This is a genomic window from Haloarchaeobius marinus, assembly GCF_051207415.1.
GTDB lineage: Archaea > Halobacteriota > Halobacteria > Halobacteriales > Natrialbaceae > Haloarchaeobius.
Genome location: NZ_JBPKGD010000006.1, coordinates 57,160 through 114,830 on the forward strand (window position 1 = coordinate 57,160; position 57,671 = coordinate 114,830).

Annotated in this window: 50 protein-coding genes and 7 pseudogenes (2 of these 57 only partly in view); 12 read left to right on the plus strand and 45 right to left on the minus strand. The window is 61.2% G+C overall.

What is annotated here, in order from left to right; all coding sequences use genetic code 11:
* Positions 1–480: the 3' portion of a 2,3-butanediol dehydrogenase gene (locus ACSC1W_RS18505; protein WP_435349151.1), read on the plus strand. Its footprint begins 591 nt before the window's first position; the window shows 480 of its 1,071 coding nt (coding positions 592–1,071); the start codon falls outside the window, past its left edge; the stop codon is at positions 478–480.
* 402 nt (positions 481–882) lie between these two features.
* Here ACSC1W_RS18505 and ACSC1W_RS18510 read toward each other — a convergent pair whose 3' ends face one another.
* Together ACSC1W_RS18510 and ACSC1W_RS18515 are read right to left on the minus strand one after the other, a co-directional pair.
* On the minus strand, positions 883–1,401 hold the full coding sequence (locus tag ACSC1W_RS18510) for a VOC family protein (protein WP_435349152.1): 519 nt from the start codon (positions 1,399–1,401) through the stop codon (positions 883–885).
* Positions 1,402–1,527: 126 nt separating this feature from the next.
* Positions 1,528–2,625 (minus strand): Gfo/Idh/MocA family protein, encoded by a 1,098-nt coding sequence (locus ACSC1W_RS18515; protein ID WP_435349153.1) that lies wholly within the window; start codon positions 2,623–2,625, stop codon positions 1,528–1,530.
* A gap of 290 nt (positions 2,626–2,915) precedes the next feature.
* Here ACSC1W_RS18515 and tnpA point away from each other — a divergent pair.
* The 5 genes and pseudogenes from tnpA to ACSC1W_RS18540 all read left to right on the plus strand — a co-directional run.
* A pseudogene (tnpA, locus tag ACSC1W_RS18520) lies at positions 2,916–3,096 on the plus strand (IS200/IS605 family transposase); the annotation flags it as partial.
* Positions 3,097–3,150: 54 nt separating this feature from the next.
* Positions 3,151–4,152, plus strand: a complete 1,002-nt coding sequence (locus ACSC1W_RS18525) for an ABC transporter permease (RefSeq protein WP_435349154.1) — start codon at positions 3,151–3,153, stop codon at positions 4,150–4,152.
* Between the two features lie 5 nt (positions 4,153–4,157).
* Entirely contained in the window at positions 4,158–4,919 is a 762-nt protein-coding gene (locus tag ACSC1W_RS18530) for an ATP-binding cassette domain-containing protein (RefSeq protein ID WP_435349156.1), read from the plus strand.
* 219 nt (positions 4,920–5,138) lie between these two features.
* Positions 5,139–6,227, plus strand: coding sequence for a substrate-binding domain-containing protein (locus ACSC1W_RS18535; RefSeq protein WP_435349157.1), 1,089 nt, complete (start codon positions 5,139–5,141; stop codon positions 6,225–6,227).
* 195 nt (positions 6,228–6,422) lie between these two features.
* Positions 6,423–7,157, plus strand: a complete 735-nt coding sequence (locus tag ACSC1W_RS18540) for a hydroxypyruvate isomerase family protein (RefSeq protein WP_435349159.1) — start codon at positions 6,423–6,425, stop codon at positions 7,155–7,157.
* A gap of 15 nt (positions 7,158–7,172) precedes the next feature.
* On the opposite strand, the gene ACSC1W_RS18545 is transcribed toward ACSC1W_RS18540, so the two are convergent.
* The gene (locus ACSC1W_RS18545) at positions 7,173–8,408 is read right to left on the minus strand and encodes a mandelate racemase/muconate lactonizing enzyme family protein (RefSeq protein ID WP_435349161.1); all 1,236 of its coding nucleotides are present in this window, start codon (positions 8,406–8,408) and stop codon (positions 7,173–7,175) included.
* A 12-nt stretch (positions 8,409–8,420) separates the two neighbouring features.
* Entirely contained in the window at positions 8,421–9,503 is a 1,083-nt protein-coding gene (locus tag ACSC1W_RS18550; protein ID WP_435349162.1) for a Gfo/Idh/MocA family protein, read from the minus strand.
* 202 nt (positions 9,504–9,705) lie between these two features.
* Between ACSC1W_RS18550 and ACSC1W_RS18555 the strand changes: the two genes are divergently transcribed.
* Complete coding sequence (locus ACSC1W_RS18555; RefSeq protein WP_435349164.1) at positions 9,706–10,503, plus strand: HpcH/HpaI aldolase family protein; 798 nt, start codon at positions 9,706–9,708, stop codon at positions 10,501–10,503.
* Positions 10,504–10,790: 287 nt separating this feature from the next.
* The gene (locus ACSC1W_RS18560; RefSeq protein WP_435349166.1) at positions 10,791–11,798 is read left to right on the plus strand and encodes a C-terminal binding protein; all 1,008 of its coding nucleotides are present in this window, start codon (positions 10,791–10,793) and stop codon (positions 11,796–11,798) included.
* Positions 11,799–11,828: 30 nt separating this feature from the next.
* Here ACSC1W_RS18560 and ACSC1W_RS18565 read toward each other — a convergent pair whose 3' ends face one another.
* The 3 genes from ACSC1W_RS18565 to ACSC1W_RS18575 form a co-directional block, all read right to left on the minus strand.
* Positions 11,829–12,806 (minus strand): TIGR03557 family F420-dependent LLM class oxidoreductase, encoded by a 978-nt coding sequence (locus ACSC1W_RS18565; protein WP_435349168.1) that lies wholly within the window; start codon positions 12,804–12,806, stop codon positions 11,829–11,831.
* An 80-nt stretch (positions 12,807–12,886) separates the two neighbouring features.
* Positions 12,887–13,060, minus strand: a complete 174-nt coding sequence (locus ACSC1W_RS18570) for a hypothetical protein (protein ID WP_435349170.1) — start codon at positions 13,058–13,060, stop codon at positions 12,887–12,889.
* A 134-nt stretch (positions 13,061–13,194) separates the two neighbouring features.
* Complete coding sequence (locus ACSC1W_RS18575; RefSeq protein ID WP_435349285.1) at positions 13,195–14,694, minus strand: CoA-acylating methylmalonate-semialdehyde dehydrogenase; 1,500 nt, start codon at positions 14,692–14,694, stop codon at positions 13,195–13,197.
* A 128-nt stretch (positions 14,695–14,822) separates the two neighbouring features.
* Here ACSC1W_RS18575 and ACSC1W_RS18580 point away from each other — a divergent pair, with 128 nt between their 5' ends.
* A complete protein-coding gene (locus ACSC1W_RS18580) occupies positions 14,823–15,083 on the plus strand; it encodes an SDR family oxidoreductase (RefSeq protein ID WP_435349172.1) in 261 nt (86 codons plus the stop codon).
* A gap of 56 nt (positions 15,084–15,139) precedes the next feature.
* Entirely contained in the window at positions 15,140–16,294 is a 1,155-nt protein-coding gene (gene iolM, locus ACSC1W_RS18585) for a scyllo-inosose 3-dehydrogenase (RefSeq protein ID WP_435349173.1), read from the plus strand.
* 77 nt (positions 16,295–16,371) lie between these two features.
* On the opposite strand, the gene ACSC1W_RS18590 is transcribed toward iolM, so the two are convergent.
* Entirely contained in the window at positions 16,372–18,111 is a 1,740-nt protein-coding gene (locus ACSC1W_RS18590) for a thiamine pyrophosphate-binding protein (RefSeq protein WP_435349175.1), read from the minus strand.
* A 49-nt stretch (positions 18,112–18,160) separates the two neighbouring features.
* Positions 18,161–19,138: a TIGR03557 family F420-dependent LLM class oxidoreductase gene (locus tag ACSC1W_RS18595; RefSeq protein ID WP_435349176.1), complete on the minus strand. Its 978-nt coding sequence runs from the start codon at positions 19,136–19,138 to the stop codon at positions 18,161–18,163.
* Positions 19,139–20,057: 919 nt separating this feature from the next.
* Here ACSC1W_RS18595 and ACSC1W_RS18600 point away from each other — a divergent pair.
* Entirely contained in the window at positions 20,058–20,843 is a 786-nt protein-coding gene (locus ACSC1W_RS18600; protein ID WP_435349178.1) for an IclR family transcriptional regulator, read from the plus strand.
* Positions 20,844–21,464: 621 nt separating this feature from the next.
* On the opposite strand, the gene ACSC1W_RS18605 is transcribed toward ACSC1W_RS18600, so the two are convergent.
* From ACSC1W_RS18605 to ACSC1W_RS18750, 31 genes and pseudogenes are all read right to left on the minus strand, one after another.
* On the minus strand, positions 21,465–22,631 hold the full coding sequence (locus ACSC1W_RS18605; RefSeq protein ID WP_435349180.1) for a phage NrS-1 polymerase family protein: 1,167 nt from the start codon (positions 22,629–22,631) through the stop codon (positions 21,465–21,467).
* 42 nt (positions 22,632–22,673) lie between these two features.
* On the minus strand, positions 22,674–24,695 hold the full coding sequence (locus ACSC1W_RS18610; protein ID WP_435349182.1) for a VirB4 family type IV secretion system protein: 2,022 nt from the start codon (positions 24,693–24,695) through the stop codon (positions 22,674–22,676).
* Positions 24,692–25,702, minus strand: coding sequence for a TraC-like domain-containing protein (locus ACSC1W_RS18615; RefSeq protein WP_435349184.1), 1,011 nt, complete (start codon positions 25,700–25,702; stop codon positions 24,692–24,694). The genes ACSC1W_RS18610 and ACSC1W_RS18615 overlap by 4 nt, the downstream gene beginning before the upstream one ends.
* On the minus strand, positions 25,699–26,925 hold the full coding sequence (locus ACSC1W_RS18620; RefSeq protein ID WP_435349186.1) for a TrbL/VirB6 family protein: 1,227 nt from the start codon (positions 26,923–26,925) through the stop codon (positions 25,699–25,701). The genes ACSC1W_RS18615 and ACSC1W_RS18620 overlap by 4 nt, the downstream gene beginning before the upstream one ends.
* A gap of 4 nt (positions 26,926–26,929) precedes the next feature.
* Positions 26,930–27,799 carry a hypothetical protein gene (locus ACSC1W_RS18625; protein WP_435349188.1) on the minus strand — a complete coding sequence of 290 codons (870 nt, stop codon included), beginning with the start codon at positions 27,797–27,799 and terminating at the stop codon, positions 26,930–26,932.
* On the minus strand, positions 27,796–29,502 hold the full coding sequence (locus ACSC1W_RS18630; RefSeq protein ID WP_435349190.1) for a DUF8186 domain-containing protein: 1,707 nt from the start codon (positions 29,500–29,502) through the stop codon (positions 27,796–27,798). The genes ACSC1W_RS18625 and ACSC1W_RS18630 overlap by 4 nt, the downstream gene beginning before the upstream one ends.
* A complete protein-coding gene (locus ACSC1W_RS18635) occupies positions 29,502–29,894 on the minus strand; it encodes a hypothetical protein (RefSeq protein WP_435349191.1) in 393 nt (130 codons plus the stop codon). Before ACSC1W_RS18635 ends, ACSC1W_RS18630 begins: the two co-directional genes overlap by 1 nt.
* A 321-nt stretch (positions 29,895–30,215) precedes the next feature.
* A pseudogene (locus ACSC1W_RS20940) lies at positions 30,216–30,386 on the minus strand (DUF8129 domain-containing protein); the annotation flags it as partial.
* Positions 30,387–30,480: 94 nt separating this feature from the next.
* Positions 30,481–30,951 carry a PIN domain-containing protein gene (locus ACSC1W_RS18640; protein WP_435349193.1) on the minus strand — a complete coding sequence of 157 codons (471 nt, stop codon included), beginning with the start codon at positions 30,949–30,951 and terminating at the stop codon, positions 30,481–30,483.
* On the minus strand, positions 30,948–31,199 hold the full coding sequence (locus ACSC1W_RS18645) for a ribbon-helix-helix protein, CopG family (RefSeq protein ID WP_435349194.1): 252 nt from the start codon (positions 31,197–31,199) through the stop codon (positions 30,948–30,950). Before ACSC1W_RS18645 ends, ACSC1W_RS18640 begins: the two co-directional genes overlap by 4 nt.
* 59 nt (positions 31,200–31,258) lie before the next feature.
* Entirely contained in the window at positions 31,259–31,918 is a 660-nt protein-coding gene (locus ACSC1W_RS18650) for a helix-turn-helix domain-containing protein (protein ID WP_435349196.1), read from the minus strand.
* A 398-nt stretch (positions 31,919–32,316) separates the two neighbouring features.
* Complete coding sequence (locus tag ACSC1W_RS18655) at positions 32,317–33,849, minus strand: phenylacetate--CoA ligase family protein (RefSeq protein WP_435349198.1); 1,533 nt, start codon at positions 33,847–33,849, stop codon at positions 32,317–32,319.
* A gap of 15 nt (positions 33,850–33,864) precedes the next feature.
* A complete protein-coding gene (locus tag ACSC1W_RS18660; protein WP_435349200.1) occupies positions 33,865–34,782 on the minus strand; it encodes an alpha/beta hydrolase in 918 nt (305 codons plus the stop codon).
* A gap of 135 nt (positions 34,783–34,917) precedes the next feature.
* Positions 34,918–35,658, minus strand: a complete 741-nt coding sequence (locus tag ACSC1W_RS18665; protein WP_435349202.1) for a ZIP family metal transporter — start codon at positions 35,656–35,658, stop codon at positions 34,918–34,920.
* Between the two features lie 200 nt (positions 35,659–35,858).
* Positions 35,859–38,048: a heavy metal translocating P-type ATPase gene (locus ACSC1W_RS18670; protein WP_435349203.1), complete on the minus strand. Its 2,190-nt coding sequence runs from the start codon at positions 38,046–38,048 to the stop codon at positions 35,859–35,861.
* A gap of 373 nt (positions 38,049–38,421) precedes the next feature.
* Positions 38,422–38,790, minus strand: a complete 369-nt coding sequence (locus ACSC1W_RS18675) for a cupin domain-containing protein (protein WP_435349204.1) — start codon at positions 38,788–38,790, stop codon at positions 38,422–38,424.
* 229 nt (positions 38,791–39,019) lie between these two features.
* On the minus strand, positions 39,020–40,396 hold the full coding sequence (locus tag ACSC1W_RS18680; protein ID WP_435349205.1) for a phenylacetate--CoA ligase family protein: 1,377 nt from the start codon (positions 40,394–40,396) through the stop codon (positions 39,020–39,022).
* Positions 40,397–40,698: 302 nt separating this feature from the next.
* Positions 40,699–43,509: an aconitate hydratase gene (locus ACSC1W_RS18685; protein ID WP_435349206.1), complete on the minus strand. Its 2,811-nt coding sequence runs from the start codon at positions 43,507–43,509 to the stop codon at positions 40,699–40,701.
* A gap of 474 nt (positions 43,510–43,983) precedes the next feature.
* Positions 43,984–45,234, minus strand: a complete 1,251-nt coding sequence (locus ACSC1W_RS18690) for an RNA-guided endonuclease InsQ/TnpB family protein (RefSeq protein WP_435349207.1) — start codon at positions 45,232–45,234, stop codon at positions 43,984–43,986.
* 518 nt (positions 45,235–45,752) lie between these two features.
* Complete coding sequence (locus tag ACSC1W_RS18695; protein WP_435349208.1) at positions 45,753–46,172, minus strand: HVO_A0114 family putative DNA-binding protein; 420 nt, start codon at positions 46,170–46,172, stop codon at positions 45,753–45,755.
* Between the two features lie 70 nt (positions 46,173–46,242).
* A pseudogene (locus ACSC1W_RS18700) lies at positions 46,243–46,463 on the minus strand (toxin-antitoxin system TumE family protein).
* A 309-nt stretch (positions 46,464–46,772) separates the two neighbouring features.
* Positions 46,773–48,179 carry an FAD-binding oxidoreductase gene (locus tag ACSC1W_RS18705; RefSeq protein ID WP_435349209.1) on the minus strand — a complete coding sequence of 469 codons (1,407 nt, stop codon included), beginning with the start codon at positions 48,177–48,179 and terminating at the stop codon, positions 46,773–46,775.
* 193 nt (positions 48,180–48,372) lie between these two features.
* Positions 48,373–48,778 (minus strand): annotated as a pseudogene (locus ACSC1W_RS18710) (DUF7567 family protein).
* 76 nt (positions 48,779–48,854) lie between these two features.
* Positions 48,855–48,959 (minus strand): annotated as a pseudogene (locus tag ACSC1W_RS18715) (DUF7568 family protein); the annotation flags it as partial.
* 94 nt (positions 48,960–49,053) lie between these two features.
* Positions 49,054–49,506 (minus strand): toxin-antitoxin system TumE family protein, encoded by a 453-nt coding sequence (locus ACSC1W_RS18720; RefSeq protein ID WP_435349210.1) that lies wholly within the window; start codon positions 49,504–49,506, stop codon positions 49,054–49,056.
* Entirely contained in the window at positions 49,503–50,015 is a 513-nt protein-coding gene (locus tag ACSC1W_RS18725) for a winged helix-turn-helix domain-containing protein (protein ID WP_435349211.1), read from the minus strand. The genes ACSC1W_RS18720 and ACSC1W_RS18725 overlap by 4 nt, the downstream gene beginning before the upstream one ends.
* Before the next feature lie 79 nt (positions 50,016–50,094).
* Positions 50,095–50,472: pseudogene (locus ACSC1W_RS20945) on the minus strand (DUF8069 family protein); the annotation flags it as partial.
* A gap of 130 nt (positions 50,473–50,602) precedes the next feature.
* Positions 50,603–50,704 (minus strand): annotated as a pseudogene (locus tag ACSC1W_RS18735) (IS6 family transposase); the annotation flags it as partial.
* Between the two features lie 55 nt (positions 50,705–50,759).
* The gene (locus ACSC1W_RS18740) at positions 50,760–52,058 is read right to left on the minus strand and encodes a hypothetical protein (protein ID WP_435349212.1); all 1,299 of its coding nucleotides are present in this window, start codon (positions 52,056–52,058) and stop codon (positions 50,760–50,762) included.
* Between the two features lie 465 nt (positions 52,059–52,523).
* Positions 52,524–53,015 carry a DUF7995 family protein gene (locus tag ACSC1W_RS18745; RefSeq protein WP_435349213.1) on the minus strand — a complete coding sequence of 164 codons (492 nt, stop codon included), beginning with the start codon at positions 53,013–53,015 and terminating at the stop codon, positions 52,524–52,526.
* Between the two features lie 300 nt (positions 53,016–53,315).
* A complete protein-coding gene (locus ACSC1W_RS18750) occupies positions 53,316–53,573 on the minus strand; it encodes a HalOD1 output domain-containing protein (protein ID WP_435349214.1) in 258 nt (85 codons plus the stop codon).
* A 119-nt stretch (positions 53,574–53,692) separates the two neighbouring features.
* On the opposite strand from ACSC1W_RS18750, the gene ACSC1W_RS18755 reads away from it, so the two are divergent.
* On the plus strand, positions 53,693–53,953 hold the full coding sequence (locus ACSC1W_RS18755) for a MarR family transcriptional regulator (protein WP_435349215.1): 261 nt from the start codon (positions 53,693–53,695) through the stop codon (positions 53,951–53,953).
* 53 nt (positions 53,954–54,006) lie between these two features.
* On the opposite strand, the gene ACSC1W_RS18760 is transcribed toward ACSC1W_RS18755, so the two are convergent.
* The 5 genes from ACSC1W_RS18760 to ACSC1W_RS18780 all read right to left on the minus strand — a co-directional run.
* Complete coding sequence (locus ACSC1W_RS18760) at positions 54,007–54,351, minus strand: SWIM zinc finger family protein (RefSeq protein ID WP_435349216.1); 345 nt, start codon at positions 54,349–54,351, stop codon at positions 54,007–54,009.
* Between the two features lie 150 nt (positions 54,352–54,501).
* Positions 54,502–55,425 (minus strand): transcription initiation factor IIB, encoded by a 924-nt coding sequence (locus ACSC1W_RS18765; protein WP_435349217.1) that lies wholly within the window; start codon positions 55,423–55,425, stop codon positions 54,502–54,504.
* Positions 55,426–55,900: 475 nt separating this feature from the next.
* Complete coding sequence (locus ACSC1W_RS18770) at positions 55,901–56,611, minus strand: ABC transporter permease (RefSeq protein ID WP_435349218.1); 711 nt, start codon at positions 56,609–56,611, stop codon at positions 55,901–55,903.
* A gap of 74 nt (positions 56,612–56,685) precedes the next feature.
* On the minus strand, positions 56,686–57,549 hold the full coding sequence (locus ACSC1W_RS18775) for an ABC transporter permease (RefSeq protein ID WP_435349219.1): 864 nt from the start codon (positions 57,547–57,549) through the stop codon (positions 56,686–56,688).
* On the minus strand, positions 57,546–57,671 hold the end of the coding sequence (locus ACSC1W_RS18780; protein WP_435349220.1) for an ABC transporter ATP-binding protein. It continues 921 nt past the right edge of the window; the window shows 126 of its 1,047 coding nt (coding positions 922–1,047); its start codon lies off the right edge, out of view — the gene reads right to left on this strand; its stop codon occupies positions 57,546–57,548. Before ACSC1W_RS18780 ends, ACSC1W_RS18775 begins: the two co-directional genes overlap by 4 nt.

Consider the following 57,671-nt stretch of genomic DNA (forward strand, 5'->3'; position numbering starts at 1 on the left):
CAAGTGTTCGTCTCTGAACCCAACGAGCATCGTCGCGCGAAAGCAGCCGAACTCGGTGCCGACGTCACGATCGATCCCTTCGAAGAGGACGCCGAGGAAATCATCAAAAGAGCTACCGAGGGCGGCGTCGAGGCTGCCTTCGAGTTCGCCGGCGCCGAACCGGCGTTCAACGCCGCAGTGCGAAGCACGAGACGTGGTGGTTCGATTACCGTGGGGAGCCTCACTGACGGAGAGATCAGTACCGACATGGCCGAGATTGTCATGAAAGAGCGGACAGTCACAGGAACCTTCTGCTATGGCTTCCCCCCGCGATCATTCCGGACCGAGTTCGACGCCATCATCGAGGCAATCGACCGTGGTGACGTCGACACCGAGGCGTTCGTGACCGGGCGCATCTCACTCGACGACCTCGTCGAAGAGGGATACGAACAATTGCTCGACCCGGAGACGGAACACGTTAAGATCCTGGTAGAGCCTTGACATCCTCCCCGCCCTGAAGGGCGAGGATTCCCACGGCACGGCACCGCTGAGTTGGGATGTTTACGGTTTGTAGCCGCCCCGAGGGCCGACTACTGGCTGTGCCAACCAGCCGTTACTCCTATCCCGACGTGGGATTCGGAGATACTTGCGTTCCGCACCCCGCGTTCCGGTACAGAAGGGGGTGCCTTCTGCGTGGAATCGGGGACTCCCGATATTGTCCGATTAGTCGGGCGGTCAGGCCGCCTCGGATACTTATTGATACGATGACGAACTACGTAAAACATCCGTTCAACACGTCGAACGTGGTTTGTGGAAGGCTTGTCGGATTCATCCCCGCCCTAAAGGGCGGGGCTTTCTCCTTGAATCAGGTAAGGACCGGACTCGTCGGGCGTTTGCAGCCCGTTATCGTTCTGTCGAATCCGGATACACGTACGACGGTTCGAGGTCTTCCTCGCCGCCCATTAGCGTCTCGAAGTACAGCCCATCTAGGTGATCCGTTGTGTCGAAGTATATGTAATCCCGGTCGTGCCACTGGCCGCGCTGCACGATGGGGATGCCGGCACCATCGAAGGCGTCCATGACTGCAGGGGTATCCTCGAACTCGAAGCAGGCGATGTGGTGAATCCCCTCGCCGTGCTCGTCAAGGAAGTCCTGGTGGACCGACTTTCCGCTGGTCGGTTCGATGAACTCCACTTCGAGATCACCGATTGACGTGTAGCCGATGGCGAACGAACACTCCGTTTTCTCGCCGTCGTAGAACATGTCCCTGTGTTCGGGCGGTTCGACGTGGTGGACCTCCCATGGTCCGAACCCGAGGACACGTCGGTAACGTTCCATCGCTTCGTCGAGATCTGCGACGACCCACGCAATCTGGCTGATTGCGGGCGCTTCGATCGCTAGTTCTGGGACTGCAAGGTCCATGCTAGTCAGTGGCGTAACAACGATAAAAAATTGTGCCGGTCCACTGGGAGCTCTCCGATGGACTCCTGAACCCCGTCATTGGCCATGATTGCTGACCCCAGCACGTCGGGGTCAGTGAGATTCAACTCAAAGCGACACGCGCCGGCCCGCCTCGTGGCTCTCCTGGACCGCGTCGACGACACGTTCTGTCCGGAGGGCGTCGGCGAACCCGGGCGCAAAACTGTTCTTGCCGTCGATCGCTCGCAGGAATTCGAGGGTTTCGTGAACGAAGGTATGTTCCCACCCGATGCCGTGGCCCGGTGGCCACCAGGCGTCCATGTAGGGATCGTCGTCTCGCGTGACGTTGATCCTCTGGAACCCACGGTCGTCCGGGAGCTGGACCTGGAGTTCGTTCATCCGGGAACAGTCGAATCGCACCGCCCCCTCGGAGCCGATGAGTTCGATGGCGTTCGTGTTGTCGTGACCGACCGCGACGCGGGACCCTTCCATCATCCCCTGGATGCCAGACTCGAAGGTGAAGTGGGCGGTGTAGAGGTCGTCGTTGGTAACCTGACGACGGTCGTCGCTGTCCGCGACGGTGCGCTCCTCGATGACGGTCAAGAGCCGACCGCTGACGTCCACGATATCCCCAACCAGCCAGCGGGCGAGGTCAATCGTGTGCGATCCCACGTCCGCGAGCGCGCCAGGCCCCGCCAGGTCGCTATCGTTCCGCCAGGACCAGGGGTCGGTCGCGTCAGCCTGCCAGTTCTGTAGATACTGCCCTCGGAAGTACCGGATATCGCCTAGTAACCCTTCATCGACGAACTCTTTCATCAGGCGGAGTGCGGGGACAAAACGGTAGTTGTAGCCACACGCGGCGACGGCATCAGATTCCGCCGCGGCTGCGACCATACGTTCGGCTTCCGTCTGTGTGCGTGCAAGCGGTTTTTCACAGAGGACGTGAACCCCCGATTCGAGCGCGGCGATCGTCGGTTCGGCGTGGAGGTTAGGTGGACCGAGGTTGTAGAGGACGTCCACCGCGTCGACGACCTCGCGCCAGTCCGTCGTGGTTCGATCGAACCCCAGCCTGTCGGCGGCAGCCGCCAACGATTCTTCGTTCCGGCCCGCGATGATTGATCGATTCGTCCGTTGGGTCTCCGGGAAGAACATCGGTAGGCGAGCGAGCGCGTTTGCGTGGGCCTCGCCCATCATGCCATAGCCGATGAACCCGACGTCGAGTGTCATCGCTGCGATTCCCCTAGTGTTGGCTGGGCAACCGAGAGCGCAGCGCAGTCGATGCAATTGTCGGTTGACCCCTGATCATATACTGATGCCATGAGTGTTCGTCGAATGGTCTTCGACGGATGAATAATGCTGCGGCAGTGGATAAAAAGGTGACTGGCAGTAGGCCCCTGCTCGTCCGCCGGCAATCTATCCCCTCTGACTCGGTAACATGGACTAACCAGGGGGGCGAAACGGGTCGTGCTGCTCGATTTTGATGTTGTGACGATAACTGTGGATGTGATCCCTGACGGGGGAAGACGAAGGAGCGTCTCGAATCCATCTTCACGGAAATCTGTGAAGACAAGGGCCTCGGACTTGTCGAGTGCGAGGTCATGCCCGGCCACGTCCAGCTGTTCATCAGAAGTTCACCGAAAAATGCCCCCGTCCCTCATCGTCAACTGGGTCAAGGGCATCTCGGCGCGGAAGTACAATCATCCTCAAACGGCGAGGCAAGCTTTATATAATGGACGATTGAGTAAATTAGTTATGAGTGTGGAGACCAGGTCCACAATTGTCAATAGAATCACTAGTCCAGTGCTCCAGTACCTGATCAGGTACCCAGTACTCGCGGCGATACTGACATGGGTGGGAGTGACTGGCCTGTTCATTATTCTGAATCCGGACGTGATGACCCGGGCAGGCATCTGGGGGAACGTCTTCCGTCAGACGGCCTTGGTTGGCCCGGTCGCAATCATGGTCGCCGTGTTGATGATCGGTGGGGACTTCGACATGACCGTCGGGGCGAACTACGCGCTGTCGGCCATGTTCTTCATCTGGCTCGCCAACCAGGGAATCAGCCCGGCCATCTCGATCTTCGTGACGCTCGGGGTTGGGGCTGCCATTGGCCTCATGAACGGCATCTTGGTGACAGCCACCGGCATTCATTCGTTCATCATCACCCTCGGTGGGTGGTTCTCTATCAGGGGCGCATTGCTGTTGGTATTTAGTGGAAGTGCTAGACTGGAAAACGAAGCCCCGATCATGGAGATCTTCAGCTACGAATTCGGCTCCAATTTCGAGTCGGTTATCCTGTGGATGTTGCTCATCCTGGCTGGCGCGCTTTATCTGGTCCACCGAACCACCTACGGGAACCATCTCTTTGCTGTCGGGAGCAATCGTGATTCAGCACGTGCACGAGGGATCAGGGTCACCCGGACTCGTGTCATCGCATTCATGCTGACCGGGATGGCTGCGGCGTTCAGCGCACTCATGCACGTTGCCAGATTCGAATCGGCCCGGCCGGTATTGCAGATGGAACTGCCGCTGGTGGCAATTGCGGCGGCCGTCCTCGGTGGCTGTGCGCTGTTCGGTGGGCGTGGGAGTCCGAACGCTGGGTTCTTCGGTGCACTCACTTTCGGGACGTTCCAGGCTGGACTCATCGCTGCCGGCGCAAGTACGTCCTGGTACGAATTCTTTGTCGGCATCGTGCTCGTCGCGGCAGTGATATTCAACCGATACATCTCGCGGCTGCGAGAGGAATACCGGTGAGACCAATGTCAGACAATACCCCCCTACTTCAGCTGAAGAACATCAAGAAGAACTTCGGATCGATTCAGGCACTCAAAGGCGTCTCACTCGACGTCGATCGCGGTGAGATCCTCGCGCTCGTCGGCGACAATGGCGCCGGGAAGAGCACCCTGATCAAGAGCATCGTCGGCTACCACAAGCCTACTTCCGGTGAGATCTGGTGGAAAGGCGTGCAGGTTCACTTCGACAATCCGGACGAGGCACTCGATCAGGGGATCAGCGTGGTCTACCAAGACATGGAACTGATTCCATCGCTGACGGTTGCCCGGAACCTGTTCCTCGGTAAGGAACCGACGACGCGCTTTGGTCAACTGGACTTCGACTTGATGTACGAGGAGACGAAGGAAGTGCTCGAAGAGATCGGCCTCTCGTCGATGAACGACCCCAATCTGCCGGCCGAGAACCTCTCCGGCGGTGAAGCACAGAGCATCAAGATCGGCCGAGCACTACACTTCGACGCGGACCTGTTGATCCTCGACGAACCGTTGCGAAATCTCTCGGTCAAGGAATCCGAGAAGGTCCTTGAGACAGTTCAGCGGACGAAAGAACGGGGCATCGGAATTATCTACATCTCACACAACATCTTCAACGCCTACGAGGTCGCCGATCGGATCCACCTTCTCGATGCTGGCCAGACAGTGGACGAGTTCCAGAAAGAGGAAATCGCGGGGCCGAAGGAGTTGATCGACAAGATGAAAACTGTGGCAACGCGCGAAACAACTCAGTAACCGCGCCCGTTCTGCACCCGTTCCGATTTTGTGCCCGTTCCCCTCGATAATCGTTCCCGTCGATTCCAGGGCTCGAGCCGGACGTGCAGACGAACTCGGTCAGGAGGTCGGTGGACTCCCTGGTTATGGTGGTCCGTTGTATAGCCGGGGCGGATATTGACAGACCCCTATAAATAACCACAATATTTATATAACCTTGTCCAGTGCTATCATACGGACATGACTTGGAGGCAGACAGCGGACAGTTTTGAGTACGAACACGGTGCAGTGAACCGCCGAAAGATGCTGGCAGCGACCGGGGCCGCCGGCCTTGCCAGTCTCGCCGGGTGCAGCAGCTTCCTCGGCGGAAACGGAGACGGTAATGGTGGCAACCAAAATAACGGGGGCTCGGGCGGGCAGGCCGGCGACGTCTCGATCCGGTACATTCCCCATGGCGCCCCTGGCCAGGACCCGTTCTGGGAGGCCCAGGGCGCAGGGTGGGACCTCGCCGTCGAGCAACTCGGCGTTGAGGCCTCGTATCAGGGGCCGCAGGACTCCTCAGATTTCACCCAGCAAGTATCCAACATCGAAACGGCAATCGACAGCGGCGTCGACGCCATCGCCGTGACCCTTCCCGACCCACCACAGTTCCAGGAGGCACTCCAGCGGGCCGCGGAGAACGACGTCTACGTAATCGTCACGAACGTCACCGAAACGGGCGAGAAGACGATGCCATGGCACGGCTACGTCGGCCAGAACGAGGCGGTCGTCGGCGAGGAACTCGCGACGCAGGTCCTGCCGCTGTACCAGGAAACCGCCGGGTCGGCGTTAGGCGGGGCAGTAATCCTCAACCACGACCCCGGGCACTCCGCGCTCGCGCTTCGACAGGAAGGGATCGAGAAGGTCCTCGATAACAACAACATCACCCACGACTGGATCGAGGTGCCGTCGGGTGACCCATCGGGCGTCATCAACAGCCTCGCCAGCCACTACTCGAGCAACGAGGGCGTTTCGATGGTGTTCTCGCTCGGCCCGACGGCCGGCGATCCGGCGATTGACTTCATCGAAGAGGAAGGTCTCCAAGAAGAATTGTACCATGCAGGTGTCGACATCTCTGCTGACCAAGCCGAGGCTATCAACGAAGGCTATAACCTCGCACAGGTCATCCAGCAACCGGCCCTGCAGGCCTACCTCGCCGCCCACTACCTCGTCGCCCACGAGCAGTGGGGAATCCTGACGCCCAGCCACACTCCGACCGGCCCGACCTTCGTCCACGCGGGCAACGTTGGCTCCGTCCAGAAACAGATTGACGAGTTCAACGTCGCGTAAGCGGCCCGATGCTCGGCAACTGGTGAATTTTCGATCCATATTTTTAGGTGTCGACCCGCGAGTCGAGTGTCTCGTCTACGCGCCCATCAAAGCCAATCGAGGGTGGCGACTACATATATGGTCTTCCGGACTGAAGCGGTATCTGTCGCGGCCAGCGGCACAACTACTATGATACGACGATCACTGTGTCTCGAGATGGTCTACCAGGAGCGCCCATTCCTCGAACGGATCGATCGGGCGGCAGAGCTCGGCGTAGACGCCGTCGAGTTCTGGGAGTGGACGAACAAGGACCTCGACGCGGTGCAGGCACGCATCGACAAGCACGACCTCGATTTGGTCGGGATGGTCGGCGCCGGCACCGAGGATCCAGACCTCACGGATCCCAACCAGCGCGAGCAGGCCATCGCTACGATCGAAGATTCGATTGCGACCGCGAAGGAAATCGGTCGGCCGAACCTCATGGTCTTGAGCGGTCAGGCCCAAGCCGACATGGATCGGGCAAGCCAACACGAATCGGTCGTCAGCGTCCTCGAGGAGGTGACGTCAACGGCCAAAGCCGCGGACGTCACACTCTTACTCGAACCACTGAACACCGCGGTCGACCATCCGAACCACTTTCTGGAAACTTCGACCGAGGGCTACGAAATTTTAGACGAGGTCGATAGTCCAGCACTCGAACTTCTGTTCGACATCTACCACCAGCAGGTCTCGGAGGGGAATATAATTGAGAACATGACGAACCATATCGACCGCATCGGTCATGTCCATGTCGCGGACGTGCCCGGCCGCCACGAACCCGGCGACGGGGAACTGCATTACGAGAACATCCTCCGAGCCATAGACCAGGCGGGATATGAGGGGTACGTGGGCTACGAGTTCGAGCCAGCGGAAGACTCCGACGACGCGATCCGCAGTATCTGGGAAGAGTGAGGGACGAAGGGGCAGTCAGTCCATCTTTTCGTGCTCGCGGACGGCGTCCCAATCGAGCTCGATTCCCAGCCCTGGGCCGTCCGGCACGTCCATCCGCCCGTTTTGAATCAGATCGTCGCCGACGACCAGGTCCTCCCACCATTCGACTTCGCGGGCGTGGTATTCAAGGCCGTAGAAGTTCGGTACCGTCGCGCCAACGTGAGCCGTCGCGATGGTCGCAACCGGACTGCCGATGTTGTGGGGGACGAGGGTCTGGTAGTAGGCCTCGGCCATATCTGCGATCTTCTTCGTCTCGGCGATGCCACCTGTCTTCGGTACGTCTGGAGCAAGGAAATCGACGGACTGGTCTTCGATTAGGTCACGGAAGCCGTGGCGACCGTAGCGGTTCTCGCCGGTCAGCAGCGGCGTGTCGACACGCCGACGGAGTTCGGTCATCGCATCGGTGTTCTCCGGCGGGATCGGGTCCTCGACCCAGGCCAGATTATACGGCTCAACGGCTTCACAGATGCGAGCGGCGGTCTCGGGGTTGAAGTTCCAGTGGAGGTCGACCGCGATCTCTGCGTCGTGGCCAATCTCGTCCGTGACGGCCTCGACGATTCGACGCTTGTGCTCGATCTCCGGCGGGTCGAAGTGGCGTGCCTTCCGGTTGATGTCGCGGCCAGAGGGAACGTCAAGGTCGAACTTGACGACGTCGAAGCCATCATCGACGGCTGCGCGTGCGGCCGCCGCGTACGCTTCCGGCTCGTACGCGGACGCTTCCTGCCCTTCGTCGGCGGAGGTGACCATCGCCTCGCCAGCGTGGCAGTCTGCGTAGACCAAAACGTTCTCTCGCATCTTGCCGCCCAGCAACTGGTAGATGGGCTGATCGAGGAGTTTGCCGGCGGCGTCCCAGAGGGCGATTTCGACACCACTGATGGCGATGGTGCCAACGCCCTGCTGGGAGCCACGCCCGGAGAGGCTCACACGCATGAGGTTGTACAGCCGTTCGACGTCGGTGGGGTCCTGTCCGACGAGGATCGGTTCGATATAGTCGGTGATGATCTCGTGGACGCCCGGCGAGGGGTAAGCCTCTCCGATGCCGGTCACCCCGGCGTCGGTCTCGAGGGTGACGATCGTCCAGGGGAAGTTGCCGTCGACTACCATCGTATCGATGCCTGTAATCTCGGCCACCGGGCCCTCCTCACGCTCGGGTTGTTCGTCGAAGTCGGCCCAGTTGGTCGCCGCCAGCGTCGCTCCAAAATCTTGGTACATACTATCAGTGACTCAGTAGTCGCCAATCAAGCTTTTGCTATCCACGTGCCGGAAAAGATCGGCGATCAGCCGAACGTCGTCCCGGGCCTCTGTGAACGGCGTCAGGACCTCACGTTCACCCTGAACGACGCCGATGAAGTGTTCGATCTCCGCCTTGAACGGTTCGTCGTAGGAGGGTGTCCGTGTCTCGTCGGAGATAGATTCGACGCCACGTTTGACCCGTAACTCCGTCGGCGAGTTCTTGATGAAGGGATTGGACCACTCCAGTCGCACCATCCCTTCGGCCGTGTCGACGCGGAGCCACTCCTCGAACCAATTTCGCTCGGAAAGCCCCGACTCCAGTGTACAGCGCACGCCGTCTTCGTAGACGAGATGGGCGGTCGCGTACCTGCCGTCGGCGTAGAGGTCGACGTGGTCGATGCGCTCAACGTCGCCGAAGATGCCACGAAGGACGTTCACGTCGTGGCAGATGTGTTCGAGGTGCCAGTGGTAGTCGTCAGCGCGGTCCTCATCCTCGGTCGCCACTGCCGCCAGGGAGTCCGCGCGCTGTTTTGCCATGCTCTGGGCGATCACGTCGTCGGGGACATCACCCGTGACTAGATCGTAAACTTCGTCGATGATGCGACCGTGGTCAGGGTCGACGTCGTAGGCAGTGACCGTATCGATGGCATCGAGATCCCCGATCTCGTCTTGTGCGTCCTGGTACGCCGGATCGTACCGTTTCATATAAGCGACCATAGCGGTTGCATTCGACGCCTCGGCGGCCGCCACCATCCGGTCGGCGTCCTCGATGGAGACCGAGAGCGGTTTCTCGACGAGCGTGTGGATGTCCGCCTCAAGCGTTCGTTCGACGACGTCGACGTGCTGGTTGGGCGGTGTCAGCACGATAGCGGCATCGAGTTCATCGCCGAGTGCCGCGATCATGTCTTCAGCGCTCGCGAAGACGTTGTCCACGTTGTACCGCTCGGCCAGTCGTTTAGCGCGGTCGACCGCGGGGTCGGCCAGCGCGTGGAGGTCCGCCTCGGGGATCTCCTCCACGTATGGAATGTGCATAATTTGGGCGATCGTACCACAGCCGATGATACCGAATTGCATTCATCCATCTTATCGACCATCCGGTATTATATGTACCGATAGTGGGGGAATCAGGCGTTTACCCGGCTGGCGGTCCAGTTTCGTGGTAACTTCCCTCAAGCTTTTAAACGTTGAGAATGTTCCTATTCGTAATGACCCCGGCCATACGAATGTATAGTAAGTACCATCCGCAGAACGTTCACCAGTCGACGTGGGTTCCAGCATGAAGAAGAACCACGTGAAGAAGGCCATCGAAGCCAACGATTCACCCCTGGGAACGTGGATCTCCATCGGCCACCCAACAATCGCGGAGGCCGCTGCGGGCCTCGATCTCGACTTCGTGCTGGTAGACATGGAACACACGACGATGGGACTCGAGACGGTCGAGACGATGGCCAGGGCCGTCGACGCTGCACAGACCAAGACCAACATGGTGGTACGTGCCCCCTGGAACGATCCCGTCCAGTTGAAACGCCTGGTCGACATCGGGGTCGCCGGCGTAATGGTCCCAATGGTCGGCTCCGCCGAGGAAGCGGAGCAACTCGTCGAGGCGATTCGCTATCCGCCGGATGGTATCCGGGGCATCGCCGGGAGTCGTGCCACCGACTTCGGACGTAACTTCGAGGAGTACGTTACCAACGCGAACGGCTCGATTCTGACAATCGCCCAGATCGAAACGAAAGCCGGCCTCGACAACGCCGATGAGATTGCGGCGGTCGACGGTATCGACGCGCTGTTCGTGGGGCCAGCCGACCTCTCGGGTGCGCTCGATCTCTTCGGGGACTGGGAGAGCGAGGCGTTTCAGGACGCACTGAAACGGATCGTCGCGGCCGGCGATGCCGCCGACACGCCGGTCGGGACGCTCACCCTCGACATCGAGACCATCGAGGTGCGCGTCGAACAGGAGTTCGACTTTCTCATCGCGGGGAAGGACGTCTCGTTACTGATGGACGGCATCGAGGAACGGACCGACACCTACCGAAATGCCCTCGACCTCATTGCCTCGGCCGAAGACGACTGAGCCGCGTTCTTCACACCGCTGACTTCAATTCTATCCCCCGATGAGCAGTGCATCTAACGAGTCAAAGTCGACGGAACGCGGCGGTAGGGCGCTATCCGCTGCCGTTCTACTGGATGGTCTGAATCGTCGTCTCCCCGTAACACAGCTACCCGATCCGCACCGTGACGTGGCAGCCGCCGAACGTCTCCCTTATCGATCAGCAAGGTACTCGCATCCGACCGTGGGCGCTCGCTAGTCGACACCCGGCGAAGGTAAATTTATACAGTTAACGGGCCTTGTACCGGTAAATGGCCGATTCAACAGGAGAGAGAACTGTCGCGGTCACTGCGGGAAGCGCGTTCGATCTCGAGATCGAGCGGGCGGTGTTCGAAGGGATGGACGTGAGGTTGCAACCAGTGGACGTCGAGTCGACGGACGATCTGATCGCGGAACTTGCGAACGTCGACGCCGTTATCGACAGACTGCTGGCCGCGCCATATACGACGGACGTAATCGATGCGCTCGGCCAGTGTGCGGTCATCGCTCGCTGTGGGATCGGTATCGATGGAATCGACGTCGAGCGCGCCACTGAACGCGGGATCCTCGTGTCGAACGTACCGGTGTATTGCCAGGACGAAGTGTCGGAGCACGCGATCCTGCTACTACTCGCACTAGAGCGAACTCTCGTCGAGTACGACGCGGCACTAAAAGACGGCACGTGGGCACAGGAGTTACCCACACAGGAGATCCACCGCCTTCGCGGACAGACGATGGGACTGGTCGCGTTCGGGACCATCGCACGTCTCGTCGCCGAGAAGGCACGGGCGTTCGGGATGAATGTCATCGCGTCCGACCCCTACGTCGACGCTGGGGAGATGGCCGAGGAAGGCGTCGAAAAGATCGATTTCGAGGAATTACTCCGCGTCGCTGACGTCGTTTCGTTGCACGCGCCCCTGAACGAAGAAACGAAGGGAATCATCGACATCGACGCGTTCGAGCGTATGAAGGACTCGGCGGTCCTGATTAACGTCGCTCGTGGGGGTCTCGTCGTCGAGGACGATCTCGTGACCGCACTCCGGCAAGACGAGATTGGTGGTGCGGGGTTGGACGTGTTCGAGGAGGAGCCTGCCAACCAACGTGGGGAGTTCACGCCATTCAAGAGCCCGTTGCAGGAGTTGGAAAACGTCGTCCTCACGCCACACATCGCGTGGTTCTCCCGTGAAGCCGACGAGGATCGACGCCGCACTGCGGCCCACGATGTCCGGCACGTCCTTGAGGGCGGGGTGCCGGAGAACGTGGTGAACGATCCGTACTGATCCCGGTCCGCATTCGCGGGCGGTGGGCAGTTACAGTGACGGAATAACGTCGTCGCCCATGACTTCGAAGAACCGTTCGGGCTCCGGGCTGGTGTTGCCCAAGATAATTCGGTCGAAACCCATCTCGGCGTACTCCTCTAGCTGGGCCGCGATTGCGGCGGGGTCGTCGGCGATCAGGAACTTGTGTTCGATCTCGTCGCGCGTTGCCTGCTGGCCCACTGCCTCGATCTCCTTCGGATTGGAGAGACCACGGTCGAAGACGTCTTGGGTGGCTGCCCACCAGGGCTTCGTCGCCTCGTAGGCAGTGTCGTAGTCCTCGTGATAGGAGGCAGTGACGAGCAGCGACGTCTCGATTGCGTCGGGATCGCGACCAGCCTCCTCGGTGTATCGACGGACCGCGGGGTATAGTCTATCGGTGAACTCCGTTCCTTTCAGAACCGTAATGAAGCCGTCCCCGTATTCACTCGTCAGTGATGCCGTGGTAGGTCCGTTGGCGGCGACGTGGACCTCCGGAGGGGTCTCCGGTTTCGTGTAGAGACGAGCGTCCTCTAGACGGTAGAATTCGCCGTCGTAGTCGACGAAATCGTCGGATTCCCATAGCAAGTGGAAAATCTCCAGGGACTCCTCGAGGCGCTGTCGGCGCTCGGGATATTCGGGCCATGGAAACCCCAGCGGCTTCTCGTTCATCGCCTCACCGGTGCTGACTCCAAGGACGACGGTCTCGTCGTGCATGACCTGCAGGGTGGCAAACGCCTGCGCTATCAGCCCTGGGTGATAGTGACCGGTCGTCGGCGTCACGCAGGTCCCGATCGGGAGGTCGATTCGTTCCGTGGCAGCGCCCAGCCACGACCACGCGAAGCCTGATGATCCCTGACTGTGGAACCAGGGATGGAAGTGATCAGAGGTCCAGATCATGTCGAATCCCGCCTGCTCGGCCAGGTCCGCGTACTGCAGTAACTCGTCCGGTTCGTACTGTTCCTGGTGGGCGTCGTAATCGATCGCGACCATACTACAGACTCGGAGTGTGGCGTGAAAACAATTATCGTCGCTGCACATCCCGACTGGCTACCGCCCGCGGTCGCTCCCCTTCAGTCGTCACCGGCAGATTCCCTGCCCTCCGCGTCGGCATCGTCCCGCTCGGCAGACTCGTAGACTTCGCTCAACCCGAGAAGATGCCACGCTCCGGTCATAATGCCGCCGGTCTCGGTCCTGTCACGCTGGCCGACTGTCTCGACCGGGTCCGGACCGTCGTATTGGACCATCTTGGAGTGGATGGCGTCGAGGTCGTCCGGTTCGTATACGAAGACGAACGGTACGTCCCGCGAAAAGCGTCCGCGGCGTCGTACCGGCTGAAGGAACTCCGGGAGTGCACGGGCCCGCCCCGTGCGAGGATCGATCAGCTGTACCAGCGAGTGATCTCGATTGTCTTGTCGGTGTAGAAGTTCACCGCGTCCTCGCCCTGGGCGTGAAGGTCGCCGAAGAACGAGTCCTTAGTCCCACCGAAGTGGAAAAATCCCATGGGTGCACAGACGCCGACATTGATGCCGATGTTACCGGCATCGACCTCATAGCGGTACTGTCGGGCCTCGGCGCCGTTCTCGGTGTAGATGCTCGAGGCGTTGCCGTAGTTGGTGCCGTTTACCAACTCGATGGCGTCATCCAGGGTGTCAAGATGGGCAAGACAGAGGACCGGCCCGAAGATCTCCGCCTGGGCAATCTCCATGTCGCCGGTGACGTCGGCAAGCAGTGTCGGCCCCATGAAGTTGCCTTCGGGGTACTCGGGGTGCTCGAAGTCGCGACCGTCGACGACGAGTTCGGCGCCCTCATCGACGGCGTTATCGATCATGTCCGTAACCCGCTCGCGTGATTCGGCGGTGATCAGCGGGGCGATGTCGGTCTCCTCGTCGAGACCGTTCCCGACGGTCAGGTCGTCGACGGCGTGGAGCAGTCGGTCGTAGAGATCGTCGTAGACGTCGCCGACTCCGACGACCACGTCGTTGGCGAGACAGCGCTGGCCGGCGTTGCCGTAGACCGAGCCAATCAGATTCGGCACGGCGGCGTCGAGTTCAGCGTGGTCCGTGACGACGGCGTAGTTCTTTGCGCCTCCCTGTGCCTGAACTCGCTTGCCGTGTTCCGCCGCTGTCTCGTAGATGTGGCGGGCAATCGGCGTACTTCCGACGAAGGAGACGCCCTCGATATCCCCGTGTTCGAGGAGTGCGTTGACGGTGTCGACGCCCCCGTTGACGAGGTTGACGACCCCGTCAGGGAAGTTCGCGGCCTCGACGGCCTCGAAGATGATCTGTGAGCTCAGTGGTACCTTCTCGCTAGGCTTGAGGATGAACGTGTTACCGGTCGCCACGGCGTACGGCAGGAACCACAGGGGTATCATTGCCGGGAAGTTAAACGGCGTAATCGCAGTAAACACGCCAAGTGGTTGACGGACGGCCGTCTCGTCGATATCGCGGGCGACGTCCTCGACGTTACCGCTGCCCTCTCGTAACATATTCGGGATGCCGGTCGCGACGTCGACGTTCTCGATGCCACGCTGGATCTCACCGCGGGCTTCGTCGAGATTCTTCCCGTGTTCCATCGTGAGCGCGTGGGCGAGTTCCTCCGTTCGGTCCTCGAGTTCTCGCTTCAGGTCGAAGACGTACTGGACGCGCTCGGCGGCGGGCGTCCGTCGCCACTCCACGAAGGCCTCGTTCGCAGCCTGGACGGCCTCGTCGACGTCCTCAACCGTCGAGAAGCCCACCCGGGCGAGGTCATCGGTCGTCGCTGGGTTGACGACGGCCTGTCCTTCGTCACCGGTGGGATCGACCCATTCGCCGCCGACGTAATTGTTCACCGTGTCGGGGATTGCGGTCGCTTCTGACAACCGCTTTCGCTGGCTCGTCATACACGATAATTTCCTTTCCATAGTTATATATGTGTTATGCAATCCCGAGTTGCCCCTCCTCCGCGAGCGTAAACTGCCATACTGGGGGAGCTGACAAGGTGGTATGGATTGCTTCTGAATTACTGTCCATGGGACCGGTCAGCTTCCACTTCACGGAGGACACAGTGATTGTGACCGGCAGCAGTTCCGGCATCGGACGAAGCGATCGCGGAGGAGTCGGCTCCGGTGTGGACGAGAAAAGGGCGGCCGTCGAGGCCGGCGACCTCAAAATAGCCATACCGCTGAATCGACCGGGCTACCCAGTACCTATCGCTCCGACCGTCCTCGTTCTCGCTAGCGACACCGCAGACTACGTGACCGGCGAACTGGTCTACGTCGATGGCGGGTAGACTACCTACTGAGGCTGACCCATACAGTTAAAAGTCGGCGGGTGGTGGTCTCTCGCATGCGAGCACTCGTACTTGATGCGGAGTGGAACCCAAGGGACGACTACGAACTGTCTCCCGAGGAAAGCGAGACGCACAAGGCGATGAATAGCGGCCAAGTCTGGCAACACCCGGAACTGCGTGTCGAGGAGTGCGAGCGTCCAGAACCCGACGACGACGAGGTGCTCGTCCGGGTCCGCTGTACCGGCGTCTGTGGCAGCGACGTCGCCATGACTGAAACTGACGACGACGGCTACATGCACTACTCGGCATACACGCGGTATCCGAACGTGATTGGTCACGAGTTCGTAGGCGACGTCGTCGAGACCGGTGCTGACGTCGATCTCTTCGAGGAGGGCGATCCGGTCACTGCTGAGGTCACCGACTACTGTGGCCGGTGTGAGATGTGCCGTCGCGGCCACCACGGCCACTGTAACAACTTCGAACAGCTCGGATTCACCATCCCCGGCGCTTTCGCGGAGTACGTCGCGGTCCCCGAGAAGATTCTCTGGGACGTCTCCGAGCTACGGAACGCTTACGAAGACGATCGTAGCTTCTACCGTGCCGCGGCGACGATAGAACCCAGCACCATCAACTACTACGGGCTCTTCGGGCGCGCCGAGGGTATCCAGCCGGGTGATTACTACGTCTTCCACGGTGCCGGTCCCATCGGGCTCACAGGGATGAACGTCGCCCGTGCCGCCGGTGCCGGCAAAGTCATCGCCTTCGAGCCCAGCGACGAACGCCGGGCAATTGCAGCGGACCTGGGCTTCCAACACGTCTACAACCCTATCGAGACGGATCCGGTGGCGATGATCAACGAGGTGACCGAGGGTATGGGCGGGGACGTTCACGTCGAGACTAGCGGTGCCGTCACTCAGACCTATCCCGTCATCGACGACACCCTCGCCGAGGGAGCCAACGTCGTGCACATCAGCAACGCAGCAACGGCCCCGGAGCTCGCACTCCGGAAGTACCAAGGTGCGACTGCACAGATGTACGGGTCCGAAGGCCACACGGGGCAAGGGATATATCCCCGCGTCATCCGGTTGATGGCGGCCGGACACCTCGACAACCTCCCCATCGTCACGTCGACCTTCGACCTGGCCGACGCCGATGATGCGGTCCGCCAGGCCAGAAAGCGCATCGACGGGAAGGTCCTCGTCGAGATGTAGGTCACTCGCGGAGAGGTTCAGAAGAGGGGAGAGAAAGAATCGAGTGGAGATTGGGACGACGAAAACGAGGTTCGTCGCTACTTCTCGACGTCCGCGAGGTCCCACTCGCCGGTGATGATTGCACCGGACTCGGGGTTGTCCTCCTCGACGATGGCCTCGACAATCGCCGGTCCCTCGTGGGCGATGGCTCGTTCGAGGGTGTCGTCGAGATTCTCGGGCTTGACGACCCGCTCGGCGAAGTCGATGTTAAACGAACTGGCCAGGTCCATGTAGTTGACGTCGGTCTCCTCGTCGAATTTCGTATTCAGGACGCGGTCCCAGCCATATTTGTTGACCTGTAGGTTACGGATGGACGTCCACCCGTGGTTGTTGACGATGAGATAAGTGACGTCGACGCCGTGCTCAACCGCACAGGTGGCGTCGGAAGCGCACATCAGGAATGACCCGTCGCCCTCGAGGTTGACGACGGGCTTGTTGGGCTGGGCGAGTTTCGCGCCGATTGCGGCCGAAATTCCGAAGCCCATCGTCGAGAAGCCCCCACAGGAAATGTTGGTGCGGGGCTCGTAGACTGGGAACTCGGGATTCGTGGTCTCCTGGGGCTGGCCGGCACTCGTGACCACGATACCGTCCCGGGGAAGGACGTCCCGCAGTGAGGCGAGAACCCGCGAGATGCTCATGGGGACGCTGTCGTCGGACCACCGTTCCGCGACGCGTTCCTCCCACTCGGTCCACAGTTCCTGGATCTCGTCGTAGTACTCGTTGTTCTCGGAGGAGACGGGGTCCATCCGGCTCTCGATTTCGTCACGAATCTGGCCGGTGACGACCTTCGCGTCGCCCTGGATGCCGACCTCGACCGGGTAGTTCTTCCCGATCTCCTGGGGGTCGATGTCGACGTGGACGAGCTTGCTCGGCGGAATGTCGAAACTGACGCCTTCTTCGAAGGACGAGGTGTGCAGGTCGGAGAAGCGACAGCCGATGGCCAGAACCACGTCGGCGTTCGACGCGAGTTCGTTGCCGGCCGAGGAGCCGATCCAGCCGGCGTAGCCGACGAACAGGTCGTGGTCCTCCGGAACGATCCCTTTCGCCTGGAAGGTCGGGATGACCGGTGCCTGGAGGTACTCCGCCAGTTCTAGAACCTCGTCCCAGGCCGCCGAGAGCATCGTCCCGCCACCCGGGACGATCACTGGGCGGTCGGCGTCCGCGAGCAGTTCCGCCGCATCGGAGACGGTTCGCGGGTCGCCGCCCGGCCGGCTGTGTGGCCGACTCTGGGTCGGCTCAGGTAGTTCGACGTCGGCGACGGCACCCTGCACATCCATGGGGACGTCGACGTGGACCGGGCCAGGGCGCCCGGAGAGTGCGATTTGGAACGCCCGGCGGAGGGTCCGGGGAAGCTGTTCGACGTCACGTACCTCGAAGCTCTGCTTCGTGACCGGTTCCATCACGCTGGGGAAGTCACCCGGCTTCTGACGGTCTATCTCCTGGAGGATGCCCTCGCCGTACTCGTGGGTCTGGGGGGCACCCGTGAAGACTATCAGCGGGATCGAATCGACGTAGGCGGTCGCGACCCCGGTGACCGTGTTGGTCGCGCCGGGCCCGATAGAGGTGAATACGGCCATCGGTTCGCCACAGGCACGATAGTAGCCATCGGCCAGATGGACGGCCCCTTGCTCGTGTCGTGGCTGGAGGACCTCGATGTCTGCGTCGTTGAACCCATCGAGGAGGTTCGTGCTGCCGTGGCCGGGGATGCCGGCGAGGTACTCGACCCCTTCTTTTTCGAGGTACTTTGCAATGATTTCGCCACCTGTTAGCTCAGGCATGGGAGGAACGACTCTAGCTGAGGATAAAAATACTGGGGTCAAGCGGGAGCTACACGGCCGGGATGACTTCGTCTCCCATGACTTCGAAGAACCGTTCGGGGTCCGGACTCGTGTTCCCGAGCAGGATCTGGTCGAAACCCATCTCTGCGTACCGTTCAAGTTCCGCTGCTAGCTCAGCGGGGTCGTCGGCAATGAGGAACTTGTTCTCGACTTCCTCCCGCGTTGCCTGCTTTCCTTCCTCCTCGATCTCCTTCGGGTTCGCAAGCCCACGATCGAAGATATTCTGGGTCGTCGCCCACCAGGGCCTGGTCGCTTCGAGTGCAGTCTCGTAGTCGGGATCGTAGGAGGCGATCACGAGTAGCGACGTCTCGATCTCGTCAGGATCGCGGCCGGCCTGGTCGGTGTACTTCCGGATCGCCGGGTAGAGACGCTCGGTGTACTCCTCACCAGTCTTAACGGTGATAAAGCCATCACCGTACTCGCCGGTCAATGACGCGGTACTCGGGCCGTTCGCGGCAATCTGGACCTCGGGTCGTTCGTCGGGCATCGTGTACAGGTGGGCATCATCGACATCGAAGTGATTCCCATCGTAGTCGACAAAGTCGTCGCGCTCCCAGAGTGCGTGGATGATCTCAAGGGTCTCTTCGAGGCGTTCACGACGAACCGGATACTCAGGCCACTCGTGGCCGAGCGGTTTCTCGTTCATTGCCTCGCCGGTCGAGAGGCCGAGGACGATGCGCTCGTCGTGCATCTCCTGGAGGGTCGCGAACGCTTGGGCCATCAGGGCGGGGTGGTAGTGTTCGCCTGCCGGCGTGACACATGTCCCCAGCGGCAGATCGACACGTTCGATGGCCGCGCCCAACCAAGACCAGGCGAACCCGGCCTCCGCGTCCGTGTGGAACCACGGGTGGAAGTGATCCGATGTCCAGACGAACTCGAACTCGTTGTCCGCGGCAAGTTCCGTATAGGAGAGTAGTTCGGACGGGCTGTACTGCTCCTGATGGGCCATATAGCCTATCGTGACCATCGTACTCCAAACGTTGGGGAGGACCGTAATATCGTTACTGGTCAATCGGCGTACCGTCGTTCTGCGAAGCCGAGGCACGGACCGATCGGGTCGACTGGCACAGTGTAGGAAGACGTACGCGCGGACTATCGTTCGCTGCTCACGAACGTTCTATCGCCCCCTGGGGACTGCGCCACCAGGAAACCGACTAATCAACCCAACGAGTGAACGTTCCACTAGAATAGGTTAATAGGTCGTCGTCAGGAGGTCGTTGCATCCAGTGGGGCCCGGAAATGGCCTCAAAATGCGTGTGATCCTCCCCATTAAGGTCGTCAAAATCCGTTCGCGCTGGCCGAACGATGGCGAACTGGAAAGTGCCGGTTTGCGGCAGAGTATGTGTGGCAACTGCGAATATCGTCCCGGAGCGCGGCTCACCTATCTCCGATCGTCACCCCGAGGCCTGGCGCGACGCGAGGTAACGGCACGGTATTTGTTACACACCTATAGTTGTAAAGGGCCGGCTTCCATGTTAGCTGGCCTATACATTTATTTCACTGTAATACTAGACAGATCAGTGTACCGATCAGAAACTTGTGACCAGGAAGTAGCCGAGAACGCCTCCCAGGCCGTCCGAGCGTGTCAATCTCGTTGTCGTCGCGAAGCTAATGGTTTCCTCCAGCCAGTTCCACAGTGGCGGAGTATGAGTGGCGACGTCGAGTTCCCTACGGGTCCTTTGAGTGGGGGTTGCATGCGTATAGCGCATTTAACCCCTGGATCGAATATCCAATTCAACGAAACGGAATCGGGTACGGTTAGCATATCTACGTTCGCTAGTAGCGAACGGTATTCTGTTAGCGAGGTAGTTTGCTAGTATTGTCACATTATATATAGGCGAAGTCCGGTTGGGAGTATTTCTCTACTTTCACTATGCGAATGATTCATGGCGGTGACCATGCTCTTCTCTGTCATGGCTTCGAAGCAGCGTACCGTGGAGTCCGTGGGGATTACGCTCGAGATTATCGAGTATCTTCACCAGGAGGGGGCTGCCGGGGTGACAGAGATTGCCAACGCATTGGGCCGCTCGAAAGGCACGATTCACGGGCACATCTCGACACTCGTCGACCACAAGCATCTAGTGAAGGAGGAGGGTGAGTACCAGCTGAGTCTGTATTACCTCGATCTAGGGGAGGGGGTCAAGAGCCGCCTCAGGAACTACGATGTCGTCGAGGAGGAACTAACGGACCTCGCGGAGAAAAGTGGGGAGGTAGCACAATTCGCCGTCGAAGAACACGGTAACGTCGTGTACATTCACAAGCAGGCCGGTGAAAAAGCTGTCCAGACGGCCTCCTCGCCGGGGAAGCGTGAGTACATGCACTGTACATCCCTCGGGAAGGCGATGCTCGCGCACCTCCCCCACGACCGCGTCGAAGCTATCGTGGAGCGGCACGGCCTCCCCCGATTCACGGCACAGACCATCACCACGAGGCAAGAGTTGTCCGAGGAACTTGCGGAAGTCCGGGAACGGGGCTACGCGTTCGACCGCGAAGAACTCATCGAGGGCCTTCGCTGTGTGGCCTGTCCCGTCGAACGCAACGGCGAGTTGCTCGGCGCGATAAGCGTCTCCGGTCCCGCCCGGCGGATCGAGGGTGCATACTTCGAAGAGGAGCTCCCCCAAATGGTACGCCGGTCTGCGAACGTCATCGAGATCAACGCTCAGTTCTCCTGACGTCGCATTGTCTCCGGACGGAGATACCGACACCGAAATATAACTTTCTTATCTATAATAGTATATTGATGTTTCTCTCGGTGGTCTATCTTTTGAGGAACCACTCTGCCGAGCATTGATCGTAGGGGCCAAACCACTGTGTCATCCCCCTCACCGTAAACGAAGGGGTTTTAGCACCTGTTCCGCAGGAGAACTCCATTTCGTCGACTTGCGATAGTAGCCGTGAACGCCTAAGTGGTTCGCCGTCCAGAAATTTACTTCGTGTGAAGCGGTGGTAGAGCTTGATATGGCCGGGCGGAGCTGCCCGGAGTGCAATCGTCCCTTAATCCGTAGAATCTCCAAGATGAACGTGAGGACGGACGGGTACGGGAACACAGTCTACACGAAGCTCACAGAGTAGAAAGCGGTCTCAGTGAAGCGGGGGCGCCGGATGAAGTCTTCAGAGTCGTTGATCAATCTGCATCTCGAAAGCGTCGGAGAGATTGCTTGATTCGTGATAGATGTTCTTTACCTTTCGGCGGCTCACGTCTGCGACGCCATCAATCGTGACGTGTGCCGAGACGTAGACACCTTTTCGCCGATTGGTTCGACTCGTACAAGGATGCACTGGAAGCACCAAGGTCACGACTTCCCGAAGACAGACAGTAGCCGCCGCAGTCCCGTGACTTGCTCGTTCTTCGAGTCGGGTTCACCCGGCGGATCGGCCGCCGACTCTAGCTGGGACATTGCCTGTTCGGTTTTCCGGGTCAACCGGTCGATCTCCTCTCGTGATTCACTCAACTGACGTTCGAGTGTCCGGATCCGGTCGGAGAGGACTTCGACTCGCTCGGTGAGCAATACCACGTCCTGTGACGGCGAAGCGGAATCCTGACGTTCGACACGAGGGTCGGAATCCCCGTTGTCAGTCACGTCACCGTCGTAGGTTTCACCAGAGACTCGAACCGCACGAGCCACGGTCTGCTCGCCGTACGTCGACCCGTCGGCGTAGTGGACCTCGTCCCACTTGTCCCTGTACAGCCCCGACTCGCGGAACAGTCGGTCCATCCGACCAATGTCCCCGCCAGTCCAGAACGCGAGCAGACAGCACAGGGCCATGTCCGCCTCGGACTGGCTCTCGTAGCCAGTCGTGCGACCGTTCCAGAGTCGTGTGAACTTCTCCCCGTTCTTCGCGTTCTGGGCCTTCTCCACCAGCGCCGCGTCCGAGAGACTCGTTGCACTCGACGATTCCGACTTCCTCCCCATCCCAGACGGCTCCTGTTGGTCATCGTCCCCGTAGACGTACTCGTCGTAGACCCTGGCCAGCGACTCCTGGCGCTGCTCGATATCGGCCACAGTCCCGTCGACTCGCTCGCCGGTCATGGTGAAGAAGCGCGCCGACTCGTAGCACTCGACCGACCCGGAGCGCGACTTCGACCCCGGAATCGTTCCCTCGACGAGGACGTGAACGCCCTCACCCGACGGGCTGACCTCGGTGTATGAGTCGAGACGGTCGACGATGTCGGCCGCCCACTCCGTGAGTTCGCCGTCGCTCCGGCAGTCGTCGAGGTCCACGCCGACGAACGGGTCCTCGTCGGTGAACACGAACCCGAGGCCGTCTTCCGCAGCGGACGCACCGAGTGCCACCTCGTAGTGCGTCCACGTCTCCGGGTCCGACACCGACGCGAACGACCCCGTCGTCGGGTCGATTGGGACCTTCGTCGCCTTCCCGTCGCGCTCCTTCGCGCGCCAGCAGACCCACTGCGGGTACTCCCGCAGGACCGCTGGAATCGACTCCGAGTTGACCGTCATCGCTCCCTCCGGAGTCCCATCGGCGTTCCATCGACGGCTCGCCTACGCACGTTCATCACCCCCGTCCGGCCGCAGTCCGGCATCGACCTCCAGCTCCTGCTGCTGGTCGCCCCCTCTCCCTTCGACCTCGTCCGGTACTCCGTCGAGCACCGTTCGTTCGTACGGACTCGCACGAACCCGGAGCGGGAACCAGCCCTCCTCGTCGACGCCGAGCAGCGCCTCCGAGTAGCCGTCCTCGTCGTTGCCCGCCTTCGCGGTCCGGACCCAGTTCACCTCGCGCTCGCTCAGGCCGAACCACTCCGCCAGCTTCTCGGCCTCCTCATCGACGCGGTGGATGAGCGTCATCGAACACAGACTGGCGATGGTCCGCGCCTCCGGCGTCAGCGCGAACTCGCCACCGGTCTGCGTGATGAACTGCAGCGACAGGTCGTAGTGCCTGCTGTGTCTGACCGCCGTCTCCAGGAACCCCAGCGACGTCGCGTCGTGGAGCAGGTAGTGAGCCTCGTCGACGACGAACACGACGCGCTTGGCCGTCCCCTTCGCTCGCTCGTACACCGCGTTGAACAGCACCTGCATCATCAGACTCGTCTCTGCGTTCCCACGCACACCCTCCTCCTGGTGGAGGTCCAGGTAGACGACCGGCGCGTCGAGGTCGAACTCGCTCTGCTGTGCGAGGTTCGCGAAGTCCCCGTCCGGACGGAACGACGGCCGCAGGTCCGTCAGGAGCGATTCCGCATCCGTCCTGATGCGCTCCTGCTCGCCCACGGTCGGATAGCCGTAGGCCGCGGGGTCCGCCAGCATCGACTCCAGGATCTCGACGAGGTCGGTGATGGTCGGCGAGTCCCTGCCGTGGGTCGACGGGTCGCGCGTGATGCCCGCCCGTTCGTACGTCTCCTGAACGGCACGACGGAGCGTCTGCGTCCGGTCGCCGAGCGGGTTCGCCGCGACGTGCGTGAAGAACGTCTCGAAGAAGCTGAGCACCCACGCGATCTGCTCGGCCCACGGGTCCAGGTCCGGCGTGGATTCCAGGACGTCCTTCGGCGTCTCCCGGAGTTCGAGCGGGTTGACCCCTCGCGTCCCTCCGACCGTGACACGCTCGCCGCCGAGCGCCTCGTTCACGCCCGCGAACCCCTCCAGCGGGTCCAGCATCACGACGACGGTGTCGCCGTCGTACATCGCCCGCCGCAGCAACTGCAGCTTCGTCGAGAAGGACTTCCCGGCGCCGAGTTTCCCGATGACCATCGCACAGTAGCCCGTCTCCCGGGCGAACCGGTCGAGGATAAGCGGGCTCTCGTTGCGCGCGTAGGTGCCGTACTCGATGCCCGGTTCCGCGAACGCACCCGCGACGAACGGGAACATCGCACCGACGGCCCCGCCGAGCATCGGCGTCGACGCGTCCAGGGAGTCGTCCAGCCGGTTCACGCCGATCGGACTCGCCGAGACGAGGCTGTCGAGTTGCTGCCAGCGCGGCGTGACCGGCGTCAGGTTCGCCGGCGCGCGCCGTGCCGCGTTCGACACGCCGTCGACGTCGACCCGGCCGTCCCCGGGTGCCTCGCTCCGCGTCGTCAGGTACATCGAGACGTCGAACGCCGTCATCGGCGTGTTCCGGAGCACGTCGTAGAGGTCCCGGTAGTCCTCGAGGTCCTTGCGGATGCCACGGGCACCGGCGCGGTGGCGCTCGCTGAGGTACTCGTAGTCGGCTTCGAGCGTTTCGAGCTTGTTCTCCAGCACGTTCAGCGTGCGCTCGGTGTCGCGCGGGTCGACGTGGATGGAGACGTCCGTCTCGCGCGTTTCGCTCGTCGCATACAGCGTCTCGAAGAGCCCGTCCGTCGGCGCATCGGGGAACTCCGCCACCCACTGCGTGCGCGCCCACTGCTCTCCCGTTCGGACGGCGTTGGGTTCCTCCTCGATGCAGTCCGGGCTGACGAGCGTCCGGTGGATGTCGGGGATCGAATCGAGCGGGCTCTCGCTTCCGGGATACTCGCTGGTCGCCTCGGACTCCACGTCAGCGTCTTCACTGTCGTCGGTGGTGCTTCTGATCTTGCCGAGGAAGCGCCGAATCATCGCGGCCCTCCGACGATGGGCGTGGTCCGAAGCCGACGCCGCAGGTCACCCTGGGGCTGGTCCTGGCCGGCCCAGAAGTCGGCGACGACCGTGGTCGCGTCCTCGACGGGCACCTCGCTGGCGGCACAGCCGTCGATCTCGCGCAGGCCACCCGTGATTCTCGTGACGCGCTCGTCGAGCGTCTCGCTCAACGCGGCGCGCTGTGTCGCCTTCGGCGGCGCGGCCAGCGCCCGGACGAACAACCCCAGGAGGGGGACGGCCGCCAGTTGCTGGACGATGCTCTCGCGCTCGAACTGGACCTCGTCCGGCCGCACCGGCACGACGACGTAGTGGTCCCGAATCGTCATCCGTCGCGCGGCGAGGTCGTCCTCGTACCACGCCACGTACTCCTCGATGAGCGACGCCAGCCGCGGGTTCGCCTCGACGTCCGGGTCCCCGAGTCGTGCCTCGTAGTGTGCGAGGTACTCCTCCACCGGAAACGCACGGGTCGTCGAGTAGAACTGCACGGGGAACTCGACGGTGGTGTTGAGGAACTCCTGGAACGCCGTCGTCGTGCGGTTCCACTCCTCGTCGGTCGCGAGTGCCAGCATCGGTGGGTCGACCTGTACGAGGCCGACGAACGTCCCGTCGGTGCGCTCGATGGCGTTCGCCTCCGGGTAGACGCGCTCGACCTGCGTGAACTCCTTCGCCGCCTCGTGGTCGCGTCGCGTCGGCCGACGGTGGTAGCCGAGCATCGCCCCCACCCAGTCGAGACTGGACGTGTACGATGGCGTCAGGTAGACGAACAGCACGCCGACGGCGACCGCCACCGCTGCCACCGGCATGGCGACCGACTGGACGCGATAGCCCGCCACCGTCGCCGTCGGCGGCAGGACCAGTTGCGTCACCAGCACGACGATGACGCCAGGGAACAGGCCGACCGCGAGGTCGGTCAGGGTGTACGTGCCGAACAGTTTCGCATCTGTGCCGATCGACTTCGGAACTCGTTTCGCGGGGTCAGTCGTCACTCTGAATCACGCTCCGTGTCGCTCGTCGGATCGGGAAGTTCGGGTATTCGTGAGTCTGTTCTCGGCAGGGGGCGAAGCGCATCGAACGACTCGTTGCGCGACGTTCGCTCCGCGCCTCGGTCGAATGTGCGTCCGCCCCCACCGCCCTGGTCGCCACCACCCGTCGAGACGGCGCTCGAGAAGTGCCGTGCGCCGCCGCGGAGTCGCGACCCTGCGGCGTGCGCCCGCGACTCGCCAGACCCGAAGACGGTCTGGCCGTCGCGACGGACCGCACTCTCCCCTCGGAGGCCACGCGAGAGGTTGCGTCCACCGTGAACGGTCGCCGACCCCGCCGCCCTCGTCTTCCCCATCCGCTGTCTCGCCTGCTTGACCGAAACCTGGCGGCTGATCCGTTCACTCGCCAGGAACATCGCCCCGGCCTGCCAGAACAGGATGAACGGCGCGACCAGCGCGAGCACTGGAATCACGAGGGCGACGAGCCAGGCCGTGAACCCGGAGACTGACAGGCCGAAGTCGTTGCCGAGGAGGTGGCCCAGCTGGAACAGGACAGCCGTCGGGAGCGTCATGAACAGGAACGGGACGTAGAAGCCCGCCAGCCGCTTCATGAGGCGCGCGACACCGGCGAACGGCCCGAGGCACGGAATCCACATGACGATGAGCACCGGCATCAGCAGGACGAACATGTAGATCGCGAGCCGTCTCGCCAGATAGATGACCGCGATCGACACCAGCAACGAGTTGCTGACTGCCATCGACATCGCGTAGCCGAGGACGCCCATGGCGGTAAACGAGGCCGAGTGAAACAGCGTGATGTCCGAAAGATTGGGCAGGATATACCCGGTGAGCGAGTCCACGAACTGCATCGAGAACGCGGCCATCCACCACCAGGAGAGCACTCCGAGGAGACCCGAGAAGGCCCGTCGTTTCAGCTTCGCTCGCTGGTAGCCGCCGAAGAGGTTGCTCGTCGATTCGAGGAAGATGACCAACCCGATCGAGAGCGCCCACAGGGTCAACGCCAGCGGGAAGATCGTCTCCCAGTAGTAATCGTAGAGGTTCGGCCACACCCCGTTCGTCGGCCGACTGAACACCGCGTTCGGCGCATCCGTTCCGACCACGAAATTCAGAACGTCATCCGAGTACTCCTCGACCACTGCTTCGAGCGGTTCGAACAGAGTATCGATGAGTTCCGTGAGCGCGTCAATGATGACCTCTTTCAGGCCCACGAGTCTAGCGCACCTCCTCGAACTCGACCGAGACGTCACTACAGATGTTATAGTTCCACCGTGACCGGACGTCTCCCGAGACAGTGGCCCTGACGTTCGCGACCGGGTTACTTCCAAGTCCAGTACCGATGGTCATCTGGAACGCTACTGGGTCGTACGTGCACTCCGATTCACCCTCATTCAGGAACTGGAGTGGTCGTCTGAATCCGACGAACGTGCTTGTCTCTCCAGGTGCGATTATCGTGTCCACTGTGTCATCTGGCGACGATAATTCTGGGATGTGCGTGTAGTCAGCAAGACCCGAATTCGCCTCTGGATATGGGGCACCGTCGTAGACGACCTGGAATACCCACGTCGGGGCTGAACCGATGTTTTCTACATCTACGGCCAGATTCCCGGTCGCCACCGATCGCTCGTCATCGTAAGTAGGGCGTACATCTACGATGCGTAGCTTGGGCGACAGCTGAATCGGAGTACGATACGACCTCTCCTCGGTGACGCTGACGACCGTATACTCACCGGGTGTGTAGTGGTTCTCGTCGAATCTCCGAGCACCTGGATCGACGATTGGAATCCGAACCGCCGTCTCCCCGGTCACGACCGAGTTCCGTGCGAACGCAGTCCCGTCGGGAGCGATCAGGTTCACCTCCGAGACGTCGGCGTCGTCGCGGAGCGAGACGACCAGCTCGGTCGCGGTCGTCTCGACCGACGAGATAGGCGAGGCGTCGTCGAACTGGTGTTCCCCCCGGGAGGGCGTGGCTGTCTGCTCGCCGTCGGGTGACTCACCGAGTCCGAGACACCCCGCGATAGCCGTCGACGCGAGGCCCGTCCCACCAGCGAGGAACGTCCGCCGGGACAGCCGTGGTCGTCTCATCGTACCCGCCTCCACGGCGGCCAGATTCGCCAGCCGGTGATTCGGTCGACGAGGAAGACAGCGAACAGGACGACGCCGAGTGGAACTCCAGCGCGGAACGCCGCGTCGACGAGATTGCCGACCGACCCGGCGACGTAGACGTGGTCTCCCGACCCGAGGTCGGTCGCACCGTGGTCCCACCACGTCCGGGGCTCGTACCGGGCGTTGTAGACGCTCCGCCGGGGAACCGTCACCGTCCCCGTCCCGTCGTCGCCCGTCCGAACGGTGGACTCGCCGATGTGGATCACGCCAGTCCGGTAGTCCGTGTTGATCGGAGCACCTGTCTCCGCGTCCCGGAGCGTCACCTCCAGGGTCACGTTATCTGGGGTCGTCTCGAGCACCTCGACCGCGAGGGTCGTCCCGGCGAGCCGCGTCGATTGGACCGTCGAGAGCGGCCGCTCGACGCTCACGCCACGGACCAGCCCGTGTACCTGGACTGTCGTTCCTGCATCGAGCGGGTCGGTCCGAACCGCGACACGGTCGCTCGGCGTGTAGCTCCCGTTCGCGACGCCGAGTTCGATGCGCTCGGGGAGCGACGGCGCCTCCCGTGCGATGCCGTTGCTGGCGAGGACCCTCACGTCGCCCTCGCTGGTCGCCGACTGGCCGATCCGCTCGGGTGACGGATAGGCGTGCACCTGCAACGGTTGCGCTGGCGACTCGACGGCGACCGACCGGTTGCTGGTCCGTCTGGTGAGCGTGTCCCACGCGCGGTCGCGGGCGGAGTAGAACGACCACCGACCGGTGACCGACCCCGTGTCGAGGTCGAACCCACGCCACGGCTGTGGCGAGTTCACGGCGATGCCGCTGTCGCCGTCGGGGTACTCGACCGCACGGACCGACGCGACCAGTTCGTACGCCTCGACCGCGACCGTATCCTCGACGGTCACCGTCTCCGTGTAGACACTCGTCGACTCGACTCTCCACGCCGAACAGGTCGTGTTGGGTCCTGCGTCCTCGTCCTCACAGCGACGGACGCGCGTCTCGACGGTCCGTTCGAGCGAGACGGTGACGTCGGCCTCGACGGTGAGGTCGTGGTCGGTCCCCGGATACTTGTCGAGTCGGTCGTACGAGAGGACGGGGGCGTGTGTCCCCGAAGTGTCGTCTTCGAGTTGCCCGTCGACGAGCAGCCGAACCGCCGAGACCTCGTGGTCGCGAACCGTCCACGAGACGCGGCCCGTACTCGTGTTCTCCGACGTGGGAACGTGGACCCGATAGTCGAGCGCCGCGCGAACGGTCCCGTCCGGGCCGACGTAGAGCGGCGTCTCCGTGGGCGACAGGTGTGCCCTGGTCGATGGACTCACGGCGAACGCCGAGACGTAGGCGTCCCTGACGTACTCGCCATCCGTCACCGAGGCGGTCGCCGGCGCGACCGACGTGTTCCAGTCGGTCGCCGGGAACTCGCGGTGGTCGCCCGCGTTCCACTGTGCGACCGCCGCTGGTGGCGCGTCGAACGGGATGTCGACGTACGCCGCCAGTTCGGCCATCGCGATGCTGTCGTTCTGGACCTCACCCTCGTCGACGTCGCCCGACCAGAGCGTGTGGAACGTGCTCTCGTCGACGTCGTGGTCTGGCTTGCTCGGTGGGTTCGAGAGCGTCGGGGCGACCCCACTCGCGACGCCGGCGAGGACGACCAGCGTCACCGCGAACGCCGACGAGGAGCGCACTAGAAGGCGCAACTCGTCCCTCCGGCGACGACGTTGTTCAGGATGAACTGGATGATGACCGTCGCGAGCGGCGCGACGATGATCCCCCAGAGGACGCCCTGGTTCCGGATCTCTTTGAGCTCCATCTTCAGGTCTGACCGCCGAATCATCGGCATCGAGACGGTCGCCCCCAGTGCGAGAACGCCACCGATGAGTGGTCCACCGAACTGGATCACGGAGAACACGTTCCGGATGGTCTGTGCCATGTCGGTGGCACAGAACTGCGTCCCCGTCTCCTGCGCGAGCGCAGGCGTCGTGAAGACACTCAGCGCGAGTCCGCCGAGGATGGCCCACTTGAGGCCGGTTGTCGTTCGAGCGAGACTTGTCAGTACCCGTGTGTCGGTTGCGGACATGATTTGGTTCGATACGCACGTTGCCAGGGGCGTCTGGTCTGAGCTGGCCACTAGGCGTCGTGCGTTCCTGGTGTTGTATTCAGCTTTGTCTCTATTAAATCTACCTAGCGAGGCACTATTTTATCATATGTGCGGGCACCTATATGGAGGAATATATTTGGACAGGACATACCCGCGTCCCAGCCTGCTTCCGCGACTGCGTACTCCAGTTTTTCTTCGTTTTCGAACTCCCGCGTGAGCAACTCGGAAGCGGCACGCAGTTCTCGGTCAAATCCGATGATTTCTCTGAAGAGGGACTGCTCGGCGTTCGCAATGACGTATTCACCAGCATGAGTCGGACTGCTGCTCGAGTTGGCGAAGGGTCCGAACACGCTGTTGATTCGCGTTCTCGTAGGCGACACACGCTCGCAGCGTCTCCATATCGTGAATCCTCACGATCACCGCGTTGATGAGCCGCGTGTTTGGCGGTTCGAGTCGCTGTTTTGGTGTGACTCACTCAATGGTGTTCGCCTCACGCTCTTGTGGCGAGGAGAAACAGCTCTAGTTGTAGCGGATTTTCAACAGAGAGGCGAGTGTAGCATCAGAATTATCTGGTTGACTCATCGAGCAGTGTGATTCCTCGTTCAACTACAGCGTCCGTAATGAACAGGCTTGTCTCTGTTTGGAGTGCTCGCATCAGCTCGGCTGCTTTTGATTTGGTGAGTTCCCCACGAGTGTATGCGAGAACAATGACACCGATTGAGCCATGCACCTCGACATTGATATCCTCAGCAGCGTCTCTGGCTGCAAGGTCGTCAGTCAAAAGGACAGCTGAGCGCTCAGATGCGACCGCAAGAGCAGCGGTCTCTCCTGGGTCTAAATCAACGGTGGGTTCGGTTTCCTCTGCCTCGACGAGTTCATACTCGATATTATTGAGCGCAGATGGAACCGTGCCTGCCTCAAGTTCTTCGTATACTGTCTGTGGAATGAATAACCCATCGACTGCTGAGAGCAACTGAAGCGCGTCAATTTCGTCGAGATGGATAAGTGGGCCTGTATCAGCGACCGCAACAATCACGCACTTAGACCCCACCGAACATCGTCTTCAACTGCCTGCAGTTCGCGTTCTGCACGCTTGACGCGGTCACGTCCAACGAGTTCGATCGCTGTTTCTCGATCGATTTCGTCGTTCACATACCGAGAGAGGACGAGGTCTATCCAGAGGTCTTCGACACCGCGTTCCAGCGCCTGTTCGAGGATCTCCGACTCGGGGATGCCTCGCGCTTCCGCGATCTCTTGCACCCGTTCGGTGAGATCCGTAGCCATACCTCCACAATCGCTCTGCGATGACTTAAACGTCCATGGATACTCTGTTGGCGACCAGGTTAGTTTGGGCGGTAGTTCGCGTCAGTGTCGACGTCGTCGTACATACGACCGAGCATGTCGAGTGCCGACTGGAATTGGGCGTAGTTCTCGCGCATATACTCGATCGTCTCGGCTCTCGGGATCACCGGGTACCCCTCGACGTGTTCGATGTCGAGTGACGAGCGAGGTTCGAGAACGATCTGCAGTGGTCCGTCCAGGTCGTCTCGGGGTTGTCGCTCGAATGCGGTTGGGAAGTCGAACGACTCGAAAAACGCCTGCCAGGCGTCGACGTCCTGCTCACGGACGGCAAGGAACAGTGGATAGTCGTCAGGCTCGCGACCGACTTGATAGCCGCCCTGTGTCCACACGTAGACGCCGTCAATCCGTGTGAAAGCGAATGGCCAATCACCGAACTGTGGGATGACGTACGCCTCTTCGATGGAGGGTGGACTGACGCCGGCGCTGGAAGCGACGAGCTCGCGGGCAGCGTCTCTCACGCGCTCGTCGCCGACTGAGAGACCGTCGTCATAGTGGACGTAGCCTGCGTCTTCGAGCCGATTGACGGCCTGTCTCACCGTCTCGTACGGCGTGTGGAGATGTTGGGCGACACCTCGGATGGAGTCACCACTCTCGATGGCAAGGATTATTTGCGCCGCCGTGTCGTCGAGAACCTCGTACATCTGATAGTTACTAATAATCCGGTAACAGTTAAAAGAATTACTCGTTTGGTCATGAAGCTACAATCTTTCCATTCGTCTCAAAGGTAGCCGTGGACCCTGCCGAAACACTAGAGACGAGCATAATGAAACGAACGGCTCTGGTGAATCGATAGACAGCGCCGACTTCAACCGGTAGAACTAGGGAAATGAAGCGGGAAACCGTCGATGCCTATGTCGAAGATATCCCGCTTCACGAGCAAGGCGGTTCGGTAAGCTAACGCACCTCAAGCTTCATTTCGGTTGTCACCACTGCCATCGAGTAGTCTCAGCGCTTACATATACGCGTCATCGTACCATCGTGAAAGTAAAACTCAGCGGATTATCTCCCAGACCCAGACACGAGTCGATTGAGCATAGAATCAGGTGGACTGGTCTTCCAGTTCGGACCAGACGTGCCGGAACTTCCCGCTCCGTGAATCCCGTCGTGGAGGCTCGGATGCCGCTTCGACGGTCATGCGGCTAATCCCGTGCGTACGAAGGAACGACTGAAGCTCCTGTTCGATATGCTTCCAGACGTCCTCCTCGGTTGCACCAGGGGTGACGTCGAAGCGGACCTGAAGTGTTGTGGGGGCTGTGCGGATGATCTGGGTTCGATGCACACCCGGAACTTCTTCGACGACGCTCGAGAGTGCGAGTGGGAAGATCGGGACCTCCTCTCCCTCGTCGGTTTCGAACTGGAGGACGTCTCCTTGCCGTCCGCCGACCTCCATGATGGGGAATGCGCTTCCGCATGGACACCGTTCTTCGTACAGCGTGATGCTATCCCCGAGATCGTACCGAACGAGCGGTTGCACCCGATTCGAGAGGCTCGTGATGAGGACGGTGTCCGACGGCGTTCCAGGTTCGACCGGCTGATAGTCCTCGTCGACCGGTTCGACCACGACCCAGTCGGTGTTGACGTGGAGACTCCCGTGTGCGCACTCGACGGCGATGGGGACGAATTCCGTCGCCCCGTAGAGCTCTCGGACCACACAATCGAAGGTGTCCCGGAGCATTCGCTTCTGTGTCTCGGAGATGGGTTCTGCTGTGGGGAGAACGAGTGCCGGGCTGATGTCGAGACGACCGGCTTGCTGGGCTCGCGCCAGTTCGACGAGGACGGTCGAGTAGCCTTCGAGGATGGCCGGCTGGTACTGGTTCAGATCGGAGACCAGGTCGGCGATCGGGCTCGTCGGGGAGAAGAGCCGAAGGCGACGCTCTCCATAGACGGATTCTCGACGCATCATCTCGAGGCCGGCAGCACCGGCGAAGTGACCGCCCGAGACAGCGACCAGTGCGATGCGGAGATTCTGTGTGAAGAGCCTTGAGAGGGGCGAAACTCCGACCATCGCTGGTACAATCCACCGATCGCCCACCACGTCTGAAACGGTCCAAGCGGTCTCGTCCTGCACGAACATCCCTGGTTCCCCGGTCGTCCCAGACGTGGTCCAGACCGGATACTTCCCGAGGAAGCGCTCGCCGATCTTCGTCTCGTCGGCGACGAACGCGTCGATCTCGGCTCTGGTGATCGCCGTGTCCGTGACGACGTCGTCGAAGTGCTCCATGAGCATCGCCTTCGTCACTGGCGGAAAGCGCTGAAGATCTGTCGTCCCCTGGGGGATATCCGCGTACCGTTGCTTGTAGAATCGGGACTGACGTCGTACGAACGCGAGATGGGATTGGAGTCGCTGTCGTTGACGAGATGCAATCGTCGCAGCATCCGCTCGCTTCAGCCGCCAGGTGTCGAGTACGAGCTTCCCCTTGGTTATCGGACTCTGTCTCATGCCATCCTCCAGTACGTTGTGCATTCGAGAGCGAGGAGTATAGTTAACAGGCCTCATCCTAGCGACGGTGGGTGACGACTTCGAAAGCGGCCACCCACGATTCATCATACTGTCTGTGGACAGGCTGTTCACGCTCCACGACGAGATTCAGGCCGTCTGGTGCGTGTTTCTGAGATGCCGTTGTAGAAACGCTAGCTGGTCTTCGATCACCTGCTCTCGCATCTCCCCAACATAGACCTGAAAGTGCCCGACCGGATATCGAATAATCTCGGAATTTCGGGCGTGTTCGACGACCCGTACGGCAAATTCCGGTGCTGCCTGTTGGTCTTCATCTGCGACACAGAGGAGAATCGGGGCGGTAATGCGTTCGACGGTCCCCACCTCGTATCGTGGAAGGTCGAACACGACACGCGGAGCGAACTCGTTGCGCCACGTTGTTGCGTCGGTAGCGAGTCGCTCCATAATCGGCTTCGCATCGGGTTCGGTGATGACTGCGAAGCCACCTGGTTCACCGATGACGGGAACCAGAGACGGTGAGAGCCCGAGTCTGCCTCGCACCGCGTCGTACACGGCGGCGAGGAGCATCCGAACGAAGACCCCGAGAGGGGCTCGTTCGGATCCTCGGCCCTGGAATGCGTCGAGCATCGGGACCTGTGTGATGACGGCGGCAAGCTTCGGATCGTCGGCAGCAACGGCGATGACGTGTCCCCCGGCGAAGGACGTTCCCCAGACGGCGACGCGGTCGGGATCGACCATGCCGAGACTTCGAGCGCGACGAATTGCCGCACGATAGTCGTCACGCTGTCGTTCGACGTCGACTATCTGGCGCGGTTCCCCACCGCTCTCCCCGAAGTGTCGATAGTCGAACGTCAGGACGGCATACCCCTCGGCAGCAAATCGCTCCGCGAACGCAGGCAGTCCCAGGTCCTTCGTGCCGCTGAAGCCGTGCCCCATAACGATACACGGGAGTCTCCCGCGTATCTGAAGCGGCAAGTACAGGTCAGCAGAACACCGTATCCCCCCAGATTCGAACGATATTGTCGTTTTCGTGGTGTCCTGGCGCATGTCCGGTTCTGGTTCGCTTTGATGCGAGAAAACAGTTCACCGGTGGATACCCGTAGTACATAACGGACAAGGATGGATGATTCGTCGCCACTCAAGCACCGACGGCTTGGAAAGGCCGAACGAACGAGTAGCTCGTCACAGTGCTACCATCCCGAGAACGGCGATTCCACCGAGAAAGGTCACGAGTTGTACGGTGGATCGGTAGACGTCAGTCTCGTCCACGAGTTCGGGGAGGAGGTCCGACGCTGCGATGTAGACGAAGTTTCCAGCCGCGACTGGAAGCAGATAGTGGGTGAGCGCGCCGGAATACTCCGCTAACAGGAGAACAGCAGTCGCCCCGACGAAGGCAGTCAGTGCCGTGAGAAAGTTGTACGCCACCGCCCGACCGTGTGGCATTCCACCGTAGACGAGAACGCCGAAATCACCGATCTCCTGTGGAATCTCGTGCGTTGCAATGGCGGCAGTCGTCGCAAGACCGAGCGGAATCGACGCGAGGTAGCTCGCTGCGATGATGACCCCGTCCAGCGCATTGTGGATGCTGTCTCCGAAGAGAATCATGTACGACAGCGGCTGGGCCTGATCTGCGTTTGGATAGTGATTGTGGTGCCACGAGATGTACTTCTCGAGGACGAACGCGAGAACGATTCCAGAGAGGACGACGAGCCCAGTCCCTGCATCGAAGCCATGCGTCGCGACGACTTCTGGGATCAGGTGTAAGAACGCGTCTCCGAGCAGCGTTCCTGCTGAAAAGCTCACGAGGTACGGGAGGACGCGATCGAGTTTCTGACGACCCATCGCGACGGTCACGATTCCAACGAGCGCGAGGAGACTGACGACTGCAACACTGCCGTACACGTAGAGCAACTCCTGGGCCATTGTCGGTCGCTATCCTCGGTCCCTCCGACCGACCACGCTCTCTGAGAAGGCGGTCCCAACCGACCGATGACTAGCCACACCGAAAGATCGCAGCCTCCTGGCCCAGGGGACAGTCGCTGTCAACCTCCGATATCTGCGAAGAAATGGAGAGCACGTCCGATCGTTCCCGTACTGGAATCTGGTTGGCAACATAGGTGGGTTCACGTTCGGAAGCCGAGGAGGCGGAGTCCGTTGAGCGAGACGACGACGGTCGAACCCTCGTGGCCGACGACGGCCAGTGGAAGGGGAAGACCAGACGTGAGGATCGTCGTGATCATGAGCACGATAGCGCCGAAGGCGATGACGAAGTTCGTCAGGAGCGTTCGCCGTGTCGCTCGGCCCAGTCCGAACGCGTACGGGATCTTCTCGAGGGCGTCAGCCATCAACACGACGTCGGCTGTTTCGAGTGCGACGTCGGTCCCCGCAGCGCCCATCGCCACGCCGAGCGTCGCGGTCGCGAGGGCGGGCGCGTCGTTGACCCCGTCGCCGACCATCGCGACCTTGCCGTACCTGCGGACGAGTTCCTCGACGATCTCGACTTTCTGCTCGGGCAGGAGCTCTGCACGCACCTCGTCGATACCGACCTCCTCGGCGATATCGTGGGCGACGGCTTCGTTGTCCCCGGTCAGCATGACGATGTGTTCGACACCGATGTTCCGGAGCGCTGCAACCATCTCGGCCGCTCCCGGTCGGATGGTGTCGGTGAAGGCCAACCAGCCGACGATGCGGACGTGCTCGTCGGTCTCCACCGCGACGAGCACGCTCGTCTTCCCTTCGGCCTGGAGCGTTTCGAGCGTCTCGACGCCCGCTTCGAGCCCCTCGACGGAGTTGTCGGTCGGGATGGTGTCGAAGTACCGCGTGTTCCCGATGTGGACGGTGTACCCCTCGACCACGCCCTTGACGCCTTTGCCGACGGTCGCCTGAAAGTCGACTGCATCCGGAACGTCGAGACCGCGCTCACGCGCGCCATCGACTGTCGCCCGTGCCAGGTGGTGCTCGGAGCGTTCCTGGACGGCTGCGGCCCACGTGAGCAACTGCTCGGGCGTCATCTCCACCCCGCCGATCTCGACGTCGTCGCGAACGTGGACGTCCGTCAATTTCGTATCCCCTTCGGTCAGCGTCCCCGTCTTGTCGAACGCGACGGCATCGATCGTCGCGGCCGATTCGACGTGTTCGCCTCCTTTGAACAGGACGCCCTGTCGAGCCGCCGCCGCGATGGCCGACAGAACTGCTGCCGGGGTCGAGATGATGACCGCACACGGCGAGGCGGCGACCATGAGCGTCATCGCCCGATAGAACGTGGGGTCGAACGGCCTGTTGAACGCCAGTGGGACGATTACCGCCAACGCAGTCATCGCGAGCACGCCCAGGACGTACGGCTGTTCGAGTCGGTCGATGAGCCGCTGCGTCGGCGCGCGCTCGCTCTGTGCATCCTCGACCATGTGGATGAGCCGGGCGATGGCCGACTCCGACGCTCGATGTGTCACGCGAACTTCGAGACTCCCCTGCTCGTTGATCGTCCCACCGAACACCTCGTCCCCGGGCTCCTTCGGAACCGGAACGGACTCGCCGGTGAGACTCGACTGGTCGACCGTGCTCTGTCCCGACGTGACGACGCCGTCCAGCGGGATGCGGTCGCCGGGTCGAATCACGAAGTGCTCGTCGACCTCGACTTCTTCGACGGGAACCGATACCTCCTGCCCGTCACGGAGCACCTGCGCTGATTCCGGCCGCAGTTCCATCAACGCGTGAATTGCACGTCGCGAGCGTCCAATCGCGTAGTCTTGCAGGACGTTCGAGAGCGAGAACAGAAAGAGCAGCATCGCTCCCTCGAACGGGGCTCCGATCGACAGCGCACCGACCGCGGCCAGAATCATCAACAGGTCGATGTCGACCGCCCAGTGACGGAGTGTCTGAATCGCGCCTTTGAGCCCGTACCAGCCGCCGAAGACGTACGCCAGCCCGTAGCTCACCGACGCCACGATTGCAGGTCCACTGAGCCAACTCGTCACCAACCCGGCGACCATCCCGACAAACGTGATTCCGACGAACGCCGCCTCGATTCGCAGTCCTCGCTCGAACGCTTCGCTATCGACGAGTCCCTCCTCTCCTTCCTGGATTGTCACACCGAACTCGCGGATGGCTCGCTTGATTTCGTCCAGCGTGGTAACCGACTCGTCGTAGCTGAGATGGATGACCCCCGCTCGAAACGAGACGTCTGCCTCGTGAACTCCCGCGATGGCCCGGAGACGGCGTTCGAGCGAGAGCGCGGTCGACTCCCGACTGCGTCCACCAGTCGGTTCGATTTCGAGTGTTGCAGTGGACAGGGACCTCGTAGTGATCCCGGCCATTTGTCGGGCCACCTTCTCCGCATCGGGAGCTGAGAGCTGTCCCGAATCGTAGTCGAGAACGAAACGCCCGTACTTCGTGTCCGCCGCGACTGTCTCGTCGCCCCTCGCGCGATCGGCAGACTCACCGCCCGGAGCCGATGGATTGGACGAGGAAGGGCGGTGAGAGTCGGAGGGACCGTTCATTATAGAATGGTGTTTCGGAGTCACAATAACGGTTCGCCGGAGGGGCTGGTCGGAGTACGTCTCGACCGGGCCAACTGACTGCGCTGGGTCACCAAACCTGTATCAATCTGTGCGTTCTTCGACAGAAGACGAGTGGCCGGCGAGCAACACGGCTCACGTCTCAGCTGGGCGGTCGTGTGTGTTCGCCGTATCAGTGCGAGTCATCCTCTGGTTTCGTCGCTTGGACGGTACCGTCTGGGTGGGCGGGTGGACTGTATAACGTATACAGTCGAAGCGGGTCGGTATCAGCCGTGTTCGTAACGTTGTGTTCAGTACCAGCAGGAATCACAATGGCGTCACCGTCGCCGAGACTCGATTCCTCGCCGTCGAGCACGGCCGTCGCCGTCCCCGATTCGACGCGGATGAACTGGTCGATGTCGGAGTGGGTTTCGAGTCCGATGTCCTCACCCGGACGGAGGGTCATGAGGACTAACTGGACGTGGTCAGCAGTGAACAGGACATGCCGAAAATCGTCGTTGTCCTGCGTCTCACGTTCGATGTTCGTGACGTAGCCAGGCATGGGTGAATCCAGTCTATAACACACGGAATGAGGGGACAAAAGTAGCAACCGCTTATCGACGGTACTCCTCGTTACTCAACCGCGCCCGACACTACCACTCCCCGACAGCAGAGACAGACCGTATCAGGACCACTGGTTGCGAGGCGACACAAATAGGAGGGGAATGGCGATGGATTACCGAGATTGCGCCGCTACGTAGCATCTGGTTCGGTGCCGGTCGGTTCACATTCTACTCGGCCCAGACGTGCCGGAACTTCCCACTGGCAGGATCGCGTTGCGGTGACTCTGTGGCCTGCTCGAACGCAACCCCAATAACACCCTGGTCTTCCAGGAATGACTGGAGAGCCGTACTCACTTCTTCCCACACGTCTGCTTCATCTCGGTCAGGGGTGACGTCGAGACGAACGCGAAGGGTGGCTGGCGCCGTTCGAATGAGTTGTGTCCGACGTACTCCGGCCACTTCCTCGACCACGCCAGAGAGGGCGAGCGGGAAGATCGGACGGTCGCGTCCGTCCGCTGTCTCGAAGTGCAGGACGTCGCCCTGGCGCCCTTCGACGTCGATGACGGGGAATGCACTGCCACACGAACAGTGTTCGTCGTACATCGTGATGCTGTCTCCGAGGTCGTACCGGATGATCGGCTGAATGCGATTCCCGAGGTTCGTGAGCAGTACCGTCTCCGAGGGTTCCCCGGGATCGACCGGCCGATACTCCTCGTCGACGGGTTCGAGGACGACCCAGTCGGCGTTGACGTGGAGGTTTCCGTGTCCGCACTCGATCGCGATCGGGTCGAACTCGGTCGCAGCGTACGCCTCGCGCACCTCACAGTCGAATGCACGCTCGATGTCGCGCTTCTGGGCTTCAGAAACCGGTTCTGACGCTGGGGAGACGAATGCCGGGCTGATGTGCAGGCGACCGTCTCGTTGGGCGCGGGCCAGTTCGACGATGACACTCGCATAGCCCATGAGGAGTGCAGGCTGGTAGCGATTCAGTGCCTCGATGATATCGTCGAGGGGTTGCGTCGGTGAGAACAGCTGAATCCGGGTTTCGAGGAATTTGGATTCGCGCTGGAGCAGGGCGAACGCGGAGGCACCGAGGAAGTGACCGCCGGCGATCGCGATGACGGCCTCTCGAAGATTGTGCTTGACGAGTCGCCTGACCGTGTCGATGTCGAGTACCGCATCCAGTATCCAGCGGTCTGGAAGCGCTCCGAGCAGCGCCAGACTGGTGTCGTCCTGGACGAAGATGCCCGGTTCTCCTGTCGTTCCCGATGTCGTCCAGACTGGGTAGCGGTCGAGGAATCGGTGGCCGATCTTCGTCTCGTCGGCGACGAACGCGTCGACCTCGGCTCTGGTGATCGCCGTGTCCGTGACGACGTCGTCGAAGTGCTCCATGAGCACCGGTTTCGTCACCGGCGGGTACTGTGTGAGGTCGGTACTGCCCTGGGGGATATCGGCGTAGTGTCGCTTGTAGAACCGTGACTGTCGCCGGACGAACGAGAGCAGGTCAGCGAGCCGTCGTCGCTGCCGAGCCGCTATCTCTGCACGGGTCGCTCCTCTGGCCCGCCAGATGTCGAGCGTGATCTTTCCTCTCTCGATTGGATTCATCGGACTGGTGTCGAAGCGCGGGGGATTCTTTCGTGCTCCCTGTCGGCTTCGCGGCGAACGGACTTCGTTATTGGCCCACCGGGGCAGCTGTTACCCGACGTTCTTCATGTGGCCCTCCCAGGGCTCACCAGAGCGGACGTACGCACTCGAACGGGATATTACGGGAAAATTCGAGGCGAAAGCCTCGCCCTTCAGGGCGGTGCCTTCGCCATTCTCGGCGGGATTGTCGATGCGTACATCGTAGCACGGTTGTACAACCGATTCGCCGCAGAGCCCGAATCCTGAAGCGGTCGAGAACCCGCTTATGCTTCGGTGAGCAGGCCGCGCAGGACGTAGTGCAAGATGCCTCCGTTCTCGACGTACCGGACCGCCGCAGGGGTCCCGACCTGCGCGGTCACCGGGAACTCGACCGTCGATCCGTCGTCGCGCTCTGCGACGACGGTCAGTTCGTCCATGACGTCGATGCCGTCGTCGAGGCCGCGAATGTAGTAGTGCTCCGAACCGTCGAGTCCGAGCGACTCCCAGGAGTCTCCCTCGTCGAACTGGAGCGGGAGCACGCCCATCCCGACGAGGTTGTCCCGGAAGATGCGCTCGTAGCTCTCAGCGATGGTCGCCCGCACGCCGAGCAGGTCGGTCCCTTTTGCTGCCCAGTCACGGCTGGAGCCGGTCCCGAACTCCTCGCCCGCCAGCACCACGAGCGGCGTGTCGTCCTCGCGATACCGCCGACTGGCCTCGAAGACGGTCGTCTCCTCGCCCGTCGGCTGGTGAATGGTGTACCCGCCCTCGACGTCGTCGAGCATCTCGTTCTCGATGCGGACGTTCGCGAACGTCCCGCGCATCATCACCTCGTGGTTGCCCCGGCGAGACCCGTACGTGTTGAACTCGTGGGGCTCAACGCCGTGGTCGAGCAGCCACTGCCCGGCCGGGAGGTCGGGACCGAAGGGACCGGCGGGACTGATGTGGTCGGTGGTCACCGTGTCACCGAGCAGCATCAACGAGCGAGCGTCGTCGATGTCGCCGACACCGGGTTCTTCGAGCGGGAAGTCCTCGAAGAACGGTGGTTCGCGGATGTAGGTCGATTCGTCGTCCCACTCGTAGACGTCCCCGGTCGGGGCCTCGAGGGCCTCCCAGCGTTCGTCGCCCTCGAACACCTCGGCGTACTTCTCCTCGAACACCTCCGAGGAGACGTTGTCGTGGATGGCGTCCCGGACCTCGTCGGCGTCCGGCCACAGGTCTGCGAGATAGACCGGCTTCCCGTCGTCGTCGGTCCCGAGGGGCTCGTCCTGGAGGTCGATATCCATCCGGCCGGCCAGTCCGTACGCGACCACGAGCGGTGGGCTCGCCAGGTAGTTCGCGCGAATCTTCGGGTGGATGCGGGCCTCGAAGTTCCGGTTGCCGCTGAGCACGCTCGTCGTCCAGAGGTCGTGTTCGTCGATCGCCGTCTCGATGGCTTCGGGGAGCGGTCCTGCGTTCCCGATGCAGGTCGTACAGCCGTAGCCGACGACGTTGTAGCCGAGATCCTCGAGATACGTGAGCAGCCCGGCGGTCTCCAGATACTCGGTGACGACTCGACTTCCGGGTGCGAGACTCGTCTTCACGTACTCCGGGACGTCCAGGCCGTGCTCGACTGCGTTTTTCGCGAGCAGCCCCGCCGCGATCATCACCGACGGGTTCGACGTGTTCGTACAGCTCGTGATGGCGCTCACCACGACGCTCCCGTGGCCGATCTCTGTCGTCTCGGCGTCACCGAGGTCGACCTCGACGCGCTTCGTCAACTTGCCGAGATCTGGCTCCTCGGGCGCTTCCTCCGGCGTCTCGGTGAGCGAGCCGCCGTCGCCCGCGAGTTCGGGGTCTCGGCCCCCCTCTCCGAGCCAGCGGACGATGGCGTCCTCGTCGAGGTCGTCGGCGACTTCATCGAACTCGCCGTAGATGAGTCTCCGGAAGTGGGTCTTCATGTCGCCCATCGGGATGCGGTCCTGGGGCCGCTTCGGGCCGGCGAGACTCGGCTCGACCGTCGAGAGGTCCATCTCGACGACCTCGGTGTACTCGGGCTCTTGCTCTCCGAAGAGGCCCTGGGCTTCGAGGTACTCGCGCACGAGTTCGATGTGGTCCGGGTCTCTGCCGGTGAGTTCGAGATAGTCGAGGGTCGACTCGTCCACCGGGAAGACGCTGATGGTCGACCCCTGTTCCGGCGCCATGTTCGAGAGCGTCGCCCGGTCGGGCACGGTGAGGTTCGCGACGCCCGGCCCGAAGAACTCGACGAAGCGATCGACCACGCCGACCTCGCGGAGCTTCTGGGTGACGTGGAGGACGAGATCGGTCGCGGTCGCACCCTCGGGTAGCTCACCGGTAAGTTGGACGCCGACGACCTCGGGGAGCTTCATCGTGATCGGCTGGCCGAGCATCGCGGCCTCCGCCTCGATACCACCGACGCCCCAGCCGACGACGCCGATGCCGCCAATCATCGGCGTGTGACTGTCCGTGCCGACGAGCGTGTCCGGCAGGAGCCAGTTCTCCCCCTCGCGCTCGCGGACGTGGACGACCTGCCCGAGATATTCCAGGTTGACCTGGTGGACGATGCCCGTTCCCGGCGGGACGACCTGGAAGTTCTCGAAGGCGTTCTGGGCCCACTTCAGCGCCCGGTACCGTTCGGCGTTTCGCTCGTACTCGAGTTCGACGTTCTTCTCGTAGGCGTCTTCGGTCCCGAAGTAATCGACCTGGACGCTGTGGTCGATGACCAGATCGATAGGGATCTCTGGCTCGACGAGTGTCGGGTCCTCCCCGTTGCGGTCGGCGGCCGAACGCAATGCCGCCAGGTCGACTACCGCCGGGACGCCGGTGAGATCCTGCAGTACGACGCGGGACGGCGAAAACGGCAGTTCGACGTCCGGGACGTCGGGCTGCCAGGACGCCACGTTCTCGACGTCCGTCTCGTCGATGGCGTCGCCGTCGGCGTTCCGGAGCACCGACTCGAGTAGTATCCTGATGCTCACCGGAAGACGTGAGAGCTCACAGAGTCCCTCCTCCTCGAGTGCTGTGAGGTCTGCCATCTTGTAGGTCTCCCCGGCGTGCTCGAACTCGCGGATTGCCCCGAACGGGTTTGAGGTGGCCATACGTCAATCTACAGTGTCGACGGGTATGAGGATTCCCCAGTTGAAAACCGATATCGACCGACGAGCGTGACGCCGAGGAAGCGCGACCGTCCAACAGGTCACGCGCAATAACAGCGTCGAGTTCGTATAGGAGGCCGTCGAACGGGCAGGATATCCAGAGCTGAAGGAAACGCCAGGGCTACCGAAAGCAGTGTTTGCTGAAAAATTCGGAACCTCGACTAAGTGGTGCCGTTAGTCTTGGAGCGTAGCGACTGTTCGGCCCGTTTCCTCTGCCTCCCGGCTGCGCGACATGTTGTACGTCGCGAGCGCTTCGTCAACCACCTGGTCAAGACTCATTAGTCGATTTAATCTTGACTCTGTATATGCGCTTGCATGGCTCCAGAAGAGTATCATCCACCCACAATTCGCCGCTGTGACATCCTCCTCGCCGTGAACGACGAGGCTTCCCGTACCGCAGGTGGGATATTTGCCGGTCTACGACATGGCTTGATCTCTCGTGTGAAACACCCCGCTCTCGCGGTCGAACAAGTATGTCGATGGCTGTGCCACACAGCCGTTACTCCTATCCTCACCATGAGGACTCGGAGTTATCTTCTGTCGCATATTCTCCGCCCCGTTGCAGTCCGCGTTCCCGACCAACTCACACGACGAACACACGTACAGGCCACGCTCGACCCGGTTCGCTTTCGTGTCGTCCCCACACTTCGAGCAGGTCTTCGACGTCTCCCACTCGTTCTCTTTCAGCACCTCAACACCGCGCTCTTCGCCCTTGTAGTTGAGATACTGGTAGATGCGGTCGAACGCCCACGAGTGCAACTTCTTGTTGCCGGTCTTGCCCCAGTCGGACTCACGCACGTCTGCAGGCCAACTCACCGCGAGCGTTCCAACGCCGCGTTCGACACACTCAGTGATGATTGTGTCCGTGAGAGCGTGGTAGAAATGCGTCTCGCGATGAGCGAGTTTCTGACGTGCCCACATCGACTTCTCAGACGGGCCGTTCTCACCCTCGGTGTCGTACTCAGCACGCGTGAAGTAGTGCTTGTCTTGCTTGAGCGCGTTACCGGGGTAGAGAACGTATTCGTCGGGGAACACGACCGTGGCGATGTTCGTGATGCCGAGATCGATGCCTGCCACACCATCGCCTGCGGAGTCGTTCGTTTCGACGGCGACCTTGCAGACGAAATGCAGTTCCCACTCATCACCGTTCCAGACGGCTCGAACAGTCTGTACCTCTTTGGCTTCCGAGAGGTAAACGTCGGGACACGTCTGATACTCACAGAGGAGGAAGTCCGAAAAGTGTTCTTTGAGGTTCGAGCCTTTCGAGAGTCGAACCCGATTGTTCTCGGAGTCGTGTTTGAACCCGTCCGCTTTGAACGTCACCGTGGAACGCGGTCGTTTATCACCGTGTTTTCGGTAGCCGGGCGGATTCGCCTCCGGGTCTTTGTGTCGTAGGTCGAACCAGGACTGGAAAGCGTCGGAAAGTTCTTCGATGACTTTCTGACTGGACTGTGCGTTCAGGTATTTCCAGCACGACTGGTGCTTCATATACGATTTGAGCGAGCCTTCGTCTGGAATTACACCGATTGCGTCCCATACGCGGTCTGCTGTCCATCGTGCGACGTTCCAGATTTTCGAGGCAGAATCTCCGAGCGAGTCGAGGCCATCGCAGACCTGCCGGTGGTTCTTGATGGAACCAACGTAGGTGCGCGTGACCTGAATCGCCATACATAGCTTATGTTGATAGATTTACTTAGTACTACGGAGTGGCGTTGCATATCCAGTCAGAGTGTCGTCGGTGGATTGTGGAGGAGTTGTCGGATTCACTCCCGTCGTAAACGGCGGGATTCTCTCCTTGAAGAAAGATAGCACCCATAGCAATTCGATCCTGGAGAGTGGCAACCTTCTTCCGATTTCCTCACCTTCCTGACTGGGCGTGAGAACGCCATATCCTTCTTCGTTGAGCACGGCAATAGCTGCGTCAAGCGAACGCCTGATCGTTTGCGAGCCAGATTGCTCACTCAGCGAGATCACCATGGGAGATCATTCGCTGGAGGATGTCGAATTCCTCAGTGTCGTGAACAACGAGCCCATCGCTTCGTTCGACGTACTCGGTTCAGTTCGTGCGTTCTCCACTGGACGGCGATCAACTGCTCGACCTGGTTGTTGCGTTGAGTCTGATATGCGTTCTCCACGAGAGCCCTTTGACAGCTCTCGCACCCGTTCAGCGGGTGAAAAACAAGGGGCTAGTCTGCGCTAGCGGGAGTACTGTCTACGTCGACGTCGTCAAGAAGAGGGTAGTCGATGTGCATCTCGATTTTATCGAACGGGACAACTGGCTGAATCGCTCCGCCAGGGCCTCCCTCCTCGAGTTTGAGGATACCCAGCACCTCCAGCTGTTTCAGGTCTGCATGGACATCGGAGACGTCGCGGTCGACGAGTCGTGCAGCCTCACGCATACTTGATGGGCGCTCTCTGGCGATCGCTTGGACGAGATCGAGGCGCAGTGGTGTGAGGCTGTCGACGAGATCGTCATAGGTCCCGAACTGGAGTACTGCACGCTCATCGCTTTCGTCCAGTTCGTCAGCCTCAGCAGTCTGAATGAACTGGAGCGTATCCTCTCGGAGCTGTGCTCGGTCGCCGACGGTGATGTGAAGCGTGGTCATGTTCGGGTGTGTTGGATGTGTGTTGTGTCTGCTGTCAATAGGGACGTGGCGGGTTGCCACCGATGGTGTTTCAGTATTCGTCAGCACTGGCCCAGAACTCGACGACGAGTTCTTCCATACCTGGGAACTCGACGTCTGCGTCACCGGCAGCGGTGTGGAGTTCGTGGCCTTTGGTGCCTTCGTGGGCGTTGTCGTAGCGGATGAGCGTCAGGTCTTGCAGCGTTCCCAGGTGCAGTGTGTACTGTACTTCCAGCCGGACGGGTAGGCAGTTGTGTCGGTCGTCCGTCGCATGACGACGTTCTCGACGAGTCCGGCTTCCACGTGGTGTAGCGGTGCGTGAGTTCCTGGCCCATCCCTCACCTGTTGGGTTGTTGCCCAACACGATAAGTGTGTTGGGAATGCTCCCAACAGTCACTCAGATGATGACGGGGCCTCACAATCATACTGTGGGGCGGTGATTTCACTCGGTTCCGCTCCAACTACCGCTTCGATTTCGCTACCGGTGAGTCGCCAACGCTCGTTCGGACCGGCAGACTCCAGTCGACTCACGACCTCGGTTTCGTGTACTCCGCCACTGCGACCACCCCGTCGTGATAGTTCTCAGACCGATGGTTCGATGTTCTGGTTGAGGTGGAATACGTTGTCGGGGTCGTACTCGGCCTTGATCTCGGCGAGCCGCCGGTAGGTGCGCTCGCCGTAGGCCTCGCGGACCCGCTGAGTGCCGTCGTCGACATCGAGGAAGTTCACGTAGACGCCCTCTCGATGGGGTTCGAGGGCCGCGAAGAACTCATGGGTCCACTCCGTGTCTGACTCGGCGAAGTCCTCGTCGGGCCGCCACACGCCGTTGATGTTGATATTGTGCGCCGCGTTTCGACCGGCGTAGGCAGTGGCGTCCTCGGGGACGCGACTCACCGCGCCACCGAGGTGGAACATCACCGCGTACGAGCGGGGTGACTCCGCGGCGAAGGCGTGGTCGACGAGAACGTCGATCAGATGGTCGGACAGTTCTGGCAGGTCGGTCGACTTCCAGTAGTAGTGCCAGCCGTGGGGGACGGTGCTGTCGAACCCGTTCTGGTGGGCTACGTAGGGCTTGTGGGAGACGAGGTCGAGAAGCGGCGTGCCGTACTCGCGCAGCGGCCGGACGACGCGTTCGCCCTCCTCGGTCGGGCCCGCGTAGCAGACAGCGACGGACACGGCGGGTCGCCAGTGGAGTTCCTCGGGAATGACCGGGTTGGGCGGGACGGTCCCGAACTTGACGACGGTGCCCAGCTCGTCGGGCGCATCCCGCACGAAGTCGCGGTAGAAGCGCAGCACGTCGGCGGTGTCGTCGGCCGCCCAGTACACGGGACCGGCGAGCACCGTGGGACCGACAGGGTGGAGAGCGAACTCGAAGGAGGTCACGATGCCGAAGTTTCCCCCACCGCCCCGCACCGCCCAGAATAGCTCCGGGTGCTCGTGTTCCGACGCTCGGATGAACTCGCCGTCGGCGGTCACCACATCAGCCGAGCGCAGATTGTCGACGGTGAGACCGTGCTTGCGCATCAGCCAACCGATGCCACCGCCGAGCGTGAGCCCGGCGACGCCGGTGTGGCTGACGATACCGCCCGTGGTCGCTAACCCGTGGGCCTGGGTTTCGTGGTCGACGTCACCCCAGAGAGCACCGCCCTGTACGCGGGCAGTGCGCGTATCGGGGTCGACCCACACGGCACGCATCTCCGAGAGGTCGATGACGAGCCCACCATCACAGACGGCGGTGCCAGCGACGTTGTGGCCGCCACCACGCACCGCGATCTCGAGGTCGTGCGTCCGTGCGAAGTGGACCGAACTCGCGACGTCAGCGGCACCGGCACACCGGGCGATCAGCCGTGGCCGCCGGTCGATCATGCCGTTCCAGACCGACCGGGCCTCGTCGTAGCCCTCGTCGTCGGGACGGAGCAGGGTGCCCAGAAGCGTGTTTCGGAAGTCTTCGACGGCTGTTTCGTCGATCTCTGTTGCTGTTTGTGTCATTATAACCACTATCTTGCGCGCTCATCTCGACACTTCGTCTCACTCGGTCCCTCACGGAGAGACCGTTCACTTCCGTACTAAGGGGCCCTATCACGATGGATGTTACCATTGGACAATGTCTACTGAACTCACTCTCTATTTTCAGCACACCACATCTATCAAGCTCTGAGGGTCTCCAAAGAAACATCTCCACTCAGGCCAAATGAGACACCTCTTCAGGACATTCGGTGTCGTCGAACTCACCGTGCTCGACCGGCCCCCGGTCATCGCTGGGGTCCGGACTCCACCAATCTACCTCGTAGAACCTACCTCGTAGGCACCTGGCGCGTCGAGAATCTTCATCCTCGCTGACCCGTCAGGCAAGTCACGACGATGTTTTCGTCGACTTGGAGATTCCAGGTCGTGTCGGTATAGAAGCAGGCAAGGACAGCGTCCTCGTAGCCACGATCCTCTTGCGATTCTTGGAATTCGACCTGTGTTGCAGTACTTGCAGAATCGCCCTCGAAGAGGATACGGGTGAACACCTCGTGCCCACAGACTGGACACCAGAGGAACTCTAACAGTGCTCCCTTGTGGCGGTTGATGGCGTCAAGACTCATCTATGAATCTGGCCCGTTTGACTCGGGCCACCCCTTCCTGCCACAGAAAAACGCCCTCGCTGTACGTTCTATGACCTCAGCGTTCAGCGCCATAGACTACCTTCGAGCGAGCTTCGTAGCCACAATCAGGGCAGTCGAACCATCGTTGTTTCTTTGCCCCATCTGCTGATTTCTCGCCGACTCATCAAACACGCGCTAGAACTCTACTCGGATGTCGAAGCCGCTCGCGAACAGATGACCGACGTGGCCGACCGCGCCATGGGCTAATGCTTCCGTTACGGTGGGTTTGATGTGCTATTGAGCCGACTCCGATCTTCCTCCTCGTATGCTGCTCGCCACATTGCATGGACAGCACGGGTCACGAGTGACACCTCGGTCACGTCGATACAGGACGGTTCGGCTGCCGTCGTGGCTGCGTCTGGTGGGGGATGAAAGTGGCTCTCGGGTGAGTGTGTATTTGGGTGGCGGTCGAATCGCCAGTTGACGTCCACGGCATCGACGTAATGAAACGAGTACATCCCTAGCTCGCTCCACTGGATATCGATTCGCGCAGCGTCGGCGGCTCCGAGTCCGTCACTGAGACTGATCTGCAGTTCCGTGGGTGCGACGATGTCGTCGTACGCAGTTGTGTCGACGATCGGTTCGAGTTCGAGCCAGAGGTCACGAATCCGCTGGAGCGCCGGGAGATAGATCGGCCCGAACTCACCGGCTCGGTCGTGGTCGCTCATACGGCGAGCTGGTGGCTGGCCTCGTCGTAGGCGAGTGCTGCTTGCGCGACCGCGAGATTCTGCCGAGTGGTTCGCCAAGCGGTGAGGTCGTCCCAGCCCTCTGTCTCGTCGGCATCGAGTTGCTGGGAGAGTTCCTCCGGCGACACCACGTCGTAGCGGTCTTCATAGCGCCGGATATCGGCTTTCATTTCCTTGATGCCGTCGAGCAACTCCGTCCGAGTCGCCTCGTCACGCAGCTCGCGGATTCGGGACATCAGAACCCGGTCGCTGTTGCGCCGATACAGCGTTGTTTGCCCGTCCTGTTCCGTTTCTGCGAACCCGGTGTTCACGAGCGCCTTGCAGTGTCGACGTGCCGTCGGCTCGCTCACGAGTGCCCGATCGGCGATCTCGGCTGCTGACTGCCCGTCGTGGGTTTGTTCGATGATTTCGTACACCCGCTCGAATGGCGTGGTGTCGTCTTTCCATTCCGCTTTGACGTGTTCGTTGACGTCATCCCACGTCTCGGTCATACTGGGTGCTATGCGCTCTATGAACAAATAATTTCTTGAGAAAATTATTCCTCCAAACAGTGCTTGCACAGGAGCAATGTCAGGCTACCTGCTCCTCCAACGTGTCTCGATGCGTCCGGGTGGTTGTTGCAGTGACGCTCGCCACCTCCACAACTTCCGCCTGCGTCAACCATCGTCCCTCTCCGCGACCCGCCTTGTACAGACGGGCAGCTGCGAATCCTGATGGTTTGACACCCGACGCGGCTCCTGACGAGTCTAACTGTTCATCTAACTTCCGAGCTCGCTGTCGGATGTCCGCTGGAATATCGAGGTCTGACGCGTCCGCGTCGATGAGGTCGTCGACCAAGGTGCGGGCCGTCGCGTCGTCGATGCCCGCAGTCGCGACGCTCGTGGTGTCGCGGTCCTGAGCGAGGAGTTCGGTATCGAACTGTTCGTGGCCGGCACTCGTGTCGTCGTGCGGATCGGAATCAACGTTGGGTACTCAGGCGGAGACCGAACGTCACGGTTCCAGTACAGTCAGTAGTGGACGTCGGCCGGGACGATCCACATCTCCCCCGGAGAGTCGATCACGCGATTCCGGTGTGGGTTCGGCCGGTGTAGTCGACAGAACCGTTCAATCCTAACCGAGCGACACCTGTCTGATAGCCGAACTAGCCTACCAGGAACACAGCCTCTGAGAGATGGTGTTTCCCAGCGGCCTCGAAGAGGGATCCGATATCTACTGAACGTTCTCGATGCTCGATCTCAGCCTTCGGTATCTCCTCCAATCTCTTCTACGCCATCGCCATTTACGACCTGGTCGATGTCCCTGTCCATGTCTGCATACCCATATGCTAACCCTGCTGCCCCGCCAACGATACTCGCCTGTCGAGGGTTCTCAAATACATCTGACCGGCGGGCGTGTCTTGCTGCTATCTGGTGGCCGTCCATCACCGACTCGATATCAACTTCTGCCAGCCACTTTGCATAGGCTTCATCGACATCGTCGTACTCCAGTTGGCTGAGGTACTCCACCGCACCCAACGCAGCACCGGTCCCATGGCCGCCAGCGCCTGGACTAGAACGAATCTGTGAGCCCCGAGTGTTAGCACTCATTGCCAATTGCAGGGGGTCGATTCTCGCTGCGACAGAGTCTGGGTTAGCACTTGCGTAGGCGCCAGTCGCTGCGCCGCCAGCCAGAAGCGCAGCGATTCCGAGTGGCGTAGAGACCGGCGCTGTTGCTGCGGCGGCACCAAATCCAAGAACAGCACTCAGAGAGTACTTTCCAACATCCTTCGGGTCTGCAGTTCGAGCCGTCCTGGATAGCCGTCGCCTGAGACCTCCCACTCCAACCGTCGGCCTGGTCAGCGAAGATGTAGATTCAGACTGCGATTTCCCATCCTGTGAGTTGTCGAAACCTGGCATTGTAGCCATTCTATCCGCTAACTCTTCGATGGAGTTTGCCTCGGCAACAGCCTGGTCGAAATACGTTATCTCCGACCGACCTTCGAATAATTCGGCGATAGCGTGCAGGACAGATTCTGCGTCTTCTGCTGACGCAATCTCAGCATCAATCTCGTTGAGGAATTTGACCGCATTAGATTCGTCAGAGTCTACCGTTTCGTTGAGATTGCGACCAATCTCAACGACTGCCTCGAACGTCTCTCGATCTGTGTCCAGTATGAATTCGTACTTGTATTCCTCCATATCATTGAGGATAAGTTTGCTCGTCCGCCAATTTGAAGACTTCTCCACATTCACGATATCGGCAAATTGAACGGCGATTGCCTGTGGCGCTTCCTTCCGTGGAAAGAGAGCAAGAACTCGGCAATCAGTGACGACGAGATGTCCCGAATCGAGGACTCCTGCAGATATCTTCCAAGATGACCCATCAACCGCTTCGATCTTGCACTTCTTGATACCGCAGATCGCCTCTGGCTGTTCGGTTGGCAGTACGTAGCTACCCAGGGGGCGCGGATAGGAATCGTGTCTTGAGCGAAGTTCGTCGAACGTGACGCTTTCGTGACCAGCCCCAAGCGCGTATTCGGAGAATCGCTCGCTCATGTTCTGGTCTACATCGTCCTGCCGAGACACCAACCGCGACGTGGCTGATGCATCACATCCCGGGCAGTACCGCGCCTGTGGAACCGCCTTTTCACACTCCTCGCACCGGTAGATGGACATAATTCGAAAAGTAATCCAGCATACTTGTAACTTCGCTTAATAGAAAATTGAGGAATCGGGACTATCGTTCGAGAGTGGTGCTTTTCGTTCCGTCTGCACCTCCCAAAGCAACCTCCGTAATTCAAATCGAACTCCGTACGATTCCCGAGGCTCTCGTTCGAGGTTGTGGCTGCGCGCGCAGCGACGTTCTCGTGAGCATCGCGAACGAGAACGTGTGAGACGAGCGGAGCGAGTCTCACCGAGCGAGCACGGAGCGGAGGGTGGGGAGGTGGCTGGTGGGTGGATGGCCCCACAATGAGACGCTCTGAAAGACCCGCCACCAGATCTGAACAGTCCCCCTGAGAGTCAGTAGTGGACGTCGGCCGGGACGATCCAGATCTCACCCGGGGAGTCGAGGACGCGGTCGAGGTGGGCGCGATTGCGAATCCCGTCGCCGTGTCCGTCGTAGAGGAACAGCGACGGCCCGCGGAACGCGCCGAGGTTGTAGCAGGCGTGACGAACCAGGTTCTTGTCGTGCATCACATCCTCGGTGGTGCAGTCGTCGATACTCTCTCGGACTTTCTCGAGGTTGCGCTCGAACTCCTCGACGGTCGCGTCCCACCCGCGTGCGAGGAGTCCCGCCCCCCGCGTGGAGTCGACACGCGCCGCCACGGGGAGGTTGCCCCACCGGGACCGCCCCGCGACCGACTTGCTGTCCATGTCGAACGTCACGTAGTAGTCGAACACGGCAGACTCCTGTGGCGTCGCGCCGACGAGTCGGTCGAACGTCGCCTTGCCCTCGGCGAGGGCGTCGTCTCTGGACTGTGCTTCGACGAGTGCGTAGATCAACTGGTGCATCTGACGAACCTCGCCGACGCAGCGAAGCACGACCTGCAGTGCATCGTGTCCTGCGCCGGCACTCGCTGCCGGCGCTCACAAACGAGGGAACACAGCGCGGTCAGTCGTCTTGCGCCACCTGCTCGCCCTCGCGGTCGAACTCCTGCGCTCCTAGACAGTACCGATAGAGAATCCCCCGGGAAGGCCTCAGTCATTACCAGCCCCGGACGCACCACAGTCGTGGTGGACCACAGCGCCAGTCGAGGGACGCCGAGCTGTCGAGAGCGTTCGGTGTCTGCACTCGAAGCCGAACAGAATCTGCTACTGGCCTGCAGAACTGGGATGGTCGACGAGGACGTCCACGCTCTCAGACGTCACTACGAGATGGATTCCCTGGACAGTGAATCGAACTTCGACCGCCTCACTCGACGAGGCGAGGAGTCGTTCGAGGGCCGCGACGTCGATGGAGTCGTACAACTGGTACTCGTCGCGGCCGAGTCCACACGCCTCCAGCGTCTCGACGATGTCGACGAGGAGGTCGGCAGCGGGGTCCGGTCCGTGTGCTGGTGAGCGTTGCATCGGAACGCTCTGTGCGTATGATTGCTGACGTTTTAAGCGTTGAGTAAACCACGGTTTCGTACAGCAACTATAGCTATCGTAGCGCGGTTGGGATAGCGTCGGCGCAACCAGAGACGAGTATGCGCTTCGACGCCGACTGGATGTCGCGTGCCGACGACCGTATCCTCGAATATCTCTCTGCAGACGGTCCGGACACGCCCAAAGGAATGGCCGACAGCGACCGCGTCCGCTTCTCCCGCCAGCACATCAACCAGCGATGCAAAACGCTCGTCGACTACGGTCTCGTCGTTCACCTGGGGAACGGTGTCTACGGCACCACTCACGAGGGCGAGCAGTACCTCGCTGGTGACCTCGACGCTCGAGGTCTGGAACGCCAGTGACTCGCGCTGGTATTCACCTCAAAAGCGCCCTCGAACAGGGGACCGAAGATTGATCAGTCATCCCTTGAAGCTGTCTCGACCGGGAGGTCGAACTCCTTCGCTCCACGACGGTAACACGGCCAACAGGGGACGCCTTCGGGGAGGTCGTCGCAGTCACAGTCCGACGAGTCGTCCGCCTCTGTTTCGACGGGGTCGGTCGGTGCAACGCCCCCGTCGGTCGCGACCGACTTCGCGAGCGCAGCCCCGAGAACAGGTCGTCGGATTGCAACCGCGACTCTGTGCTTGCAGGCACCCGCGAAGCGGTCGTCCGCGGGACAGGTACACGACGACGGGATGCCGTCGACGACGCGAACGAGGTACTCGTGGGCGGCTGGGTCGGCGTGACTGCAGTTCCGCACGCGGACGCCATCGTCAGCGAGTGCGAACTCGAACGCCTCGTACTCCGCTCGTTTGCGAACCCGGTCCGTGAACGTCAGTCGCGACAGTGGATGCCGCTGGTCGGTTGTGGAGATTCTGACTCACCTCACCCCTCAGGTGAGGATAAATTCTCAGTCCACGAGTTCGTCCAGCCTGTCGCGATGCGCGCGGACGGTCGCCGCTGACGTGTTGGCCGCCGCCGCGACCTCCTGTTGCGTGACCCAGTTCGCCGGCGCTCCCGCCTTGTAGAGGCAGGCCGCGGCGAACCCGGACGGCTGGACGCCGTTGGTCACGCCCGCCGCCTCGGCCTCCCGTGCGAGGTCGCGAGCACGCCGTCGAAAGTGGTCGGGCACGCCCAGGTCCGATGCGAGTCGCGGCACGAACTCGCTGGGCGTGACCGGCTTCGCGGGCAGCCCGAGTTCCACGTTCAGCACCCGGTAGGACCGTTCGATCCGCGACCGGGCGACCTTCGCTGGCCCAGCGACGTCATCCAGGGTGCGTGGAAGGCCGTTACACCGAGCCGTCGCGTACACACACGCCGCAGCCACGCCTTCGATGGACCGGCCAAGGAGCAGGTTCTCGGACTGGGCGCTCCGGAACAGCGCACAGCCCTGGTCGCGCATCGAGTCGGCGAACCCGAGCGCACCCGTGATGCGGCGCACCTCAGTGAACCCGTGCATCAGGTTGCGCTCGGCCTTCGACCCACACCGCCCGCGGGAGTGCTCACGCCGGATGCGACTGAGCTGGCGACGCTTCCGCGTCGAGATATTGGTCCCGTTAGCGTCCCGCCCGTACCCGATCTCCGTCGAGAGCCCACGGTCGTGTCTGGCTGCCGTCAACGGTGCGCCCGTTCGCTTGCGCTCCGCCCGGTCGTGCGACCGCCACTCCGGCCCGCGGTCGAGTCGGTCCTCGTCGACGATGAGCCCGCAGGCTGTACAGACGGACTCACCACCGTTGCGCGTGATTCGGCCGTCGCATTCGGGGCAGGTGTTCGTGCGCCGGTCGACCGGGACGTCTTCGTCGAACGTCGTCGGATAGATGTCACTGATTGGCATCTGTCTCAGAGTGCTCCGAGGCGCTCGCCGGCTCGACGAACCCCTCACCCCACAGGGGGTCGATAAATGCCTGAAGTGAGGGACGGGGAGCTCACAGGGTAGCGAAGGACAACGGCTCGCAGAAGTCGAGAAGCGATGTTGAATCCCTCGCTACCGAATCTGGCGATGGAACCGAGCGACCTCACCTGTCTCCGCGACGTCTTCCCCTCGAGAAAGAACCCGCTCGAACGTCGTGCCGATGGAATAGAACTGGGGGCTTCACACGCCGTCCGATTGCCCGTTCTACAGACGCCGGATGTCCTGGGCAGGGGTGGCAGTGCACGTTATCTGCTGAATCGGCGTTTGGAGGATTGACCACGAGAAAACCCACCGTCGAGGACGCTCATCACAGCCAGAATTGCTGTTTCTTGGTCCTATCGGTTCACAATCCCACTACTGTTCCCACAGGCAACCGTAGCTATTGAAAAGGGCCGACTCAGGAAGAAGAGAGTTTCTGGCTGCTCAGTGCGACGACGAGCATCACGACGATTAGCACGACCGATAGAGCATTGATCGTCGGCGTCAAGCCCGTCCGGAGCATGGTGTAGATGACGACCGGGACGGTGCTGGTACCGGGGGAGATCAGGAACTGCGTCGCGGTGAACTCCCCGAACGAGACGACGAATGCGATGAACGAGCCAGCGAGGATGGCCGGCGAGATAATCGGTCCAGTAACGTAGCGGAACGTCGTCACGGGGTCGGCACCGAGGACGCGCGAGGCGCGTTCGAGGTCCTGGTCGAACGTCACCAGCTCGGAGCGTACCAGGAGAAATACGTACGGGAGCGAAAGCACGGTGTGACCGACGACGAGCGCCGGGAACCCCGAGGGGAGTTCGATGGTGCTGAAGTAACGAACCAGTGCGATCCCTGTGATTACCGGAGAGATGATCATCGGAAGCAGCATGATCGTCGAAATCTGCTCCTTGTATGGGAACTCCCCCCGAACGAAACCGATTGCAGCGATCGTTCCGATGATCGCCGAGAGTACCGCCGATGCCGTTGCGACGACCAAACTCACCATCAGTGCGTCGATGAGTTGCTGGTCGGCCAGAAGCTGGCCGTACCACTTCAGAGAGAACCCGTCCTGGGGAATCGCAGGGAAATTTTGAGTCGTGAACGACGTCAAGATGACGATGAGGACGGGCAACAACAGGAAGGCGAACACGACTGTGATGAGCGTCCGGAGCGTGACCCACTCCAGCCGTTCTGCCGTACTCGAGCTCATATGTTCCCGAGCACCTCCTGGATGTCGAACAGAGTATTGAACACCAGCAGGAAGCCGACGAGCAACACCGTGTAGACGATCGCGAGCGCCGATGCGAACTGGATGTTGAAGTTCCCGAGGAACGCCTGCGCGATGACGTTCGCGATCATCGTCTGCTTTGGACCACCCAGCACTGCCGGGCCGAGAAAGGACCCTGCTGCGAGGATGAATACGATCAGGCCTGCCGCGACCAACCCGGGCAGGCTCATCGGAAAGATGATCTTCGCGATAGTTCGCCACTTCCCGGCACCGAGTACGTGTGATGCGTCGATCAGTTCCTCGTCGATGGCGTTCAACGAGTTGTAGATGGGAAGCACGGCGAATGGCAGGTAGACGTTCGCCAGACCGATGATGACTGCGGGAGTGGTGAATAGCAATCCAGTCTCGATTCCAGTAAGGCCTGCCAGTGGGCCGGCCGGTGACAGGAACAACAGGATGCCGAAGTATCGAACGATGTACGCGATCCACAGCGGGACGATGATGAGCGTCAGCGCGATGCGGACGCGTTCGGTGCTGAAGGCGAGGAAGTACGACAGCAGGTACGCGAGCCCGAGCGTGACGGCGGTCGTGACGACCCCGTAGAGGAACGACCGGACGAACGCGTCCACGTAGATTCCGTCCATAGCGCGCCGGTAGGACTCGAGCGGTGTCGACGATTCCAGGTTCAGGCTCTCCGGAATCAGTAACAGTATCGGGACGATGAAGAACAGACCGACGAACCCGATACCGAACAGCGCCAGGTGACGATTGGAGATCCGTCCTTCGAGACCGTCGCCCACGGTGTGCATGATGCGATTCAAACCACCCCACTCGGCGCTCATAGGACGATCACCCGCTCAGGCTGGAACCGGAGATAGACGTCGTCACCGACAGCGATGTCCGGGAAGCGCGTTGTGTGGGCGAGCGCCGTCGTCGCTCCTTCGAGTTGGACCGACACCTCCGC

Bases quoted from the DNA above. Each gene is read 5' to 3' on its own strand.
- iolM (WP_435349173.1), top strand. From the start codon at position 15,140: ATGCGAGCACTCGTACTTGATGCGGAGTGGAACCCAAGGGACGACTAC.
- ACSC1W_RS18535 (WP_435349157.1), top strand. From the start codon at position 5,139: ATGACTTGGAGGCAGACAGCGGACAGTTTTGAGTACGAACACGGTGCA.
- ACSC1W_RS18765 (WP_435349217.1), bottom strand. From the start codon at position 55,425: ATGCCAATCAGTGACATCTATCCGACGACGTTCGACGAAGACGTCCCG.
- ACSC1W_RS18565 (WP_435349168.1), bottom strand. From the start codon at position 12,806: ATGGTCGCGATCGATTACGACGCCCACCAGGAACAGTACGAACCGGAC.
- ACSC1W_RS18645 (WP_435349194.1), bottom strand. From the start codon at position 31,199: ATGGCTACGGATCTCACCGAACGGGTGCAAGAGATCGCGGAAGCGCGA.
- ACSC1W_RS18605 (WP_435349180.1), bottom strand. From the start codon at position 22,631: ATGACGGTCAACTCGGAGTCGATTCCAGCGGTCCTGCGGGAGTACCCG.
- ACSC1W_RS18680 (WP_435349205.1), bottom strand. From the start codon at position 40,396: ATGAATCCAATCGAGAGAGGAAAGATCACGCTCGACATCTGGCGGGCC.
- ACSC1W_RS18580 (WP_435349172.1), top strand. From the start codon at position 14,823: ATGGGACCGGTCAGCTTCCACTTCACGGAGGACACAGTGATTGTGACC.
- ACSC1W_RS18745 (WP_435349213.1), bottom strand. From the start codon at position 53,015: ATGCACCAGTTGATCTACGCACTCGTCGAAGCACAGTCCAGAGACGAC.
- ACSC1W_RS18720 (WP_435349210.1), bottom strand. From the start codon at position 49,506: ATGAGCGACCACGACCGAGCCGGTGAGTTCGGGCCGATCTATCTCCCG.
- ACSC1W_RS18600 (WP_435349178.1), top strand. From the start codon at position 20,058: ATGGCGGTGACCATGCTCTTCTCTGTCATGGCTTCGAAGCAGCGTACC.
- ACSC1W_RS18540 (WP_435349159.1), top strand. From the start codon at position 6,423: ATGGTCTACCAGGAGCGCCCATTCCTCGAACGGATCGATCGGGCGGCA.
- ACSC1W_RS18555 (WP_435349164.1), top strand. From the start codon at position 9,706: ATGAAGAAGAACCACGTGAAGAAGGCCATCGAAGCCAACGATTCACCC.
- ACSC1W_RS18690 (WP_435349207.1), bottom strand. From the start codon at position 45,234: ATGGCGATTCAGGTCACGCGCACCTACGTTGGTTCCATCAAGAACCAC.
- ACSC1W_RS18595 (WP_435349176.1), bottom strand. From the start codon at position 19,138: ATGGTCACGATAGGCTATATGGCCCATCAGGAGCAGTACAGCCCGTCC.
- ACSC1W_RS18665 (WP_435349202.1), bottom strand. From the start codon at position 35,658: ATGGCCCAGGAGTTGCTCTACGTGTACGGCAGTGTTGCAGTCGTCAGT.
- ACSC1W_RS18705 (WP_435349209.1), bottom strand. From the start codon at position 48,179: ATGACACAAACAGCAACAGAGATCGACGAAACAGCCGTCGAAGACTTC.
- ACSC1W_RS18660 (WP_435349200.1), bottom strand. From the start codon at position 34,782: ATGCGCCAGGACACCACGAAAACGACAATATCGTTCGAATCTGGGGGG.
- ACSC1W_RS18675 (WP_435349204.1), bottom strand. From the start codon at position 38,790: ATGCCTGGCTACGTCACGAACATCGAACGTGAGACGCAGGACAACGAC.
- ACSC1W_RS18525 (WP_435349154.1), top strand. From the start codon at position 3,151: ATGAGTGTGGAGACCAGGTCCACAATTGTCAATAGAATCACTAGTCCA.
- ACSC1W_RS18570 (WP_435349170.1), bottom strand. From the start codon at position 13,060: ATGGTCCAATACGACGGTCCGGACCCGGTCGAGACAGTCGGCCAGCGT.
- ACSC1W_RS18740 (WP_435349212.1), bottom strand. From the start codon at position 52,058: ATGAGCGAGCGATTCTCCGAATACGCGCTTGGGGCTGGTCACGAAAGC.
- ACSC1W_RS18650 (WP_435349196.1), bottom strand. From the start codon at position 31,918: ATGTACGAGGTTCTCGACGACACGGCGGCGCAAATAATCCTTGCCATC.
- ACSC1W_RS18725 (WP_435349211.1), bottom strand. From the start codon at position 50,015: ATGACCGAGACGTGGGATGACGTCAACGAACACGTCAAAGCGGAATGG.
- ACSC1W_RS18545 (WP_435349161.1), bottom strand. From the start codon at position 8,408: ATGTACCAAGATTTTGGAGCGACGCTGGCGGCGACCAACTGGGCCGAC.
- ACSC1W_RS18775 (WP_435349219.1), bottom strand. From the start codon at position 57,549: ATGAGCGCCGAGTGGGGTGGTTTGAATCGCATCATGCACACCGTGGGC.
- ACSC1W_RS18755 (WP_435349215.1), top strand. From the start codon at position 53,693: ATGCGCTTCGACGCCGACTGGATGTCGCGTGCCGACGACCGTATCCTC.
- ACSC1W_RS18575 (WP_435349285.1), bottom strand. From the start codon at position 14,694: ATGACGAGCCAGCGAAAGCGGTTGTCAGAAGCGACCGCAATCCCCGAC.
- ACSC1W_RS18685 (WP_435349206.1), bottom strand. From the start codon at position 43,509: ATGGCCACCTCAAACCCGTTCGGGGCAATCCGCGAGTTCGAGCACGCC.
- ACSC1W_RS18550 (WP_435349162.1), bottom strand. From the start codon at position 9,503: ATGCAATTCGGTATCATCGGCTGTGGTACGATCGCCCAAATTATGCAC.
- ACSC1W_RS18670 (WP_435349203.1), bottom strand. From the start codon at position 38,048: ATGGCCGGGATCACTACGAGGTCCCTGTCCACTGCAACACTCGAAATC.
- ACSC1W_RS18560 (WP_435349166.1), top strand. From the start codon at position 10,791: ATGGCCGATTCAACAGGAGAGAGAACTGTCGCGGTCACTGCGGGAAGC.
- ACSC1W_RS18590 (WP_435349175.1), bottom strand. From the start codon at position 18,111: ATGCCTGAGCTAACAGGTGGCGAAATCATTGCAAAGTACCTCGAAAAA.
- ACSC1W_RS18625 (WP_435349188.1), bottom strand. From the start codon at position 27,799: ATGAGACGACCACGGCTGTCCCGGCGGACGTTCCTCGCTGGTGGGACG.
- ACSC1W_RS18510 (WP_435349152.1), bottom strand. From the start codon at position 1,401: ATGGACCTTGCAGTCCCAGAACTAGCGATCGAAGCGCCCGCAATCAGC.
- ACSC1W_RS18515 (WP_435349153.1), bottom strand. From the start codon at position 2,625: ATGACACTCGACGTCGGGTTCATCGGCTATGGCATGATGGGCGAGGCC.
- ACSC1W_RS18695 (WP_435349208.1), bottom strand. From the start codon at position 46,172: ATGACCACGCTTCACATCACCGTCGGCGACCGAGCACAGCTCCGAGAG.
- ACSC1W_RS18610 (WP_435349182.1), bottom strand. From the start codon at position 24,695: ATGATTCGGCGCTTCCTCGGCAAGATCAGAAGCACCACCGACGACAGT.
- ACSC1W_RS18635 (WP_435349191.1), bottom strand. From the start codon at position 29,894: ATGTCCGCAACCGACACACGGGTACTGACAAGTCTCGCTCGAACGACA.
- ACSC1W_RS18750 (WP_435349214.1), bottom strand. From the start codon at position 53,573: ATGCAACGCTCACCAGCACACGGACCGGACCCCGCTGCCGACCTCCTC.
- ACSC1W_RS18530 (WP_435349156.1), top strand. From the start codon at position 4,158: ATGTCAGACAATACCCCCCTACTTCAGCTGAAGAACATCAAGAAGAAC.